This window comes from Streptomyces sp. NPDC055962 (assembly GCF_042270185.1).
Classification (GTDB): Bacteria; Actinomycetota; Actinomycetes; order Streptomycetales; family Streptomycetaceae; genus Streptomyces.
On record NZ_JBHJYN010000002.1, the window covers coordinates 1 to 57,671 of the forward strand.

Here is a 57,671-nt window from a genome sequence, read left to right on the forward strand (position 1 = left end):
GTTGATAGGCCAGATGTGGAAGCCCGGTAACGGGTGGAGCTGACTGGTACTAATAGGCCGAGGGCTTGTCCTCAGTTGCTCGCGTCCACTGTGTTAGTTCTGAAATAACGAACGGCCGTGTTGTTGCCCGGTGTTGGTTAATTTCATAGTGTTTCGGTGGTCATTGCGTTAGGGAAACGCCCGGTTACATTCCGAACCCGGAAGCTAAGCCTTTCAGCGCCGATGGTACTGCAGGGGGGACCCTGTGGGAGAGTAGGACGCCGCCGAACAATTATTCCGGGAAAGCCCCGTGCCCTTGTGGCACGGGGCTTTTCTGCGTTCCGGGGCCTTTTGCACGGAGCCTCTGCGTGCGGAAGCCGCCCCACAGCCGGCTCAGCGGACTTGCTTGTCCTGCACCAGCTCTTCTTCCCTCTCGGCACCACGAGCTGTACTGAGTCGCTCGATCAGGGCCCTCCTGGTGGCTGCTACAGGACCTTGTCCCACAAGGGACGGACCGCGATGCCGGGTACATGTACGGCTCAGAGCCGGCCGGCCGCTTTGAGTGCGAGGTACGCGTCCGCCAGTGCCGGCGCGAGCTCCTCCGGCCCCGCATCGACGACGGTGACTCCATGACGGCGGAGCTGGTCCGCGGTGCGACGGCGCTGCAGCTGAGTCTGCGTGCCGGCCGCAGCCTCGTACGCCGCGTCCACTGTGCTCCGTGCACGGGCCATCGTCTCGACCTGAGGGTCCGCGACTGCCGCCACCAGGACGGTGTGGCGCTGAGTGAGCTGGGGGAGCACCGGTAGGAGGCCCTCCTCGATGGGAGCGGCATCCAGACTCGTGAGCAGCACGATCAGTGAGCGCTGGGGGGCGTTGGCCAGTGCTGCTGTGCTGAGACCGCGGGCGTCGGTCTCCACGAGTTCGGGCTCCAGGGTGGCCAACGCGCCGACGAGCGTCGACAGCACGTCCCCTCGTGCGGTCCTGCCCTGGACCTGGGCCCGGACACGACGGTCGTAGGCGAGGAGGTTCACACGGTCGCCCGCGCGGGTGGCGAGTGCGGTGAGCAGGAGCGTCGCGTCCATGGCGGCGTCGAGGCGGGGCACATCGCCCACCCGGCCCGCTGACGTCCGGCCCGTGTCGAGGACGACGAGGATGTGGCGGTCGCGCTCGGGACGCCAAGTGCGGACAGCGACCGCGGACTGGCGAGCGGTCGCCCGCCAGTCGATGGAGCGGGTGTCGTCCCCCGGCACGTAGGCGCGCAGGCTGTCGAACTCCGTGCCTTCGCCACGCGTGAGCACACTGGTACGGCCGTCGAGTTCGCGCAGCCGGGCGAGCCGCGACGGCAGGTGCTTCCGGCTCGTGAAGGGCGGCAGCACCCGGACCGTCCAGGGGACGCGGTGATACCCCTGGCGGGCTGCGAGTCCCAGCGGTCCGAACGACCTGACGGAGATGCGGTCGGCCCGGCGATCACCCCGTCGTGAGGGACGCAGCAGGGTCGTGAGGCGACGACGCTCACCGGGGGACAGGGCGAACTCGTGCCGGGACGCGGCCTGTTCTGCTTCCGAGGTCCAACTGCTGGGCGGCCAGGCATCGCGGAGGTGCGCGCGGAACCGGCGCCGGGACGGGTTGGTCACGGTGAGTTGCACGGCGGCGGTGTCGCCGAGTCGAACGGATGTGTCACCGGATCGGGTGAACTGCAGCGTTCGTACTGGCGCGGCCAGGGCGTAGTCGCACAGAATTGCCAGTGAGAGCGGGACATTGACCGCGAGCATGCCCGTCCAGCTCGGGGCCAGTACGCCTACGGGGAGTGACCCCAGGGCCGCCACCAAGGCGGCTCTTCCGGTGAGGGCCATGGTCACCGCCTCACCGGGGGACGGGGACGTGGGCGAGGACAGCGGTGATGACGGAGTCGGCGGTGACTCCTTCCATCTCCGCTTCGGGCCGCAGTTGCAGGCGATGGCGGAGCGTGGGCAGAGCGAGGGCCTTCACATCGTCCGGGATGACGTAGTCCCGGCCTGTGAGCCAGGCCCATGCCCGTGCGGTGGAGAGCAGGGCGGTGGCTCCTCGGGGGGAGGCGCCTAGGGTGAGCGAGGGGGATTCACGCGTGGCACGGCAGATATCCACGACATAGGCGGCGATCTCGGGTGAGACCGAGGTCTTGGCTACGGCGGCGCGGGCGGCTTCGAGGTCGGCGGGGCCGGCCACGGGCCGTATGCCCGCTGCTTCGAGGTCGCGGGGGTTGAACCCGTCCGCATGGCGGGTGAGCACGTTGATCTCGTCCTCGCGTGAGGGGAGAGGCACCGTCAGCTTGAGCAGGAAGCGGTCCAGTTGGGCCTCGGGCAGCGGGTAGGTGCCCTCGTACTCGACGGGGTTCTGGGTGGCGGCCACCAGGAAGGGGTCGGGCAGTGGCCGGGGGGTCCCGTCGACGGTGACCTGGCGTTCCTCCATGGCTTCCAGGAGTGAGGACTGAGTCTTGGGAGGGGTGCGGTTGATCTCGTCGGCCAGCAGGAGATTGGTGAACACCGGCCCGGGCTGGAAGGAGAACTCGGCGGTGCGGGCGTCGTAGACGAGGGAGCCCGTGACATCGCTCGGCATCAGATCGGGGGTGAACTGGACGCGCTTGGTGTCGAGTTCGAGTGAGGCGGCGAGAGCGCGGACCAGGAGGGTCTTCGCGACGCCGGGGACGCCCTCGAGGAGGACATGGCCCCGGCAGAGGAGCGCGACGACAAGTCCGGTGACGGCTGGGTCCTGGCCGACCACGGCCTTGGCGATCTCGGAGCGCAGAGCTTCCAGGGATGCGCGGGCGTTGTCGGAGCCCGCAGGGATCAGGGTCCCTGTGGTGGCCGCGGTCTCGGCGGTCTCCGGGGTCTGGGCGCTCATGACGTGCGTACCTCTCTTTCGAGGGCGTCGAGTTGATCGGTCAGAAGGACGAGTGCGGCGTCGTCGGCAGGGGCCGGGCCGAAGAGGAGGGTGCTGATGTCGCCACCGGGGGTGCTGAGGCGTGAGGCGACGGCGGGCAGGAGGACCGCGGGGGAATCGGCGTCGCGGGGGGCCACCCCGAGGAGGGGAGAGATACGGGTCCGTGTGGCGGCGCGCAGGGCCGAGGCCGCCCGGTCGCGGGCAGCGGCCTTGCGGTAGAGGCGGGCGCGTCCTTCGGTGGATTCCGAAGCGCGGACGGCCACCGGAAGCCGTTCGGTGACCAGCGGGCCGAGCCGTCGTCCGCGCCAGACTGCGGCGAGGACGGCCGCCAGGGCGAGCTGGAGGGTGCCCCAGAGCCAGCCCGAGGGGATGAGGTCGATGAATCCGCTCTCTCCGGCGGCCTCGTCGCCACCGCTGCCGTTGTCCGTTCCCGTGCCGCCCTCGGCGGCGGAGGGGTCGTCGAGTGAGGGGAGGTACCAGAGGAGATGCGGGTGGGGACCGAGGAGTTGCAGGCCGAGCGAGGCGTTGCCCTGCTGGTCGAGGCGATCGTTGTGGAGGACGTCGGGGGAGCCGAGCAGCACGGTGTCACCGGCGCCGCGGCCCGGCAGGACGAGGAGTGGGGCAGGGGCGAACCCGTTGTCCTGGTAGCAGGAGGTGGCGCCGGGCTCGTCCGTCGCGTAGTGGATGCCGCCCATGTGGCTGGCTCCCGCGGTACGGGCCGCGGGGAGTTCGCAGCGCGGAGGGCGGGCGGTCACGGGTCCGTGCGAGGCCTGTCGAACGCCGGGTGCGAGCCGGGTGACGGAGCTGCCACCCGGGGCGATCAGGACGGTGCGGCCCGCTGTGGCGGCGGCCGTGTGGAGGCGGTGCTGTTGGTGAGCCGTGAGGACGTTGGGGCCGGCGACGAGCAGGGTGGTGTCCGGTCCGATCGCACCCTCGGCCTCGTCGAGGGTGGTGACGACGTCGACGGACACTCCGCGCTCCTTGAGGAGCTCGGCGACGGCCCTGCTGCCGTAGGGGTCCGCGGAGCGGGGATCCAGCCGGCCATGCTGCCCACCGGAGTGGACAGCGGCGAAGGCCACTCCGGCGACGACGAGGACGAGGACGGCGAGCAGCACCCCCCGGACGCGAAGCCAGATCTGTTGGGGAGTGCGGGCATCGGACGTGGTGGGAAGGGTGGCGGTCATCCGGTGGCCCCCCGGCCCGTGCCGTGGGCCGACAAGGGCCTGGCGGACCTGAGATCCAGGTCGAGGGAGGTCAGCGCGGAGTACGCCGCCTCGTCCGCGGTCCGGCCGCCGTATGTGACGTCGTCGAAGACGCGGGCGGCGGCGCGGAGCCGGTCGGCGTGCGTCGGCAGCAGCCGGCCCGCCTCGGCGGCCGCCTCGTCCGCGGTGCGGCCGGGGCGAGGATCGAGGACGGCCCGGTCCTCCAGGGAGCGCACAAGGGCGCGCATCCGTTCCTGGACGGCCTCCGTCCAGCGCCGGGCCTCGGCGTGCGCGGCGGCCGCGGCACGGTGGTCGTGCGCGTTGCGAGTGGTGCTGCCGAAGAGGGCCTCCGGCGGACGGAGGGCCCGCTGCGGTGTGCCGAGTCTCCACCAGAGTGCGGCGACGAGACCGGCGGCGGCGAGGACGAGCACGACGAGCCCGAGCGGGCCGCCGGGTGCGGCCCCGGCGGCGTCGGCGAAGAGGTCGCCGATCCAGTCCCAGAAGCGGTCGAGGCCGCGTTCGAGGAGGTTCGGATCGTGCTCGTGGTACATCGGGTCCGACAGTTCGTCCCGTGCCGCTTCACGGGCGGGTAGCCGTGGGATGTCCACGGGTATGTCCTCGCTCGCCCGGATCAGCCGTACCGCAGCGGTGGTGCCCCCCACCCCCGTCACCGCATCAGCTCCTGGGATCGTCGTAGCCGGGCACGCCCGCGGCCCGTGCGAGGTCGAGGTCGAGCGCCTCGCGGCGGATGCGCTGGTCGACGTAGAGCAGGGCCATCACTCCCGCGGTGAAGGGGTAGGCGAGCGTCGAGATGATCACCTCGCCGATGCCCGTGATGATAAGGAAGGGCCAGCCGAACTCCGTCGAGGTGCTGTTCAGGAACTCGCTGATGCCGTCGCTCTCCACGGTCATGGCGATGATGCCGAACGGGATCGAGATGATCAAGGTCAGGATGATGACCAGCAGGTAGGTGAGCGCGAGGATGCCGAACGTCCGCCACCAGTTGTTCCTGACCAGCTTGGCGGACCGGCGCAGCGAGGTGAGCACGGACTGCCGTTCCAGCATCAGTGCCGGCGCAGCGAGCGTGAAGCGGATCATCAGCCAGAGGACCACGACGCAGGAGGCGACGAAGCCGAGGGCGGTCAGCGCGAGCCCGCCCGCGCCGTTGCCCAGGGCCAGGCCAGGGACCAGGCCGGCTGCCATGATCGCGGCGCTCATGAGGCTCAGCAGAAGGGTCAGGCCGAGCAGGGGCAGGAGCCGGGGGCGTGCCTCGGACCAGGCTTCGGAGAGTGTCACGCCGCGGCCGAGCACGGAGCGACTGATCACCACGGTGAGGACCGAGGTGGTGATCAGCGTGGCGATCATCGCGACGAGGGTGGTCGGGGCGCTGTTGAGCAGCTCGAACTGGAGCGAGTCGGTGGCCTGGCGGAGCGCCTCCGTGCCTGTGGCGTTCGGATCGATCGGCTCCTCCTTGGGCAGGAGGTAGCGCTGCACGAGGGTGATCACGATCTCGGCGATCACGGAGACGGTGAGGCTGATGCCGAGCACCGTCCGCCAGTGGGTGCGCATCGTGGACACCGCGCCGTCGAGGATCTCTCCGACGCCCAGGGGGCGGAGCGGGATGACACCGGGCTTCGCCGCCATCGGCGCGTGGCCCCAGCCAGGCCCTTGCGGCATGCCGCCCCAGCCCGGAGCCGGCGGAGGTGCGCCGGGGCCGTTGCCGGGAGCGCTCGGCGGGGACCACTGTCCCGGAGGCGGCTGTGCAGGAGACCACTGTCCGGCGGCACCGCTTCCGTCAACGGGGGACGAGGGCCTGGGAATGCCCGTCTCCTGGCCGTCGGAGGGGGCGGATCCGGGCGAAGCCCAGCCCGGAGAGTCGTTCATCGTTGCTCCTTCACCGTCCTGTCCGCTCATCGGGGCGGCAGGTTGCCAGCCATCGTGCCACGCGCCGGTCCGGTGCGGGCCGGGCGCTGTATCTCCTTCTTGCCTTCGTGCGCGAGCCGTTCAGCGGGCAGACTGGGCAGATGGCTGATCAGGACGCGCAAACGCCGGTGGGTATCGGCCCTCCGGCCCTTTCCGTACTCCGCTGGGACGAGCCGCCGGGGGGACCCGCCGTGGTCCTCCTCGACCAGACGAGGCTGCCCGCCGAGGAAGCCGAGCTGGTGTGCGGCGACGTGCCCGCGCTGGTGCGGGCGATCCAGGTGCTGGCAGTGCGGGGTGCGCCGCTGCTGGGTATCGCCGGGGGGTACGGGGTTGCTTTGGCGGCGGCCCGGGGCGAGGACGTGGCCAAGGCCGCCGAGCTGCTGGAGCAGGCGCGGCCCACCGCGGTGAATCTCGGGTACGGGGCGCGGCGGGTGGCAGCGAGGTACCGGGCGGCGGTGGTGGGCGGCTTCGGCCCGGAGGCGGCTGCCGCGGCGGCCCTCGCCGAGGCACGGGCCCTCCACGAGGAGGATGCGGCGGCCAGCGAGCGGATGGCTCAGTACGGTCTGGAGCTGCTGACGGAGCTCCTGCCGGCGGGCGGCCACCGGCTGCTCACCCACTGCAACACCGGGGCGCTGGTGTCCGGCGGTGCGGGGACGGCCTTCGCAGTGGCTCTGCGGGCGCACCGGGAGGGAAGCCTGCGGCAGCTGTGGGTGGACGAGACCCGGCCGCTTCTCCAGGGCGCCCGCCTGACGGCGTACGAGGCGCGGCGGAACGGGCTGCCGTACAGCTTGCTCACGGACAGTGCGGCGGGTTCGCTGTTTGCGGCGGGGGAGGTCGATGCCGTACTCATCGGGGCGGACCGCATCGCGGCGGACGGCTCGGTGGCCAACAAGGTGGGGAGCTATCCGCTGGCGGTGCTCGCGAAGTACCACCATGTGCCGTTCGTCGTCGTGGCGCCGACCACGACGGTCGATCCGAAAACGGTGGATGGTACATCGATCGTCGTGGAGCAACGTTCCGCGGCCGAAGTGACGGAGCTCACATTCGTGTCGGGTGCTCCGGCCGGGAGGGAAGGGGGCGGGACTGCTGTCGCACCCCCGGGAACCCAGGCGTACAACCCCGCATTCGACATCACGCCGCCCGAACTGGTCACGGCGATCGTCACGGAGGAGGGTGTGATTTCCCCGGTCACGGGGGTCGGACTGGCAGAGCTGTGTGCCAGGTCATCGCAGGTAACGATTAGCTAATGGGATGATGTCGTTTATGAAGGGACGCGTCCTTGTCGTCGACGACGACACCGCACTGGCCGAGATGCTCGGCATCGTGCTGCGTGGAGAAGGTTTCGAGCCGTCGTTCGTAGCGGACGGCGACAAGGCACTGGCTGCATTTCGTGAGGCCAAGCCGGACCTGGTGCTGCTGGACCTCATGCTGCCCGGACGGGACGGCATCGAGGTCTGCCGGCTGATCAGGGCCGAGTCAGGTGTGCCGATCGTCATGCTCACTGCCAAGAGCGACACGGTGGATGTGGTGGTGGGCCTGGAGTCCGGGGCCGACGACTACATCGTCAAGCCGTTCAAACCGAAGGAGTTGGTGGCCCGGATCAGGGCGCGTCTGCGGAGGTCCGAAGAGCCCGCGCCGGAGCAGCTCACCATCGGTGACCTGGTCATCGACGTGGCGGGCCACTCGGTGAAGCGGGAGGGGCAGTCCATCGCCCTCACCCCGCTGGAGTTCGACCTGCTGGTCGCGCTCGCGCGCAAGCCGTGGCAGGTCTTCACCCGTGAGGTACTGCTCGAGCAGGTGTGGGGCTACCGTCACGCCGCCGACACCCGTCTGGTGAACGTCCACGTCCAGCGGCTTCGCTCGAAGGTGGAGAAGGACCCGGAGCGGCCGGAGATCGTCGTGACCGTCCGCGGTGTCGGTTACAAGGCCGGACCGAGCTGACATGACCCTGGGCAGCGCTGCTCCGCCACCCGGGGGGTCCGGGGTCCGTCCGGAGCGGGCTGCCGGTCCGGCACGGAGGGCTCCCCGTTTCGGCCGTGTGCTGCGGGGCGGCCGGTTGTTCCACGACCGGACGCCCGGCGGCCCCGTGCCGCGGCTCCTGATGCGGTGGATCCGAGGGCCGCTGCTGCCCGCTGTCCGGCTGTGGCGGCGGAATCTGCAGCTGCGCGTCGTGGCGGGGACGCTGCTGATGTCGATCGGCGTGGTGCTGCTGCTGGGCTTCGTCGTGATCGGACAGGTGCGCAACGGCCTGCTCGAGGCGAAGGGGAAGGCCGCACAGACCCAGGCGGCCGGCGGTTTCGCGGCGGCTCAGGCGAACGCGAACGCACCGCTGGTCCCCGGGGACCAGACCGAGGAGGGCGCCGACGGCATGACGGCCAACACCTCCTGGCGCACCGAGCTCGTCGACCAGCTCGCCAGCGGTGGGGCGAACGCCTTCAACGTGGTGGCGCTCAGCCCCGACTCCGTGGGTCAGGGCACCAGCCGCGCCCCGCGGGGCTCGGGCAGCGTGGAGGCCTCGAGCATTCCGCAGAGGCTGAGGGACGACGTCGGCGAAGGTGCCGGCGCCTTCCAGACGTACTCGTTGATCCGGTACTCCTACGGCAAGGATCCCGAGCCCGGGCTGGTCGTGGGCAAGCGGCTCTACGACGTCGACCACAATCCGTACGAGCTGTACTACCTCTTCCCGCTCACGCAGGAGGAGAAGTCGCTCACCCTGGTCACGACGACACTGGCCACGGCGGGTCTGTTCGTGGTCGTGCTGCTCGGCGCCATCGCCTGGTTCGTGGTGCGCCAGGTCGTCACGCCCGTACGGATGGCGGCGGGGATCGCCGAGAGGCTCTCCGCGGGCCGGCTCCAGGAGCGGATGAAGGTCACCGGTGAGGACGACATCGCCCGCCTGGGCGAGGCCTTCAACAAGATGGCGCAGAACCTGCAGCTGAAGATCCAGCAGCTGGAGGAGCTCTCCCGCATGCAGCGGCGTTTCGTCTCGGACGTCAGCCACGAACTGCGCACCCCCCTGACCACCGTGCGCATGGCGGCCGACGTCATCCACGAGGCCCGGGTCGACTTCGACCCGGTCACGGCCCGTTCCGCGGAACTGCTGGGCGACCAGCTCGACCGTTTCGAGTCGCTGCTGTCCGACCTGCTGGAGATCAGCAGGTTCGACGCGGGCGCCGCGGCGCTGGAGGCCGAACCGATAGATCTGCGTACGGTCGTCCACCGGGTGATCGGCGGCGCCGAGCCCCTGGCGGAGCGCAAGGGCACCCGGATCCGGGTGGTGGGCGACGAACAGCCCGTGGTCGCGGAGGCCGACGCGCGCCGGGTCGAGCGGGTCCTGCGCAATCTCGTCGTCAACGCCGTCGAGCACGGCGAGGGCCGGGACGTCATCGTGCACATGGGCGTCGCCCAGGGTGCCGTGGCCGTCGCGGTCAGGGACTACGGGGTGGGACTCAAGCCGGGCGAGGCGACCCGGGTCTTCAACCGCTTCTGGCGGGCGGACCCGGCGCGTGCCCGCACCACCGGTGGCACCGGGCTCGGACTGTCGATCGCCGTCGAGGACGCCCGGCTGCACGGCGGCTGGCTGCAGGCCTGGGGCGAACCCGGTGGGGGCTCGCAGTTCCGGCTGACGCTGCCGCGCACGGCCGACGAGCCCCTGCGCGGGTCGCCGATACCGCTGGAGCCGGAGGACTCACGGCGCAACCGGGAGGAACGCGAGCGGGCGGAGGCGGCCCGGCCCACCGACAGCCGGCGCGCATCCGTACCGAACCAGACCGGTTCAGCGGCGCACTCGCATCTGAAGGTGCCGGCGCACAACCAGGCCGCGGCGCGTACACCGGCATCGGTCCATCCGGCGGCGCTGCCGGGCAACGGAGCACGTGTGGTGTCGCGTCCGGCCGGGGACCGCCCGGGCGGGGGCGCCGACCCGGAGACGCAGGATCCGCAGCAGGAGGACACGACTCGTGGACAGTGAACGCCGTCGGGGCGGTCATGGCCGGGCGGTGCGGCTGTCCGCGCTGATCGGATGCGGCGCGGTGGTGCTCGCCGGGTGCGGGGCGATGCCGGTCACCGGCGACGTGAAGCCGGTCGACGCCTCGCAGCCGGGTGATTCACAGGTGCAGGTGTACGCCGTGCCGCCGAGGGAGGGCGCCGCGCCCATCGAGGTCGTCGACGGCTTCCTGGAGTCCATGACCAGCGACGACCCCGACTTCCGGACCACGCGCACGTATCTGACCGCGGAGGCCGCGCGCACCTGGCAGCCGGGCCAGGGCACCACGGTGCTCGCGAAGGCGCCCAACCGCAACGGACCCACGATCCACGACAAGGAACGCAGGTCCGCCGAGACCACCTACACCCTGACCGGCGAACAGGTGGCGGCGGTCGACGCGCAGAGTTCGTACCAGCCGCTGGCCCCGTCGGAGTACTCCCAGATGCTCCACCTGGTCAAGGAGAAGGGGGCGGACGGCAAGCAGGAGTGGCGCATCGACATCGTGCCCGACGGGCTGGTGCTCGGACAGTCCGACTTCAAGCGTCTCTACCGCTCCGTGAACAAGTACTACTTCGCCGCCGGGCGTGCCGACGACGCGTCCGCGCTGGTCGCCGACCCCGTCTACGTCCGGAACCGTACGGATCCCGTGACGCGGATGGACACGGCCACCCAGACGGTACGGACGCTGCTGGAAGGCCCGTCGAACTGGCTGCGGCCGGTGGTCGATTCGCGCTTCCCCGCCGGTACGGCGCTGAAGCCAGGGGTCACCTCCCTGACGACGGACGACCAGAACGTCCTGAAGGTGCCGCTCAACAAGAAGGCCGACCGGGTGGGGCAGGAGGCCTGCCGGATGATGGCGGCCCAGGTGCTCTTCACCCTGCGGGACCTCACGTCCGCCCGGGTGGGACAGGTCGAGCTGCAGGGCGCGCGGGGTCCGCTGTGCTCGCTGGGGGCCGACGAGGCGGAGGAATTCGCTTCGGACGACGGTTCCGCCGGTCCCGACAGCCAGTACTTCGTCGACGACAAGGGGCATGTGCAGCGCATCCCCGGAAGCAGCAAGGGCAGTGGGGAACCCGAGCCGGTGACCGGTCCGCTGGGCAGTGGGCCGGTGGCCATGAGCGCCGTCGGTGTGGCCCGCGACGAGGAGCAGGCCGCCGCGGTCTCGGCGAACCAGCAGCATCTGTACGTCTCCTCCCTCACCGAGGAGAGCGAGCCCGCCGCACCCGTGGTGACCAGCCGCGCGAAGAAGCCTTCCGACCGGCTGTCCGCTCCGAGCTGGGACGGCAGGGGTGATCTGTGGGTCGCCGACCGTGACCCGGCGGATCCCCGGCTGCTGCGTCTCGTGGACGGCGCGGGGGAGCCGCAGGAGGTCTCGGTACCCGGTCTGGACGGCGGACGGATCGAGGGGCTGCGGATGTCGGCCGACGGGGTCCGGATCGCCCTGCAGGTGTCCAGGGACGGGCACACGACGCTGAGCATCGGCCGGGTCGAGCGGCACGGTTCGGGCGATGCCGAGCAGGTGTCGGTCGAGGACCTGCGCCAGGCCGCCCCGCAACTCGCCGATGTGACGGCCGTTTCCTGGTCCGGTCGCAGCCGGCTCGTGGTGGTCGGCAAGGAGGAGGGCGGTGTGCAGCAGGTGCGTTACGTGCAGGCCGACGGGTCGACGTCGTCCTCCGGCGTTCTGCCCGGTGTGAACCAGGTGACGACGGTCGCCGCCGCCGACGACGAGCAACTGCCGCTGATGGCCGACACCGAGAGCGACGGGATAGTGAAGCTGTCGCCGGGAGACAACTGGCAGACGGTTCTCAAGGAGGGCTCCTCGCTGGTCTACCCGGGCTGAGCGGGGGCTCCGCCCGGGGACGTGCCCGGTGGTCCACGGGTGCGCCCGGGGACGTGCCCGGTGGTCCGCAGGGGGTTTTCCACAGGGGTGGCCGGGTCTCCGCAGCCCCGGCACAGTGGGGTTGTGCGGAGTTGGTGGCGGGAGATCGCCGGACTGGTGCTGCCGGTGGCCTGTGGAGGCTGCGGCAGGCCGCGGACGGAGCTGTGCGAGGAGTGCGCCGGCGCGCTGGCCGCCGTGCCCCGGAGGGTGAGACCGGTGCCCGAGCCCGCGGGTCTGCCCATGGTCCACGCGGCGGCCCCCTACGAGAACGCCGTACGCGCGACGCTGCTGGCCCACAAGGAGCGAGGGGCACTCGGCCTGGCCGGGGCACTCGGCGGGGCGCTGGCGGCGGCTGTGCGGGCCGGAGCGGGGCACGTGGGGGACGCGGGGCCTCTGCTGCTCGTCCCCGTCCCGTCGTCGCCGCGGGCCACGGCTGCGCGCGGACACGACCCCGCGCGCAGGATCGCTCTCGCGGCCGCGGCCGCGCTGCGGCGCGGGGGCGTGGCGGCCCGGGTGCTCGCGGTGCTGGGACAGCGGCGCGCCGTGGCCGATCAGGCGGGGCTGAAGGCCGGGGAGCGGCACGCGAACCTCGCCGGCGCGCTGGCCGTGGCCGACGGCGGCCGGAGGCTGCTCCAGGGGGCCCGGATCGTGCTGGTGGACGACGTGCTGACGACCGGGTCCTCACTGGCCGAGGCGGCCCGCGCGGTACGTGCCGTGCGGGGGGCGGACCGTGCCGACGGCAGCACGGCGGAGCCCCTGCGCGCAGCGGTTGTCGCAGCTTCTCCGTCTGCTTTCGAATTAAACCGGAACTGACAAATAACTTGCATCGTTGCAGGTAGTGAGTGGGTAAAGCGGCCCGATCGGAGGTACGCGTGAGTAGCGGGTGCCGACACGGCGGTGGGCAGGCTATGTTCGGTTGTGAGGGACGGTGAATTCCGTACCTCGACGAATGCGCCACCAGGTTTCGGGCAGGTAACTCACCAGCAAGCCAGAAGCATGGAAATCGGTGGGATGGAGACCCTGCCGACGGGGGAGGAGGAGGTGACAGCCACCGAGTCCGCGGCTCCGGCGATCACCGGGGCCTGGTGCAAAAGGGAGATGCTCCGCCGCCGAAGCGGAGCGATCCGGGAACGGAGTTCTGCGTGGACATCGTCGTCAAGGGCCGCAAGACCGAGGTGCCCGAGCGGTTCCGCAAGCACGTGGCCGAGAAGCTGAAGCTGGACAAGATCCAGAAGTTCGACGGCAAGGTGATCAGCCTCGACGTCGAGGTGTCCAAGGAGCCGAATCCCCGTCAGGCCGACCGTGCGGCAAGGGTGGAGATCACGCTCCGCTCGCGTGGGCCGGTCATCCGGGCGGAAGCGGCGGCAGGCGACCCGTACGCAGCGCTGGACCTGGCCACCGACAAGCTCGACACGCAGCTGCGCAAGGAGCACGACAAGCGCTACAGCAGGCGTGGCAGCGGCCGGCTGTCCGCGGCCGAGGTCGGAGAGGTCGTGCCGGACGCGGCCTCGTTCAACGGGGACGGCGAACTGATCCCCGACGAGCCGGCGCCCGCCGTGCCCACCACGAGGATCGGCTCGCTGGAGGTGCAGGGCGAAGGACCGCTCGTGATGCGCGAGAAGACGCACGTCGCAGCACCGATGACGCTCGACCAGGCGCTCTACGAGATGGAGCTGGTCGGTCACGACTTCTATCTGTTCGTCGACTCCGAGACCAAGGAGCCCAGTGTCGTCTACCGGCGGCACGCCTACGACTACGGTGTCATCCACCTGAGGACCGACCCGCTGGCCTCCGACGAGGCGGGCGGCGCGGGCGGTGCGCTCGGCGGCTGACACCACCGCTCACAGCCGATACGTGGTGCCCCCGGAAGCGTCTGCACGCGTCCGGGGGCACCACGTGCGACCACAGGGGGACCGCTCCGGCGGCCGGGCATGAAAGCATGGCGTCCCAGGCCAATCAGCGCTCTGTGCGCTGCCGTTGGCGGACCGCCTGTGACCGCAGGCAGTGGCCTTCAGGGGGAGGAACGATGGCGGACACCTTCGGACCCGTGCGCGGGACGAACGATGCCGGCAGCGCCGCCGGTGCGGATTCCGTCGCGGACGACGGTGATTCCCGCAAGGAGCCCATCAGGGTCCTCGTGGTGGACGACCACGCGCTCTTCCGCAGAGGTCTGGAGATCGTCCTCGCGCAGGAGGAGGACATCCAGGTCGTCGGCGAGGCGGGGGACGGGGCGGAGGCGGTCGACAAGGCCGCCGACCTGCTGCCCGACATCGTGCTGATGGACGTGCGGATGCCCAAGCGCGGCGGCATCGAGGCCTGCACCTCCATCAAGGAGGTGGCCCCCAGTGCGAAGATCATCATGCTGACGATCAGCGACGAGGAGGCGGACCTCTACGAGGCGATCAAGGCCGGCGCCACCGGCTACCTGCTCAAGGAGATCTCGACCGACGAGGTGGCCACCGCCATTCGCGCGGTCGCGGACGGACAGTCCCAGATCAGTCCGTCGATGGCCTCCAAACTGCTCACCGAGTTCAAGTCGATGATCCAGCGCACCGACGAGCGACGGCTCGTCCCCGCGCCGCGACTCACCGAGCGGGAGCTGGAAGTGCTCAAGCTCGTGGCCACGGGCATGAACAACCGTGATATCGCCAAGGAATTGTTCATCTCCGAGAACACGGTGAAGAACCACGTCCGCAATATCCTGGAGAAGCTCCAGCTGCACTCGCGGATGGAAGCCGTGGTCTATGCCATGCGGGAGAAGATCCTCGAGATCCGGTAGCGGACGGCGGACGCGGGCACCCTTCCGCAAGAACCGCAGAGCACCGCAGAGCACCGCGGAGAACCGCGGAGAAGTGTGGAGAACGGGAAGAGCCCGAAAGCACCCGGGGGGTCGGCGGTGGCGACCGAGATCAGCGGCGTGGAGCGTTCTCGTGCGGTGGCGCGGGCACGCTGGGGATCGGGCCTGGCGGTGGCTGTCCTTCTGCTGCCGTTCGGCGGCCGCGCCTTGGCCGGGGCGGGGGTGCTCCCCGAAGGCACGCCTCTCGTGCTCGGCCTCCTGTCCGTGATCGTCTTCGTCCTTCTGCCCGCGTTGTGCGAGGAACAGGCACCGTTCCGGCACACGTCGTCGCACCTGACCGCGCGCACCCTGACCGGAGAGCGGTCCGTCGATCTCGACCGGCTCACCGGCGTCCGGCTGGTGACGGCCTTCTCGTACGGCGGTGCGCACCGGATCCTGCTCGTGCGTGACGCCCATGGCGTGCGCCTGGGAGTGACGACGCCAAGGAGCCTCAAGAAGCTGCGCCGGGCGGTCGAGAAGGCGGAGGCGAACGCCGCGCGAGGCATCCCCGCGCCCCGGGTCAGCAGGGCGGCCCGGGTCCATCTGGGCCTCGCCCCGGGGCAGGGGCCGGCCGGGCACACGATCCTCGCCTTCTTTCTGCAGACGGTGTCCGTGACCCTGTACGTGATCGCCGTGCTCCGCCTGGGCGGGCAGTAGGCCCCTGCCAGGCCGGACCGGCGCGCGAGTCGCCTCAGGCGAGGGCGTGGGCGATCTCGGCCATGAGCGGCTCGCGCAGCTCGGGTGCGTCGACGCGCTCCAGCCGCACATCGGTGCAGCCGACCCAGGACGCCGCCTCCACCAGGGCCGCGGCCATCGGCGCAACCGCCTTCGCGCCGTCCAGCGACACCTGGCGGGCGACCAGGGTGGTCCCCTCCCTGCCCGGATCGACCCGCCCACGCAGCATGCCGCCCGCCAGCAGAGGCATCGCGAAGTAGCCGTGGATCCGCTTGGGCCGGGGCACATAGGCCTCCAGGCGATGGGTGAAACCGAAGATCCGCTCCGTGCGCGCCCGCTCCCAGATCAACGAGTCGAAGGGGGACAGCAGCGTCGTGCGGTGCCGTCCGCGCGGCTCCGAGGCCAGGGCCTCGGGGTCCGCCCATGCCTGCTTCGCCCAGCCCCGCACCGACACGGGAACGAGCCCCGAGTCCGCGACGACGGCGTCGAACTGCTCGGCCTTGAGCCGGTGGTAGTCGGCGATGTCCGCCCGGGTGCCGACTCCCAGCGACCTGCCCGCCAGGGCGACCAGCCGGCGCAGGCACTCCGCGTCGTCCAGGTCGTCGTGGAGCACGGCGTCCGGGATGGCGCGTTCGGCCAGGTCGTAGACCCGCTTCCAGCCGCGCCGCTCGGTGCACACCACCTCGCCGTACATCAGGGCACGCTCGACGGCGACCTTGGAGGCGGACCAGTCCCACCACTCGCCGCCGTTCTTCGCGCCGCCCAGCTCCGTCGCCGTCAGCGGGCCCTCGGCGCGCAGCTGCTTGATCACCGTCTCGTAGGTGCCGTCGGGCAGGTCGTGGTTCCAGTGCGGCCGGGAGCGGTAGGCGCGGCGCCGGAACGCGAAGTGCGGCCACTCCTCGACCGGCAGGATGCAGGCGGCGTGCGACCAGTACTCGAAGGAGCGGCCCCCCGACCAGTACGCCTCGTCGACCGTGCGGCGGCCGAGTGCGCCGAGGCGCGCGTACGGCACGAGCTCGTGGGATCTGGCCAGGACGGAGATGGTGTCGAGCTGGACCGCGCCGAGCCGGCGCAGCACTCCGTGGACCCCGGCCCGTCGGTCCGGGGCACCCAGGAGGCCCTGGGCGCGCAAGGCGATCCGGCGTGCCTGGTCGGCGGAGAGTTCCAGAACGGGCTGCGGCACAGACGTCATGCGCCGAACTCTAGAGCGCCCCACCGACATCGGAGGCCGGCCGATGGGGGTGGGTGCCGGGCAGGCCCAGATCGGCGGGGAGCAGCGCCCCGCTCCAGGTGTCACGCCGTATCCCCTTGTTGAAGAGCGCCGACCGCTGGTCGCCCTCCATGCGGAACCCGGCACGGAGGGCGACCGCCCGGGACGGTGTGTTGCCGATCTCCGCCCGCCACTCCAGGCGGTCCGCGGCGAGGCCGGTGAACGCCCAGCGGGCGGCCGCGAGCACGGCCTCCGTCGTGTAACCCGAGCCGCGGTGCTCGCGCGCCGTCCAGAAGCCGATCTCGTAGGTGCCGGGGAGGGCGCAGCGGTTGACGCCGAGTGCGCCGACGAGCGGCCCGCCGTCCCGCAGCAGCACCGCGAAGTTGTACATCGTGTCGTCCTGCCAGCCCGAGGGTGACAGCTTTCCGGTGAAGAGCTCCGCGTCGGCACGTGTGTACGGAGACGGCACAACTGTCCAGCGCTGGATCTCGGGATCCTGGCAGGCCGTGTACGCCGCATCCGTGTCCTCCGGCGCGAACGGCCGCATGAGCAGGCGTTCCGTGGTGAGGGTGGTGGGTTCCATGCGGGAATTCTGGTGATGCGGAGCCCTGGATGCGAGCACTTTTCGGTGCTTCCCGGCACCTTCCGTCCCTCCCGGGCGTTGTCCTGGAAGGGTGCGGCGGGGAGAACGCGGCAGCAGCCCTCCCGGCGTGGCGGGGTCCTCGCTTACGATGGCCGTTGCGGTGGGGCCCACCTGCCGTGCCCGCGCCAGAGTCCATCACACGACCCAGTGCCAGGCCCGACCGGCAAGGAGACCAGCCTCAGTGTCCGTCTTCAACAAGCTCATGCGTGCAGGCGAAGGCAAGATCCTGCGCAAACTGCACCGCATCGCGGACCAGGTCAGCTCCATCGAAGAGGACTTCGTCAACCTCTCCGACGCCGAGCTGCGGGCGCTCACCGACGAGTACAAGGAACGGTACGCGGACGGCGAGAGCCTGGACGACCTGCTTCCCGAAGCATTCGCGACCGTCCGTGAGGCCGCGAAGCGTGTCCTCGGACAGCGCCACTACGACGTCCAGATGATGGGCGGTGCCGCCCTGCACCTCGGCTACGTCGCCGAGATGAAGACCGGTGAGGGCAAGACCCTCGTCGGTACCCTGCCCGCGTATCTCAACGCGCTCTCCGGCAAGGGCGTGCACCTGATCACGGTCAACGACTACCTGGCCGAGCGCGACTCCGAGATGATGGGCCGGGTGCACAAGTTCCTCGGCCTCGAGGTCGGCTGCATCATCGCCAACATGACTCCGGCCCAGCGCCGTGAGCAGTACGCCTGCGACATCACGTACGGCACGAACAACGAGTTCGGCTTCGACTACCTCCGCGACAACATGGCGTGGTCCCAGGACGAGCTCGTCCAGCGCGGCCACAACTTCGCCATCGTCGACGAGGTCGACTCGATCCTCGTCGACGAGGCCCGTACCCCGCTGATCATCTCCGGGCCGGCGGACCAGGCCACCAAGTGGTACGGCGACTTCGCCAAGCTGGTCACGCGTCTCACCAGGGGTGAGGCGGGCAACCCGCTGAAGGGCATCGAGGAGACCGGCGACTACGAGGTCGACGAGAAGAAGCGGACCGTGGCCATCCACGAGCCCGGTGTCGCCAAGGTCGAGGACTGGCTGGGGATCGACAACCTCTACGAGTCGGTGAACACCCCGCTCGTCGGGTACCTCAACAACGCGATCAAGGCCAAGGAACTCTTCAAGAAGGACAAGGACTACGTCGTCATCGACGGCGAAGTCATGATCGTCGACGAGCACACCGGCCGTATCCTCGCCGGCCGCCGTTACAACGAGGGCATGCACCAGGCCATCGAGGCGAAGGAAGGGGTGGACATCAAGGACGAGAACCAGACGCTCGCCACGATCACCCTGCAGAACTTCTTCCGCCTGTACGGCAAGCTCTCCGGCATGACCGGTACGGCGATGACCGAGGCCGCGGAGTTCCACCAGATCTACAAGCTCGGCGTCGTGCCGATCCCGACGAACCGGCCGATGGTCCGCGCCGACCAGTCGGACCTGATCTACCGCACGGAGGTCGCGAAGTTCGCCGCCGTCGTCGACGACATCGCCGAGAAGCACGAGAAGGGGCAGCCGATCCTGGTCGGCACGACCTCCGTCGAGAAGTCCGAGTACCTCTCGCAGCAGCTCTCGAAGCGCGGTGTCCAGCACGAGGTCCTCAACGCCAAGCAGCACGACCGTGAGGCGACGATCGTCGCCCAGGCCGGGCGCAAGGGCGCGGTCACGGTCGCCACGAACATGGCCGGCCGAGGCACGGACATCAAGCTCGGCGGCAACCCCGACGACCTCGCGGAGGCGGAGCTGCGCCAGCGCGGTCTCGACCCCGTGGAGCACGTCGAGCAGTGGGCGGCCGCCCTGCCCGCCGCGCTGGAGAAGGCCGAGCAGGCCGTGAAGGCGGAGTTCGAAGAGGTCAAGGAGCTCGGCGGGCTGTACGTGCTGGGCACCGAGCGGCACGAGTCGCGGCGCATCGACAACCAGCTGCGCGGCCGTTCCGGCCGTCAGGGCGACCCGGGCGAGTCCCGGTTCTACCTGTCGCTGGGTGACGACCTGATGCGCCTGTTCAAGGCCCAGATGGTCGAGCGCGTCATGTCGATGGCGAACGTCCCCGACGACGTCCCCATCGAGAACAAGATGGTGACCCGGGCGATCGCGTCCGCGCAGTCGCAGGTGGAGCAGCAGAACTTCGAGACGCGTAAGAACGTCCTGAAGTACGACGAGGTGCTCAACCGGCAGCGCGAGGTCATCTACGGCGAGCGCCGCCGCGTCCTGGAGGGCGAGGACCTCCAGGACCAGATCCGCCACTTCATGGACGACACGATCGACGACTACATCCGCCAGGAGACGGCGGAGGGCTTCGCCGAGGAGTGGGACCTCGACCGGCTGTGGGGCGCGTTCAAGCAGCTCTACCCGGTGAAGGTCACGGTCGAGGAGCTCGAGGAGGCCGCGGGCGACCTGGCCGGGGTGACCGCGGACTTCATCGCCGAGTCGGTGAAGGACGACATCCACGAGCAGTACGCGGAGCGCGAGAAGACGCTCGGCTCGGACATCATGCGCGAGCTGGAGCGGCGCGTGGTGCTGTCCGTCCTGGACCGCAAGTGGCGTGAGCACCTCTACGAGATGGACTACCTCCAGGAGGGCATCGGCCTGCGGGCCATGGCGCAGAAGGACCCGCTGGTCGAGTACCAGCGCGAGGGCTTCGACATGTTCAACGCCATGATGGAGGGCATCAAGGAGGAGTCCGTCGGCTACCTGTTCAACCTGGAGGTCCAGGTCGAGCAGCAGGTCGAGGAGGTTCCGGTGCAGGAGGGCACCTCCCTCGACAAGCAGGACGCGCCGGTGGCCGCCGGGGCGGCCCGCCCCGAGATCCGCGCCAAGGGCCTGGACGCGCCGCAGCGTCCGGACCGGCTCCACTTCTCCGCTCCCACGGTGGACGGGGAGGGCGGCGTCGTCGAGGGCGACTTCTCGAACGACGACGGTGCCCGGTCCGAGGGCGACGGCATGACGCGTGCGGAGCGCCGTAAGGCGCAGAAGAGCACGGGTGGCCGCCGCCGCAAGAAGTAGCGCGCGCAGCAGAGGACAGACCGGCCTGGCCCGGACACCGCTCGGTGTCCGGGCCAGGCCGTTTTCCCGGGCCTCTCCGCGCCCGGGGCGGCCCGGTGGACACCGAGGGGCGGGGAGGGCGCCCGAGGGCTGCCAACGCCTCTGTGCGGCTTCGGCGGGTATGCCCTCGATCGCCACGCTCGCACCGGCGGCCGGCGCGGCCCCGCCCCTGCCGGCGGCCGGTGCGGTTCCGCTACCGGACCGCGGGGAGGCGTTCGCCGCCCAGATCGATCGCGGCGCACCGCCACCGGAGGTCGGCGCCCTGTTCCAGGCGGAAGGCCATGGCGCGGACCTGCTCGCCCGTGGCGATGCTGGCGAAGGCCTCGACCACGCCCGTGGCGGGGCGGCTGCCGTGGCAGGTGCGTACGACCGGACGCCTGGAGCCCGCGCCGAGCGGGGCGTCCGGGGCGAGTTCGGCGAGCTGGTCGTAGGCCTCGCCGATCGTGTGGCCGAGCATCCAGTGCACCGGGCGCTGGCCGCTGAGCACCGCGAGCAGGCGTTCGGCGAACCACTGGTGCGGGCGCAGCGGCCTCCGGGGCCGTTGCGTCGGTACGGTCCCCGGCCTGGTGCGGTCGCGTCGTCCGGCCGGCCTCGTCCTGTCCGTGCTCATGCTCGTAGCCCCCGTGGCTGCTGTCCGGAGCCCGGTGAGTACCGGGCGGTAACTTCTGCTGGGGATCTTCTACGGGGCCGGTCACCGGCCCCGCAACCGGCGGGAGGGCCGACCGGGGCGGCGGGCGGGATCACCTATCCGGGTGGCGGGCCCGGTGCCGCAAGGCGGGGGCGGGGGTGACGGCCGTCGCGCGGTGGACGGACCGGGCCGGACGAGCGACCCCGAAGGGGGACGTCGCACGTATCCTGAGGGCGTCATCGACTACGAAAGCGGTCAGCCATGCGTGTGTACGTCCCTCTGACCCTCTCCGGTCTCGCCGCGGCGCACGCGGCGGGCGAGGTCGGACCGGGGCCGCTCACCGCCTACGCCGTGACGCCCGGCCTGCGTGAGTGGTACGTCTCCGACGACATCGAGGAACTGGAGTACGCGGCGCTCAACCGGGCGGCCTCCGCGTCGCTGCGGCTGATCGCGGGCAGGCCGGACGAGACCCGGCGCCGGGTCGTCGTCGCTCTCGACGTGCCGGACGGGGCGGCTGTCGCCGATCCGGACCAGATCCTGGACGCGTCCTCCCTCGGTGAGGTGCGGATCGCGGATGCGGTGGCGCTTTCGAAGGCCGCGGCCGTGCACGTGGACGCCGACGACGCCGAGAAGGACGTCACCGCGGCGGCCGCCGCGCTGGGGGCAGCGGACGCCGGTGACGACGACGCCCTGTTCACCGTGGACGGCGCGGAGGACCACGAGCTCCTCTGGTTCGGGATCCAGGAGATCCCCGGGCTGATCGGCTGAGTCCCGTGCCCGGGTGACCGCCCGCGGCGACCGCCCGGGTGACTGTCGTACCGGGCGGGTATTTTTTCTCCATGGCGACATCGGGGAAGCACCGCACACATCTGGTCTGGGACTGGAACGGCACACTGCTCGACGACATCACCGCGGTCCTCGGCGCGACGAACGCCGCGTTCGCGGAGGTCGACCTGGCACCGCTCACCCTGGAGCAGTACCGCGAGACGTACTGCGTGCCGATACCCACGTTCTACGAGCGGCTCATGGGCAGGCTCCCCACCCCCGCCGAGTGGGAGCGGATGGACGGCCTCTTCCACCGCCACTACACCGAGCAGCGGGCGGCCTGCGGTCTGACCGAGGGCGCCGAGGAGCTGCTGGTCCGGTGGAGCACCGGGGGCCGCAGCCAGTCGCTGCTGAGCATGTACGGTCACGAGCACCTGGTCCCGGTGGTGCGAGGCTTCGGCATCGAGCGCCACTTCGTCCGGGTCGACGGCCGTACCGGCCCCTCCGGCGGCAGCAAGGCGCAGCACATGGCGCGCCACTTCGAGGTGCTCGGAGGCATCGCCCCCGAGTCCGCCGTGGTCATCGGTGACGCGGTGGACGACGCCGTGGCGGCCGCCCACGTGGGGGCGCGCGCCGTGCTCTACACCGGTGGTTCGCACAGCCGCAGCAGCTTGGAGACGGCGGGTGTGCCCGTGGTCGACACCCTGGCCGAAGCCGTCGCGCTGGCCGAACTGATGGCTGACTGAGCCCCGCACCGGGCGGCACCGCACCGGCCGGCAGAGCCCCGCACCGGGCTACGGCGCACCGTTCGGCCGGGCCCGCACCGGGCGGTCCGCGAGCGCGCCTGCCCGGGTGTGTGTCCTTACGTGCGGGAACGATCCTGTGCGATGTCCAGAGTGTCAAAGTTCGAGGCCTTCTTTTGTACATATGCGGCTCATGACGGTTGTGGGTGCAGGGGGGATAGCCTGGTGCGGTGATCAGCGCGATACGCCTCGGGGGCAGCGAAGCCCCCGGCCTGCGCCCGGAGTGCCACAGCACCCGGGCGATGCGTGATCTCCGCATCCCGGGCCGTCTGCCGAAAATGGCCGATATGGCCCCGGGTATCTCCCCAGGCGGCATAGCGTCGAACCAGACCGGAAACCCCGCGTCGTGGCGGTACGTCGCCTTTTACACCTACGTCACGCAACGGCGCGCGACAGGAGCCAGAGGACATGCAGACCAAGCTGGACGAAGCCAAGGCCGAGCTGCTCGCACGGGCGGCCCGGGTAGCTGACAACAGTCCGGGCGGTGGTGTCGGCGGCCCGGGTGGCGGCCTCCGGGTGCACCTCGCCGAAGGCACCGGCACCGGCGCGGAGGACGGCACCGAGGCCGGCCGGGACGGGCGGCCGGGCCATGACATGCTCCTCGCCTATCTCCAGCGCTACTACCTGCACACCGCTCCGGAGGACGTGAAGGACCGCGACCCGGTCGACGTCTTCGGGACCGCCTCCTCCCACTACCGGCTGGCCGAGAACCGCCCGCAGGGCACCGCGAACGTCCGGGTGCACACCCCGACCGTCGAGGAGAACGGCTGGACCAGCAGCCACTCCGTCGTCGAGGTCGTCACCGACGACATGCCCTTCCTCGTCGACTCGGTCACCAACGAGCTGTCCCGGCAGGGCCGCGGCATCCACCTCGTGATCCACCCGCAGGTCATCGTCCGCCGTGACGTCGCCGGCAAGCTGATCGAGGTCTTCGGCGACGACCCGGCCAGGGGCAGCGGCGCGAAGCGTGGCGACGGCGGCAAGGAGGCCCGGGCCGAGCTTCCGCACGACGCGCTCGTCGAGTCCTGGATCCACGTCGAGATCGACCGGGAGACCGACCGCGCGGACCTGAAGCAGATCACCGCCGATCTGCTCCGCGTCCTGTCCGACGTACGGGAGACCGTCGAGGACTGGGACAAGATGCACGACGCCGCCCTGCGGATCGCCGAGGAACTCGGCGAGGAGCCGCTCGACGAGCTGGGCGACGAGGAGGTCGAGGAGGCCCGGGAGCTGCTGCGCTGGCTCGCGGCCGACCACTTCACCTTCCTCGGGTACCGGGAGTACGAGCTCCGCGACTCCGACGCCCTCACGGCCGTCCCCGGCACCGGCCTCGGCATCCTGCGCTCCGACCCCAAGCACAGCGAGGACGAGGCGCACCCGGTCAGCCCGTCCTTCGACCGGCTGCCCGCCGACGTCCGGGCCAAGGCGCGTGAGCACCGCCTGCTCGTCCTGACGAAGGCCAACAGCCGGGCGACGGTGCACCGCCCCAGCTACCTGGACTACGTCGGGGTGAAGAAGTTCGACGCCGAGGGCAACGTCGTCGGTGAGCGCCGCTTCCTCGGCCTGTTCTCCTCCGCCGCGTACACCGAGTCGGTGCGCCGGGTTCCCGTGGTGCGCCGCAAGGTCGCCGAGGTGCTGGAGGGCGCGGGCTTCACGCCCAACAGCCACGACGGCCGCGACCTGCTCCAGATCCTGGAGACGTACCCGCGTGACGAGCTCTTCCAGACGCCCGTCGACCAGCTGCGCTCCATCGTCACCTCCGTGCTGTACCTCCAGGAGCGCCGCCGGCTCCGGCTCTACCTGCGACAGGACGAGTACGGGCGCTACTACTCCGCCCTCGTCTACCTGCCGCGTGACCGCTACACCACCGGTGTGCGGCTCCGCCTGATCGACATCCTCAAGGAGGAACTGGGCGGCACCAGCGTCGACTTCACGGCCTGGAACACGGAGTCGATCCTCTCCCGTCTGCACTTCGTCGTACGGGTCCCGCCGGGCACCGAGCTGTCGCACCTCACCGACGCGGACGCCGACCGCATCGAGGCGCGCCTCGTCGAGGCCGCCCGCTCCTGGGCCGACGGCTTCCAGGAGGCGCTGAACGCCGAGTGCGGTGAGGAGCGCGCCGCCGAGCTGCTGCGCCGTTACGGCCAGTCCTTCCCGGAGGGCTACAAGGCCGACCACTCGCCGCGCGCGGCCGTGGCCGACCTGGTCCACCTCGAAGCGCTCAAGAGCGAGCGCAAGGACTTCGCGCTCAGCCTGTACGAGCCGGTCGGTGCCGCTCCCGACGAGCGGCGCTTCAAGATCTACCGGACGGGCGAGCAGGTCTCGCTCTCCGCGGTGCTCCCCGCGCTGCAACGGCTCGGGGTCGAGGTCGTCGACGAACGCCCGTACGAGCTGCGCTGCGCGGACCGCACACACGCCTGGATCTACGACTTCGGGCTGCGCCTGCCGAAGAAGGCTTCGGGCAACGGCGACCACCTCGCCGACGACGCCCGGGACCGCTTCCAGCAGGCGTTCGCCGCCATCTGGACCGGCGAGGCGGAGAACGACGGCTTCAATTCCCTGGTCCTGGGCGCCGGGCTCGACTGGCGTCAGGCCATGGTGCTGCGCGCCTACGCGAAGTACCTGCGCCAGGCGGGTTCGACCTTCAGCCAGGACTACATGGAGGACACCCTCCGCAACAACGTCCACACCACCCGCCTCCTGGTCTCCCTCTTCGAGGCGCGGATGTCCCCGACCCGCCAGAAGGCCGGCACGGAGCTGACGGACGGGCTGCTGGAGGAGCTGGACGGGGCCCTCGACCAGGTCGCCTCGCTCGACGAGGACCGGATCCTGCGGTCCTTCCTCACGGTCATCAAGGCCACGCTGCGGACCAACTACTTCCAGCTGGCCGACGACCACGAGCCGCACAACTACGTCTCGATGAAGTTCGACCCGCAGGCCATCCCGGACCTGCCGGCGCCGCGCCCGGCGTACGAGATCTGGGTCTACTCGCCGCGCGTCGAGGGCGTCCACCTGCGCTTCGGCAAGGTCGCCCGCGGCGGGCTCCGCTGGTCGGACCGCCGGGAGGACTTCCGTACGGAGATCCTCGGCCTGGTCAAGGCGCAGATGGTCAAGAACACCGTGATCGTGCCCGTGGGTGCGAAGGGCGGGTTCGTCGCCAAGCAGCTGCCGGACCCGGCCGTGGACCGTGACGCCTGGCTCGCCGAGGGCATCGCCTGCTACAAGATCTTCATCTCGGCCCTGCTCGACATCACCGACAACATGGTGACCGGTGAGGTCGTGCACCCCGCGGAGGTCGTGCGGCACGACGAGGACGACACCTACCTCGTCGTCGCTGCCGACAAGGGGACCGCGAGCTTCTCCGACATCGCCAACGACGTCGCCGTCGCGTACGGCTTCTGGCTCGGCGACGCCTTCGCCTCCGGAGGCTCCGCCGGTTACGACCACAAGGGCATGGGCATCACCGCCCGCGGCGCCTGGGAGTCCGTGAAGCGGCACTTCCGCGAGCTGGGCCACGACACCCAGACCGAGGACTTCACCGTCGTCGGCGTCGGCGACATGTCCGGTGACGTGTTCGGCAACGGGATGCTGCTCTCCGAGCACATCCGGCTGGTCGCGGCCTTCGACCACCGGCACATCTTCATCGACCCGGACCCGGACGCCGCCACCTCGTACGCCGAGCGGCGCCGGCTCTTCGACCTGCCGCGCAGCTCCTGGGCGGACTACGACAAGGAGCTGCTGTCCGCGGGCGGTGGCATCCACCCGCGGTCCGCCAAGTCGATCCCGGTCAACGCGCAGATCCGCGCGGCGCTCGGCATCGACTCCAAGGTCACGAAGATGACGCCCGCCGAGCTGATGCAGAACATCCTCAAGGCCTCCGTCGACCTGGTGTGGAACGGCGGCATCGGCACGTACATCAAGTCGGAGTCCGAGTCGAACGCCGACGTCGGCGACAAGGCGAACGACGCGATCCGGGTCAACGGCGGCGAGCTGCGGGCACGGGTCGTCGGCGAGGGCGGCAACCTCGGGGCCACCCAGCTCGGCCGGATCGAGTTCGCCCGCGCCGGCGGCCGGATCAACACCGACGCGATCGACAACAGCGCCGGTGTGGACACCTCCGACCACGAGGTGAACATCAAGATCCTGCTCAACGGTCTCGTCCGCGAAGGCGACATGACCGTGAAGCAGCGCAACAAGGTGCTCGCGGAGATGACCGACGAAGTCGGACAGCTCGTGCTGCGCAACAACTACGCGCAGAACACCGCGCTCGCCAACGCCTGCGCCCAGGCGCCGTCGCTCCTCCACGCCCACCAGCGCTTCATGCGCCGGCTCGGTCGTGACGGGCACCTGGACCGCGCGCTGGAGTTCCTGCCGAACGACCGCCAGATCCGGGAGCTGCTGAACCACGGCAAGGGCCTCAGCCAGCCGGAACTGGCCGTGCTCCTCGCCTACACCAAGATCACGGCGGCCGACGAGCTGATCTCGACCAGCCTGCCGGACGACGCGCATCTGCAGGGGCTGGTGCACGCCTACTTCCCGAAGCAGCTGAGCGAGAAGTTCCCCGAAGCGGTCGACGGGCACGCGCTGCGCCGCGAGATCATCACGACGGTGCTGGTCAACGACACGGTGAACACCGGCGGTTCGACGTTCCTGCACCGGCTGCGGGAGGAGACCGGGGCTTCGCTCGAGGAGATCGTGCGGGCCCAGTTCGCCGCCCGTGAGATCTTCGGCCTCTCCGCCGTCTGGGACGCCGTGGAGGCGCTCGACAACACAGTGGCCGCCGACGTGCAGACCCGGATCCGGCTGCACTCGCGGCGGCTGGTCGAGCGCGGATCGCGCTGGCTCCTCGGCAACCGGCCCCAGCCGGTGGAGATCGCGGAGACCATCGGGTTCTTCCGCGAGGGTGTCGAGCGCGTCTGGAACGAGCTGCCGAAGCTGCTCAAGGGTGCCGACATCGAGTGGTACCGGTCGATCCTCGACGAGCTCACCTCGGTGGGCGTGCCCGAGGAGCTGGCGGTGCGGGTGGCCGGCTTCTCCTCCGCCTTCCCGGCGCTGGACATCGTGGCGATCGCGGACCGGACGGACAAGGACCCGCTGGCCGTCGCCGAGGTGTACTACGACCTCGCCGACCGGCTGGGCATCACGCAGCTGATGGACCGGATCATCGAGCTGCCGCGGGCCGACCGCTGGCAGTCCATGGCCCGCGCCTCCATCCGCGAGGACCTCTACGCCGCGCACGCCGCGCTCACGGCGGACGTCCTCGCCGTCGGCAACGGCGCGTCGTCGCCGGAGCAGCGGTTCACGGCCTGGGAGGAGAAGAACGCCGCGATCCTGGCGCGTTCGCGGGCCACCCTGGAGGAGATCCGGGGGTCGGAGTCCTTCGACCTGGCGAACCTGTCGGTGGCGATGAGGACGATGCGGACGCTGCTGCGTACGCACGCGTGATCCGGAGCGGCCGGCCGGGCCGCTGACGAAGCCGTCCGCCGGACGGGCCCTCTGCGGCCCGTCCGGCGGACGGCTTCACGGCTTCACGGCAGACGGACGCCGCCCCGCCGTCACTTCTTGGGCTTCGCGGCCTTCCCCGCCTTCGCGGGCCCGGTGAACTCCTCGTAGGCGGCCACGACGTCCTCGGCCGGGCCGTCCATCCGCAGGGTGCCCGCCTCGAGCCAGATCGCCCGGTCGCAGGTCTCGGTGATCGACCTGTTGCTGTGGCTGACCAGGAAGACCGTGCCGGCCTCCTCGCGGAGCTCCTTGATGCGGTCCTTGCTGCGCCGCTGGAACTTCGCGTCGCCGGTGGAGAGCGCCTCGTCGATCAGCAGCACGTCATGGCTCTTGGCGGCCGCGATCGAGAAGCGCAGCCGGGCGCCCATGCCCGAGGAGTAGGTGCGCATCGGCAGAGTGATGAAGTCGCCCTTCTCGTTGATGCCGGAGAAGTCGACGATGTCCTGGTAGCGCTCGCGGATCTGCTCACGGGTCATACCCATGGCCAGCCCGCCGAGCACGACGTTGCGCTCCCCGGTCAGGTCGCTCATCAGGGCGGCGTTCACCCCGAGCAACGAGGGCTGGCCCTGGGTGTGGACGCGGCCCTGCGACGGGGGGAGCAGTCCCGCGATGGCCTTGAGGAGCGTCGACTTGCCGGATCCGTTGGAGCCGATCAGGCCGATGGCCTCGCCCTTGTACGCGGCGAAGCTGACGCCCTTCACCGCGTGCACCTGGCGGGCGCCCCGCGGCTGCCCGCGCGAGACGATCCGGTTCAGCGCCGAGGTGGCGCTGCCCTTCCCGGTGCGGGCGCCGTTGACCGTGTAGGTGATGTGGACGTCGTCGACGACGACGGTGGGCACACGGGTGTCGGGGGTGTCAGCCACGTCCGTACCTCTCCTCGGCCTTCCAGAAGTAGACGAAGCCGCCGATGCCGCAGACCAGGGCCCATGCCGTGGCGATGGCCCAGACGTGCGGGGGCAGCTGTGTGCCGCTGAAGCTGTCGATCAGGGCGTAGCGCATCAGGTCGATGTAGACGGCCGCCGGGTTGCACTCCAGGGCCAGCAGCACGAGGCGCGGTACCCGGTCGGCGGTGAGCAGGGTGTCGAGGCTCCACATGACGCCGGACGCGTACATCCAGGTGCGCAGGATGAACGGCGTCAGCTGCGCGATGTCGGGGGTCTTCGCGGCCAGCCGGGCCATCACCATCGAGATGCCCGTGTTGAACAGGGCCTGGAGGGTGAGTGCGGGGATCGCCAGCAGCCACGACGGCTGCGGGTACTGGCCGAACACGAGCAGGATCAGGAACAGCGCGCCCAGCGAGAAGAGGAGCTGCTGGAGCTGCTGGATGGCCAGGGCGATCGGCAGGGACGCGCGGGGGAAGTGGAGGGCCCTGACGATTCCGGTGTTGCCGCTGATGGCCCGGGTGCCGGCCGTGATCGAGCTGGCGGTGAAGGTCCAGATGAAGACCCCGGTGACGAGGAACGGCACGTAGTCGGGGACTCCGTGCTTGGTGTTCATCAGGACGCCGAAGATGAAGTAGTAGACCGTCGCGTTGAGCAGCGGGGTCATGATCTGCCAGATCTGGCCGAGCTTCGCCTGGCTGTACTGGGCGGTCAGCTTGGCCGTGGCGAAGGCGGTGATGAAGTGCCTGCGTCCCCACAGCTGCCGGACGTACGCACCGAGCCCCGGCCGGGCCCCGCTGACGGTCAGCCCGTGCCGGGCGGCGAGCGCGGCCAGCTCGCCGGGCGCGTACACGGGGAGGTGGGTGGGGGAAGCGGTGTCCACCGGTGCCGGCGGGGCTGCTGTCTGGCTCACCACGGTCGCTTTCGACGAGGGGCGGGGGGTACACGGCGAACGGCTCCCACGGATGGGACGGCACCGTATCGTCGCAACGCTGACAGTAGGACGTTTGTGCGTCGCAACGCAACCGTTTCGTCGTTACGGACTATCATTCGGGCCATGACCACCGAACGGCGAACCGGGCGCCGCACCCCGGCAGGTGCCGCGGTGCTGCGGGAGGACGTGACCGACGCGATCCGCGGTGCCGTCTTCGAGGAGCTGGCCGCCGTGGGGTTCGCGCGGATGTCGATCGAGGGCATCGCCCGGCGCGCCGGAGTGGGCAAGACCGCGGTCTACCGACGTTGGAAGTCCAAGCTGCATCTCGTCCTGGACCTGGTCGCCGCTGTGGCCGCGCAGGGGATGCCGGCGCCCGCGACCGGTTCGCTCCACGGAGACGTGCGCGCCGTGCTGGAGCTGGCCGCGTACGCCCTGCGTCACCCGGTGGCCTCCCAGGTGATCCCGGACCTGCTGGTCGAGGCGGCCCGCAACCCGGAGATCTCCGACGCCATCAAGGCCGCGCTGCTCGACCCGCAGAAGGGCGTGGCCGCCGTCGTGGTCCGGGCCGCCGTGGCACGCGGCGAGCTGCCCGAGGGCAGTGATCCCGACCGGGCGCTCGACCTCATCGTCGGACCGCTGTACTGGCGCCTCGTCGTGGTCCGCGGTGATCTGCCCAAGGGACATCTGGACGACCTCGCGGCGTCGGCGGTACGGGCGCTCAAGGGCTGACGGGGCGCAGGGAGCCGGAGTCCCCGCGGAGCAGCCGGTCCACGACGCGACGGGCCGCGCCGCCGTCGGCGGGGCCGCAGTGGTCCTGCCGGAAGCTCTCGTACGCGTCGGCGTGCAGGTCCGCCGAGGCCGGTGTGGACCGCAGCGCCTGGGCGACCTCCTGGGTGGTGACGAGCAGCGGCCCGGGGGCCCGGGTCTCGAAGTCCAGGCAGAACCCCCGCACGGTGTCCCTGTAGTGCTCCAGGTCGTAGGTGTGGAAGAGCATCGGGCGGCCGGTGTGCGCGAAACCGAACACCAGCCCCGAGTAGTCGGTGACCAGCACGTCCGCGATCAGCAGGAGCTCGGTGGTGTCCGGGTGCGCGGAGACGTCGAGCAGGGCCGGGTCCGCGGGTACGCCGCCCGTGACCCGTGGGTGCCGGCGGACCAGCACGGTGGTGCGGCCGTCCAGCGACCGGGCCAGTGCGGACAGGTCGAGCGCCGGGTCCCAGCGGTACAGCGGGGCGGACCCGGTGGCCGGGGGGTGTGCGAGATGGTCGCGGTACGTCGGCGCGTACAGCACCACGCGATGGCCGTCCGGGATGCCCAGCGTGCGGCGCACCCGCTCCGCGGCCTTGTCACGGCCCGGTGAGCAGAGCAGGTCGTCGGCCGGGGACCCCGCCTCCAGGACCTCGCCGCCGTAGGCCAGGGCACGGCGGAGATGCGGGGTGGCGAAGGCGCTGGGGGAGACCAGCACCGACCACTGGGCGGAGCGGTGGGCCAGCGTGGCGAGGTCCTGGTGGTCGGCGTACAGACTGCCGGTGAGGTCCAGGCCGAACCGGCCGAGCGGCGCACCGTGCCAGGTCTGCACGACCGTCTGGTCCGGCCGGCGTTCGAACCACGCGGGCAGCTGGCCGGCCGCGACGATCCGGCGGGACCGCGCCAGCGCCTCGTACCAGGCGGTGCTGTGGGCCACGACGGGGACGGCGGTGGCCGGGACACGGCCGGCGTCACCGGCGGAGCCGTCGGTCACCCAGAGGTGCTCGGCATCGGCGCTCCGGCGCACGAGCTCGGCGTGCACGGCGCGCGGGGAGCCCTCCCCGGTGTAGAGCACGGCGTCCCGCAGCGGCAGCCGGCGCTGCGCCGGGTAGTGCGCCGCCCGCAGCCGGCCCTGGCGGTACGCGCTCCGCTCCGCCTCGCCCAGCGGAGGCGCACCGTGCACGGTCAGCCGGTCACCGTGACGGCGGTCGAGGTGGAAGCGCGCTCCGGCGGCGCCCATCGGCAGGGCGGCCGCGAGCGCCGCCCCCGCCCGCACGGTCCTGCCGTCCAGCAGGACCTCCCAGTCCCCTTCCTCCGGAGGCGCCGCGAGGACGGCCGTGAAGCGGCCCCCCTCCCGGCGCTCCGCGGGGACGGCCACCGTCGCGCCGAGGACGCCGTGCCGCAGGACGAGCGGCCCGGCCCCGGTCCCCTCGATGCGCAGCCCGCCGTCAGGAGCGGGTCCGGCGCGGTCGACGTACGGTTCGCCGGCCACCTCCACCACCAGATTCCCCGCCGCGTCCGCGTAGGCGGGCGGGGCGAGGCCCGGGGCCGCGGCGAGCGGGACGCGGACACCGTCGGTCAGGAGGAAGGCCCGCCACCGGCCGTCGCTCCCCGGGCCGGGGGCTCCGGCCGTGCCGGACACCGGGGCGGGCTCCGCGGCGAGGGCCGCGAGCGGGATCCGTGCGCTGAACCCGTCCCCGTCACCGCACCTCACCGGGCACGTGTGCGGGGCCGCCCCCTCGCGGGTCAGGACGAGCGCCGTGGGCCGGGCGCCCCCGTGCAGCCGTCCCGTCAGCTCCAGGGCGCCCGGCCGGCCGTCGTGGGCGCAGGCCACCGCGGGCGGCCGGGTCACGGTCAGTTCCAGCCGGCCGTCCCGGTAGGCGAGCACCGCGCGGCGGCCCCCGCCCAGGTCGTGGACGGCCGGCTGCGCCGCGGCGGCTCCCACGGCGCGCAGCGCGGCCCGCCGTACGACACCGTGGCCGGCCACCACCACGCCGACCAGCCAGGTGCCCGCACCCAGCCGCTCCGGGTCGAGGGTCATCTCGAAGCCCGCGTAGTCGTAACGGTGCAGCTCCTGGCCGGAGTCGGCGGTGGCACGGTCGGTGCGGACCGTACGCACCGGGACGGCCCGCAGCCGCCTGCCGCCCGCCTCCCGCACGAGGGCCGCCTTCAGCGAGTGCCGGGCGGTCTCGGCCGGGAGGTTGCGGATGTACGCGTACCCGCGCAGCCGCAGCCGGTCGTCCGTGCCCCACGAGGACTCCACCAGGCGGGCCACGGCGGGCAGGTCGCCCCGGCCGAGGCGCGTGGGGACACCGTCACCGCCCAGGAGCCCGGGGTGCGTGGCGCGCCGTCGTCCCGGGGGGCCCGCCACGCTGAACGTGCCGGTCCCGTTGGCCCGTTCGAACTGCAGGACCGCCAGCAGCTCCTCGGTCCTGCGCTCCCGCACCAGCCGCCAGCGGATGCGTGCCTCGGCCGGGAGCCCGGCCAGGGCCGCGTCGCCCGCCCGGTCGAGGAAGGCGCCCGCGTCCTCCACGAACGCCGATCGGTAGGCCGGGCCGCCCATCGGCAGCGCCTCGAGGAAGTAGACGAAGTCGTCGCGCAGGCACGAGATGTCGTAGCGCAGCCGCTGTGCGGCGTCACGGGCCCCCAGGAACGCGCTGACCTGCTCACAGGCCGCGATGCGGTCGCGCACACCCCGGATGTCCGTGCGGCGCCGGGTGATCGACCCCTCCCGCACCCTCCAGAGGTAGACGTGCTCGTGCAGCACGTCCACCGACCCGGCGAGGTGGTGCGCCGGGATCATCACCGGGGTGTCCTCGTAGAGCCTGCCCACCGGGAAGGTGAAGGCGTGCCGGTCCCAGAAGGAGCGCCGGAACACCTTGTTCCACGCGACGCGGTCCGCCAGCAGCCGGGCATCGCGGGTGATGTGCGTGCGGAGGCGGTCGGAGGTGAGCCAGCGGTACTGCCAGGCCTGCTGCCTCCCCTGCGCGGTGAGCCGCCACACGTTGCCCGTCGCCAGGTCCGATCCGGTCGACTCCAGGGATGCCACCATCCGTTCGTACGCGTCGGGGACGACGATGTCGTCGCTGTCCGCGAACGCGAGGTACGGGACGCCGGCCGTGGTGCGGGCGACCCCTGTGTTGCGGGCGGCGCTCAGGCCCGCGTTGGGCTGGTGGACACAGCGGAAGCGGTCGTCGCGGGCGGCGAAGTCCTCGGCGATGCGGCGGCTGCCGTCCGTCGAACCGTCGTCGACGAGCACGAACTCGATGTCCCTCAGGGTCTGTCCGGCCAGCGAGGCGAGGCACTCCTCCAGGTAGTCCTCGACGTTGTGCACCGGGACGACGACGCTGAGGAGTGGCTTCATGCACGGCTCAACCCGGGGGAGCGCCCCGAGTCACGCGGCTGACCCGAACGGGTGAAGATCGCTGGGGGCGTCCGCAGGGTCCCCGTTAGGCTCGGCTGCCATGCTCCTCAGTGTCGTCGTGCCCGCCCACCGCGTTCAGGGGTACCTGAGGGCCGCCCTGGAGTCCGTGACCGGACAGGCGCGAGACGAGGACGGGCCGGAGATCGAGCTGATCGCCGTCGCGGCGCCCGGCGGCGGACCCGACCTCGCCATCGCCCGGGAGGCCGCCGGGCGGGACCCCCGGGTGCGCGTGCTGGTCCCGGACCGCCCCCGCGACACCGAGCCCTCCGGCACCGGTACCGGCGCCCGATGCTCCGACGGACCGCGGGACGCCGACGGCTCTCTGGACGCCGACGGCTTGCGGGACACCGGCTCCCGGGACACGGGCTCCCGGGGAACGGCGTCCTGGGACGCCGGCGCCGCCCGCGACGCGGGTGCGGCGGCGGCCCGGGGGGCCTATCTGCTCTTCCTCGACGGGAACGACCTGCTCCTCCCCGGAGCCGTGGCGGAGATCGCGGCACGGCTGGCGCGCGACCGTCCCGACGTGCTGCGCCTCGGGCACGACACCGTCGACTGGTGGGGGGCGGTGCGGCCGGGCGGCGAACTCCCGGCCGCCCGCAACCAGCTCTTCCGGCGCGCCTTCTGGGAGGCGCACGGACTCCGCTTCACCGAGGGCCCGTACGGCGACGTCCTCCCCGTCCACCGCGCCGCCCTCCTCGCCTCGGACGCCGGCACCCTCGCCTCGCTCGACCGGATCTGCGTACGCCACCGCCTGCGCCGCACCGGCACGTCCGCGACCACGCCGGGCCGCGCGCACTTCGCGGTCGTCGTCGCCTACGAGCGCCTGGCCGCCGAGACCGGCGGCGATCCGCGGATCACGGCCGCGCGCACCGCCCATCTGACCGCCGTGCTCGACGACCCGGGACGGATCGCCCCCCAGGACCGTGCCGCCTTCCACCGGGCGGCAGGGCTCCCCGGCCGCTACGCGGCACACCGCGCCAGGGAAGCGGTCCGCGCCGGGCGCACCCGGGCGCGGGCGGCCGCGCGCGCGGGCAGGAAGTCGCTGCGCGCCCGCGTGATGGCGGCCCTCTACCGCGTCGATCTGCGCCGCCCGCTGGACCCCCGCCTCGCCGTCTACGGGGCGTACTGGAACAGGGGTGTCGCCTGCAATCCGGCCGCCGTCTACGCCAAGGCGCGTGAACTGGTGCCGCACATCCGGGGCGTCTGGGTCGTCTCCTCCCGTCACCGCGACCGGATGCCGCCCGGCGTGCCGTACGTCGTCGAGGGCTCCCGCGCCTACTGGCGGACCATGGCCACCGCCACGTACCTGGTCAACAACTCCAGCTTTCCCGGGGGCTTCACCAAGCGGCCCGGGCAGACCTACCTCCAGACCCATCACGGGACCCCGCTCAAGACGATGGGCCTGGACCAGCTCCCGTACCCCGCCCTCACCAACGGCGTCAGCTTCGAACGGATCGTCGCCCACACCGACCAGTGGGACTTCAGCCTCTCCGCCAACCCGCACAGCACCGAGACCTGGGACCGGGTCTACCCCTCCTCGTACGAGCAGCTGCCCTACGGCTACCCGCGCAACGACGTGCTCTGCACGGCGACTCCGGAGCTGTCCGGCAGGATCCGGGCGGACCTCGGCATCGCGCCGGGATCGACGGTGCTGCTGTACGCGCCGACCCACCGCGACTACCGCAAGGGCTTCGTGCCCCGGCTCGACCCGGAACGGCTCACGCGTGAGCTCGGCCCCGGCTGGGTGCTGCTGGTGCGCGCCCACTACTTCTACGGGCGCTCGGCCGGGACGGCCCCGGGGGCACAGGTCCTCGACGTCACCGGCCATCCGAGCGTCGAGGAACTCTGCCTGGCCGCCGACGCGTTGATCACGGACTACTCGTCCCTGATGTTCGACTACGCCTGCCTGGACCGGCCGGTCATCACCTACGCGCCCGACTGGGACGCCTACCGTGCCGCCCGCGGCACCTACATCGACCTGCTGTCGGGCCGTCCCGGCGACACCCCCGGGGCCGTCGCCACCACCGAGGACGAGCTGCGCGAGGTGCTGCGCGGCGGGGCCTGGAGGTCGCCGGAGGCCGACGCGCTGCGCGCCGCGTTCCGCAGCCGCTTCTGCCCCTACGACGACGGGCGCGCCGCGGAACGCGTCGTGCGCCGGGTCTTCCCGGTGCCCCCGGGCTGAACGCCGGTGACGCCCGGGGGCACCGGGAAGACCCGCCGGGATCCGGGCGCGCGGACCCACCAGGGGGTCGGGCCGCGGACCCACCAGGGGATTCGGGGCGCGCGGACCCACCGGTGGCGCCCGGGCGCGCGCCCCGGCACCCGGTCCGTGCGCCGGGTCACCCGTACGTGGCGATCCCTCCGCATCCCGCCGTCGTTGTGCTCAACAGCGCGCGCACGGCAACGTTGGGAGAAGCTCATGCACCGGTCCGCCTACGAGCAGATGCGGCTCTGCGTCGAGGAGTACCTGCCCAAGGACCGCAGACACCGCGTCGTGGACCTCGGGGCGCGGATCTCCGGCAGGCAGACCCGCACCCACCGCGGCCTGCTGTCCGGCCACGACATCGACTACGTCGGGGTCGACGTCCAGGACGGCCCCAACGTCGACGCGGTGATGTCCCGGCCCTACCGGATCCCCGCGAAGTCGCGCAGCGCGGACGTGGTGCTGTCCGGCCAGGCCTTCGAGCACATCCCCTTCTTCTGGGTGTCGATGATGGAGATCGCCCGGGTGCTCAGGCCGGGCGGCCACGCCTTCATCACCGCACCCTCGCGCGGCCACGCCCACGACGCGCAGGACTGCTGGCGCTACTACCCCGACGGGTTCCGGGCGATGGCGGCCCACTCGCGCCTCGAACTCCGAGAGGCCTACACGGACTTCCCGCCCGTCCGGGGCATCTGGCACGACTACTCCTCCATCGACGCCAAGGCCGCCTACTGGGGCGACTCGGTGGGCGTCTTCCGCAAGCCGCAGCCCCACCGGCGGCCGGTCACCCGGCTGAAGAACACCCTCGCCGACCTGGCGGTGCGGGAGACGGCGGTGTGGTGGGCGAACCGGGCCGGCGGGGTGGACCGGGTGCCGCTGCCGCGCCCGCTGGACGGCAGGGAGCGGTGCGGGCGGCCGGAGAGCCGTACGCAGCCATCAACTACAGGTTGACGAAAGATGACATGAGCCGCAAAACGCGCGTACTGTCCCGGCCCATGGCTTGGCGCAACGCCGTCAACGGCGTCCTTCAGCAACTCACCGGATACCAGCTCAGGCGCGCGACCCTGCCCGCTCCCCGCTCCGCACCCGGCGAGCCGCCGGCGGCGCGGAAGCAGGCGGACGAGCCGGTTCCGAAGCCCGCGGCGTCCAAGCCCGCGGCCAGGAAGGCGCCGCAGTTCCCCGCGGACTACGACGACGAGGCGAAGGACATCATCCGTGCGGTCAAGCCGTACACGATGACCTCCCCGGAGCGGCTCAACGCCTTCGTCCTCGCGACCCGGCACGTCGTCAAGCACGGCATCCCCGGGGACATCGTCGAGTGCGGTGTCTGGCGGGGCGGTTCCATGCAGGCGTGCGCCAGGACGCTGCTCTCGCTCGGCGAGACGGACCGCGACCTCCACCTCTTCGACACGTACGAGGGCATGACCCCGCCCACGGCCGAGGACCTGCGGAGGGACGGCAGGCCGGCGCAGGAGCTGCTGGAGGCCCAGGGCAAGGACCGGCCCATCTGGGCCGTGGCCTCCCTGGAGGACGTGCAGGCCGGGTTCGAGCAGGTCCCGTACCCGAAGGACCGCGTCCACTACGTGCAGGGCAAGGTCGAGGACACCGTCCCGGAGCGGGCACCGGAGCAGATCTCCATCCTCCGGCTGGACACGGACTGGTACGCGTCCACCAAGCACGAGCTGGCGCACCTGTACGGCCGGCTCGTGAGCGGCGGGGTGCTGCTGATCGACGACTACGGCTACTGGCAGGGTTCACGCCAGGCCGTGGACGAATTCCTGGAGGAGACCGGCGAGCAGCTCCTGCTGCTGCGCATGGACGAGGGCCGTATCGCCGTCAAACCCTGAGCGCACCGGGCCCGTTCGGACCCCGGGCGCCCAGGCGCCGTCGCGAGCCCCGTGCCTCCCCGGCACGGGGCTCGTTGCCTACAGAGGAAGTCCGTTCGTCCGTCCGGAAGGATCGTGCGCAGCACCATGGCACCCCGCCTCACCGTCGTCGTCCCGCTCTACAACGTCGAGGAGTACCTCGGAGCCTGCCTGGACTCGCTCGCCGGGCAGACCATGGCCGACCTGGAAGTCGTCATGATCGACGACGGCTCGACCGACGGCGGCGCCGACGTGGCCCGGGAGTTCACCCGGCGGGACCCGCGCTTCCGGCTGATCCGGCAGGAGAACGCGGGGCTCGGGGCCGCACGCAACGCGGGGGCCGGGCAGGCGCACCCGGACGCCGAGTTCCTCACGTTCGTCGACAGCGACGACGTCGTCCCGCCGGGGGCCTTCGCGAGGATGCTGGCCGAACTCGACGCCTCCGGGTCGGACTTCGCGACCGGCAACGTCCTCAGGCTCCGGGCGAACGGGGCGCTCGAACAGTCCCCGATGTTCCGAAAGGTGATGGAGACGCCCCGCCGCGCCACCCACGTCACCCAGGACTGGATCCTGCTCGGCGACCGCATCGCCTGCAACAAGGTCTTCCGCAGGACCTTCTGGGACCGGCACGCCTTCGCCTTCCCTACCGGTGTCCTGTACGAGGACATCGCCGTCGTCCTGCCGGCCCACTTCCTGGCCCGGGGCGTCGACGTGGTGGAGGAGCCCGTCTACCACTGGCGGGACCGCGACGGCTCCATCACCACCCGGCGCGCGGTGGCCCGGGGCATCCGCGACCGGGTCACGGCGGTCTCCACCGTCAGCCGGTTCCTCGCGGACCGGGGCATGGCGGAGGCGAAGCGGCGCTACGACGCGCACGCGCTCTCCGGAGACCTGTGGCTCTTCATCGAAGCCCTCCCGGAGGGCGACGAGAGCTTCCACGAGGCGTTCCTGACCCACGCCAACGTCTTCGCCGACACGGTCGACCCCGCCGTCCTCGGCGCCCTGCCCCTGCATCTGCGGGTCAAGTGGCAGCTCATCCGGGAGCGCAGGATCGCGGAGCTGCTCGCCCTCCTGGCCCACGAGGCCACCGACCGCGACACCTTCCACGTCCGGGGGCGGCTGCGGCCGGCGGCCCGCTACCCGGGCGTCGAGGGCCCCCTCCCGCGCGCGGTCACCGCCCTCTCCGCCGAGGACCTCCCCGTGCACGCGCATCTGACCGGGGCCGTGTGGCGGGACGGGCTGCTGCACCTCACGGGGTACGCGTACGTCCGCAACGCCCCGGGCGGACCGGCCGCGGCCGGGTGGCTGCGCTCAGGCCGCCGGCTCGTCCCGCTGCGGCTGCGCAGGACGGTGACGGACGAGGCGGCGGCCGGATCGGGCCGCTCGCTGCACCGCTACGAACGGTCCGGCTTCGAGACCGTCGTCGATCCCCGCAGGCTCGTCACCCGGGCCACCGCGCGAGGGGCCCGCACCGTCTGGAAGCTGGAATCCGTCGTGGTCGGCGCGGGACGGCCCCGCCGGGGGCCGATGCGGCTCCTCGGCCATCCGGCGCCCCCCGCCGTGCGGTACGTGGACGAGCGCACCCGGGTCGTCCCGCTGCTCTCCGGGAACAAGCTGGAGCTGCGCACCGAACGGGTCGACGCGGTGCTCGCCGGGCACGGCCCCACGGAGGCCGGGGACGGGATCCGGATCGCGGTACGCGTGCTCGGCGGGGAGGTCCCCCCGGTCCTGCGGATGCAGGAGTGGCGGACCAAGGAGACCAGGGACTTCCCCCTGGTGGCCCAGGAGGGCACGGACGGCCGCACGGTCCTCGCCGAGGTGCCGCTGGAGACGTTCGGCGGGTCCGACGGCGACTGGGGCGTCCACCTGGCCGGAGGCAGGCGCCGGCTGACGGTCGCGGCCAGGCCGGAGACCGACGCCGTGCGGTACGCGCTGCCCGCCGGCCGGGAGGTCTGGGCGGCCGCCAACCCCTCCGGTGACCTGGTGCTCACCGACAGGGAGGTGCGGCCCGTCGTCACCCGCGTGGCGTGGACGGAAGGCGCCGGCCTGGCCCTGGAGGGGACCTTCCCGGCCCCGCGCGACCGTCCCGTCGAGCTCGTCCTGCGCCACAGCGGTCACCACGAGGAGCACACCGTCGCGGTGGAGCGCACGGACACCGGCTTCCGCGCGGCGCTGTCCCCCGGGGCCGTCGGGGGGACCGCCGGTGCGCTGCCGCTCGCAGAGGGCCGGTGGTACCCCTTCCTCCGGGAGCCGGGGGAGACGGATCCGGAGCGCTGCCTGCCGCTGCGGGTGGTGCCCCAGCTGCACGCGGGCCTCCCGCTGGACCAGGAGTCCGGCGGGCGCCGCTTCACCCTGGAGCGCCGCTTCCACGACCGGCTCTCCCTGCACTCCGGCAGCGTCCTGCCGCCGGCGGAGCGGGGTCCCTACGGGCAGCGCCTGCTGCGCGAGCGGTACGCGGGTACGCGCGGCCGGGAGCTGCGGGACGCCGTGCTGTACTCCAGCTTCGACGGGCGCCAGTGCTCGGACTCGCCCCGCGCCGTCCACGAGGAGCTGGTCCGGCGCGGCACCGGGGCCGAACACCTCTGGGTGGTGCGGGACCAGCAGGCCGCCGTGCCGGAGGGCGCCCGCGCCGTGGCCCTGCACAGCGCCGAGTGGCACGAGGCACTGGCCCGCAGCCGGTGGATCGTCACCAACACGCAGCTCCCCGAGTGGTTCGAGCGTGCCGAGGGCCAGTTCGTCGTCCAGACCTGGCACGGCACCCCGCTCAAGCGCATCGGCCGGGACCTGGCGGGCACGGCCTTCGCGGACACCGCCTACATGGAGTCCATGCCGCGGCGCGCCGCCCAGTGGAGCGTTCTCGTCTCGCCGAACAGCTTCTCCACGCCGGTCCTGCGCCGCGCGTTCGGGTACACGGGCGAGGTGCTGGAGTGCGGCTACCCGCGCAACGACCTGCTGTACGCCGCCGACCGCGCCAAGGTCGCCGACACCGTCCGGCAGGCCCTCGGGGTGCCCGAGGGCAAGCGCGTCGTCCTGTACGCCCCCACCTGGCGGGAGGACCGCCCCAAGCAGGGCGGGCGGTACGGGCTCGACCTCCACCTGGACCTGGAGCAGGCGCGGGCGGCGCTCGGCGAGGACCACGTCCTGCTGGTGCGCCGCCACTACCTGGTGGGCGGAACCGTCCCGGGGAGCGACTTCGTCCGCGACGTCTCGCGCCATCCCGACGTCACCGAGCTGATGCTGATCAGCGACGTGCTGGTCACGGACTACTCGTCGCTGATGTTCGACTTCGCGCAGACGGGCCGGCCGATCCTCTTCCACACCTACGACCTGGAGCACTACCGCGACACCCTGCGCGGCTTCTGCTTCGACTTCGGGAACCGGGCGCCCGGCCCGCTGATCACGGACTCCGCGGCGGTCGTCGAGGCGCTGCGCGACCCCGACGCGGCGACGGCGGGCCACCGTGAGGCGTACGCCCGCTTCCGGGAGTCGTTCTGCGATCTCGACGACGGGACGGCCTCGGCGCGGGTCGTGGACCGGATGATGAAGGAGGTGCAGGCATGAACACGCCCGACTTCAGCTGTGTGATCACCGGCGCGGAGGGTGGCCAGGAGGCGCTGACGGCGTCCGTGGAGTCCGTGCTCGACCAGAGCCTGCGCGCGGTGGAGGCACTCGTCGTCCTGCCCGCCGGCGCACCCGCGGCCGTGCGTACGGCGGCCGCGTCGCTCGCCCGGCGCTCCCCGGACCGGGTCCGGCTGCTCGACCCCGGCACGGAGTCCGTCGCCTCCCTGCGCAACGCGGCCCTGGACGCGGCGCGGGGCACGTACGTCCTCGTCCTCGACGTCGGCGAGCGCCTCCAGCACCACGCCTGCCGCAACCTCTGGGAGGCCGGGGCGCGCACCCGCGCCGACCTGGTCGCGGGGCGCTGGAGCCGGCTCACCGGGGACGGGGAGAAGGAACGCGAACCCTTCTGGCAGCAGCCCCTGTTCACGCGCTCCCGCACCGTCGGCCGGTTCACCGAGGCTCCCGAACTGGCGGTGCACGACGCCCTGGTGACGGGATTCTGCCTGCGGCGCGCCGCGCTGGAGCGGCACGCGCTGCGCTACGACGAGGACCTCACCCACAGCGCGGTCCTGTTCGGCCCCCTGGCGGCGGCCGTCGTCGGCCGGATCGCACTCGTACGCCGCCGGATCGTCTCGGGGCGGGCCGTGCCCGACGCCGGCAGGGACCTGGCCGGGCTGGTGGAGGCGCACCGGCGGGTGTGCCACGTGCTGGTGGCCCAGGGGCTGGCGGAGCTGCGCGAGGAGCGGGACCGCGCCTTCCTGCGGGACCACCTCGTGCCGCTGGTGCGCACCTTCCCCGAGCGGTCCGCCGACGAGCGCGAACGCCTCGCGGCGACGGCGGCCCGGGTGCTCCCCGGCAGCGTCCCGGAGCCGGCCCTGCTCACCCTCCCGCCCGTCGAACGCGTCGGCGTCCGGCTGCTGGAGCGCGGCCACGCCGACGGCGTGCTGACCGCGGCGTACGCGCTGCGCAGGAGGGGCGTGGTGGCCGCGCCCCTCTCCGTTGCTGACGACGGGCGGGTGTACTGGCCGGGCGGCCCGGACCCCGTGCTGGATGTCACCGAACTCGGGCACCAGTACCGGCTGTTCGGCGAGCTGAAGCTGATGAACAGGCTCACCCGTTACGAGGCCGACGGCGGGCGGGTCCTGCTGGCGGGCCGGCTCGTCCTGCCCTCGCACACCGGGCCCGACCCGCACGGCACCCTCACCGCGCACCTGGAGTTCCGCGTACGGGACGGCTCCCGTGCCTTCCGCGCCCCGGTCGGCGCGCTGCGCCCCGACGCCACCGGGATCAGCTGGTCCGCCCGCGCCGATCTCACCCGCCTCCTGCGGCCCCTCGGCCCCCGCGACACGGTGTGGGACGTGCGCATGGTGGTGGACGACGGCGGGACCCGTGCGGTGAGCGACCTCTTCGCCGCCCACGACCTCGTCGGCCCGGCGGACCGGTCGCCCGCCCGTCCCCGGCTGGGCCGGACGACGGGGGACACCTGGCAGCCCTACGTGACACTCCGGGACCATCTGGCGCTCCGCCTGGAGGCCCGCCGGCGTCCCGCCCGTACGGCTCGCAGGCTGGTCCACTACGCCACGCACTTCCGCCCCGCCCGGCACGCCAGACTCCTGGCACGGGCCCTCGGCAGACGCCGCGACCGGCTGCGCTCCAGGGGCTTCAAGGCATCCTTCTACCGCTCCTGGCTCCTCCGGCTGCCCGTGCGCAGGGGGTCCGTGGTCTTCGAGAGCCACATGGGCACCTGTTACGGCGACAGCCCCCGGGCCGTCCACGAAGAGGTGAGGGCCCGCGGACTCCCGCTGCGCTGCGTCTGGTCGTACGCCGACAGCCCGGCGGGGTTCCCGGCGGACGCGAAGCTGGTGCGCCGCTGGTCCTGGCGTTATCTGTGGGCCCTGGCCCGGGCCGAGTACTGGGTGGACAACCAAGGGTTCCCGCTCCCCCTCGACAAGCCGTCCGGCACCACCTACCTCCAGACCTGGCACGGCTCGGCGTACAAGCGCATGGGGTTCGACGAGACCCGGGTACGGATGCAGAACACCCCCCAGCGCGAACGGCTCCAGCAGGCCGTGGGCCGCTTCGACCACTTCCTCGTCCGCTCCGAGCACGACGAACGCACGCTGGCGCGCGCCTACCGGCTGCCCGGGAGCACGCTGCTGCGCACCGGCTACCCCCGCAACGATGCCCTGCTCGCGGCGCGTGCCAGGGACGGCGCCGAGGGCCGGCTGCCCCGCCCGGCGCCGGCGGCCGAGCTCGGACTGCCCGACCACCGCAAGGTCGTCCTGTACGCACCGACCTTCCGGGGCGGGCCGGGGAAGCGCAGGCGGCAGCGGCTCCTGCTGGACGCGGCGGCCTTCGCGGAACGGTTCGGCGACGCGTACACCCTGCTGGTGCGCGCCCACTACCTGGAGGCGGCGAGCCTGCCCGCCTGCCCGCCGGGCACCGTCGTGGACGTCTCGCACCACCACGACGTCAGCGAACTGCTCGCGCTCACCGACGTCCTGATCACGGACTACTCGTCGATCATGTTCGACTTCGCCCTCCTGGACCGCCCGATCGTGCTGTTCGCCCCCGACCTCGACGCCTACGCAGCCGAGCGCGGCAGCTACTTCGACCTGCGGGAGAAGGCCCCGGGACCGGTCGTGGCGACGGAGGAGGAGCTCTTCGGCGTGCTGGCCCGGCTGAAGACGTCGGACACCGGCTTCCAGGACCGGCGCGCCGCCTTCGCGGAGGAGTTCGGCGCATACGACCGCGGGGATGCGGCCCGCTCGGTCGTCGACACCGTGTTCGCCCGGCACATCGTCCCGTCCCGCACCGCACCCACCGGGGAGGCCGGCCGATGAGCCCCAGCCGTGACGTCTTCATCGTCTCCAACAGCACCGACGAACTCGGCGGTGTCACCGGCTGGATGCACCGCACCGCCCAGCTGTTCCAGGAGGCGGGGCACCGGGTGCACACCATCGGCATCCATGCGGCCGAGCGGAAGATGGCCCTGCCCGAGCCGGCCGGCTACCCCGTCACCGCCCTCTACCCGGCGCATCCCCCGACCCCCTGGGCGCCCAAAGGGCTCCGCGACCGCTTCCGGATCCCCGCCCGCCGCGCCGAGGCCGCGCGCGCCGCGCGGAAGCGGCGTGCCGTGGAGCAGCTCTCGGCGATCTTCCGGGGCGCCCGGCCCGGCGGGGTGGTGATCGTCAGCCAGGTCTGGGCGATGGAGTGGGTCGGCGAGGCGGACACCGGCGGTCTGCGCGTCATCGGGATGAGCCACGAGTCCTACGACTACTCGCGGGCGAGCCACCGCTACCGCTGGATCAGGAACCACTACCCGCCGCTCGACCGGTGGCTCGTCCTCACCGAGGAGGACGCCGACAAGTGGGCGGGCGACGGGATGAACAACGTCGGCTTCATGCCCAACGCCCTGGCCGCCCTGCCGGAGGTGCCCTCGCCGCGCCGTGAGAAGGCGGTCGCGAGCATCGGCCGGCTCAGCGACCAGAAGGGCATCGACATGCTCCTGGACGCCTGGGCGCTGGTCGCCCCGGAGCGCCCGGACTGGCGGCTGGACGTGTACGGGACGGGCGAGGACGAGGCGGACCTGAAGGCGCGGTGCACCGCTCTGGGGCTCGACTCCTCGGTCGGCTGGCGGGGGCGCACCGACGACGTTCCCGGCGCGCTCGCCGCCGCCTCCGTCTTCGTCCAGTCCTCCCGCGGCGAGGGCTTCCCGCTGGCACTGCTGGAGGCCATGGCCAGCGGGGTGCCGTGCGCGGCGTTCGACTGCGCTCCGGGCGTACGGGAGATCGTGCGCGACGGCGAGGACGGGCTGCTGGCGCCCGCCGGCGACATCGGTGCGCTCGCCGACCGGCTGCTCCGGCTCACCGGGAACCCGCGGATGCGGGACGCGATGGGGGACCGGGCGCGGGTCAACGTCCAGCGGTTCTCCGAGGCGGAGATCATGGGCCGCTGGGACGAGCTGTTCGCGTTCCTGGAGCGCTGAAGCACCCCGGGGTGCTTCAGCGCCCCGGGCCCCGGCCTCACCCGTTCGTGTACTCCCGGACGGGCACCTGCCGGGGTACCCCCGTCGGCCCGCGGCCCGCGAGGGGGGCGGGCCGCGGCATCCCCGGGAGGTCGTCCATGAAGACCCGGCGCACCACCCGCTCCGCCGCGTGCCCGTCGTCGTACGGGCAGAACCGCGCCCGGAAGGCGGCCCGGCGCTGCGCGGAGCGGGGCCCGCGCCAGTGGTCCGTGGCGAAGATCTCGTGCAGCTCCTCCTGGTCCCGGGCCACCGCCCCGGGAGGGAACGCCGCGGGGTCGAAGTACGTGCCGCGCGCGGCCTCGTAGGCCTGCGCGTCCTCCAGGTGCAGGACGACGGGCCGGTCCAGGTTGACGTAGTCGAACATCAGGGACGAGTAGTCCGTGATCAGCCCGTCGGAGGCGATGCAGAGCTCCTCCACGGACGGGTGGGCGCTGACGTCGATGATCCGCGGGTGCCGGGCGTGCCCGGCGGTGGCCCGTGCCGTCTCGTCCAGGTAGTGGGAGCGGGCCAGGATCACGAAGTGCGGGCCCAGGACCCGGACCAGCCGCTCCAGGTCGAGGGAGTGCTGCTGGGCGCGCCGGTAGTCGCGGTGGGTCGGCGCGTAGAGGAGGGCGGTGCCGCCGTCCGGGATCCCCAGGCGCTCGCGGAGCCGGGCGGTCGCGGCGGGGTCCGTGCGGTGGAAGACGTCGTTGCGCGGGCTGCCGTACTCCAGCGTGGTGTAGCCGGAGGGATAGGTACGCTCCCACACGAGGGTGGAGTGCTGGTTGGCGGAGAGCGAGAAGTCCCACTTGTCGACGTTGCGCAGCAGCTGGCCGAAGTCCATGGAGCCGGCGGCGGCCGGGCGGTGCACGAGGTCGGTCCCCATGGTCTTCAGCGGTGTCCCGTGATGGGTCTGCAGCAGCACCTGGCCGCGTCTCTTCACCAGTCTGCGGTCGAAGTTGACGTTGTTCACGAGGTACTTGGAGCGGGCCAGCGCCGTCCAGTACGCGGCCGTCCCCGGGTGCAGCACACGGGTGGCGTCGGGCACCGTGTGCGCGTCCTCGGGGCGGCAGATCCAGGAGGTGCGCAGCCCGGGGACGAGGTCCCTCGCCGTGGCCTCCAGGGCGGCCGGGCTACAGGTGTAACCGCGGTGCCAGTAGGCGGCGAACACGGCGTCCGTGGGCCGGACGGGCAGCCGGAGCTGGACGCGGTAGTGCAGCTGGAGGGCGGCTGCGCGGGCGGCCCGGCGCGCGGCCGAGGCCGTGCGGCCGAGCCGCCCGCGCAGCCGCTGGGCGGCCCAGAGGGCGCGGTACGTGCGGTGGGCGCCCAGGCGGAACAGCGCGTGCCGCAGCCGGGCGCGGCGGGGCACGGGGGCGCCGGGGGTGCGGTAGCGGCGGCAGTGGGCGCGGGCGCGGCGGAAGAACGCGGCGCGGGTGCCGCGGGGCAGCCGGTCGCGTGAGGTGAAGAGCGTCGAGAAGTGGTCGAGCATCCTGCGGAACATCACCGGGCGCCAGACGGACAGCGCGGGGCGGGAGTCGATGAAGGCGAAGACGCGGTCGTACTGGTCGAAGACGTCGAAGTGGCGGTGGGTGGTGGTCGAGAGGATGTTGCCCCGGCGCCGCTGGCGGTATCCGACGCAGACCGTGTCCAGGACGGCGATCGACCCGGCGGCCATCAGCACCGGGTAGGTCCAGGGAGTGTCCTCGTAGTAGCCGGGCGGGAAGGTGAAGCCCTCGGCCTCGACGAACTCCCGCCGGTACGCCTTGTTCCAGACGACCATCAGCACCTTGAGCAGCTCGGGCCGGTCCGCGAGCCGGAAGGTGGCGGGGCCGGTCTCGGCGAGGTGCTCGGAGAAGGTGTTGCGCACGCTCTCGCCCGACCAGTACGTACGGGCGTAGTCGTAGACCAGGACGTCGGGGCCGCCGGTCGCGTCGAGCCGGTCGGCGATCGTCTGGAGCGCCTCGGGGGCGAAGGTGTCGTCGCCGTCGAGGAAGAGCAGGTACTCCCCGGCCGCCCGGGCCACCCCGGCGTTGCGGGCGGGCCCCAGACCGGAGTTGTGCGGCAGGTGGACGACGCCGACCCGGGGGTCGCGGACGGCGTACTCGTCGGCGATCGGGCCGCAGGCGTCCGGTGAACAGTCGTCGACCACGATGATCTCGTAGTCCTTGAACGACTGGTCCAGCACGGAGTCGAGGCACGCGTGCAGATACGCCTGGACCCGGTACGCGGGCACGATGACACTGAACCGGGGCACAACACATCCAGGGGTCGTTCGCGGGAGGGCAGGTGGCCCGCAAACGGCCGATGGAGTGACATGGTTACGCCGGACGTGGCATTCGGGCGAAGTACGAGGTAGGGCGGCCCGATCGGGAGTGAACGGGCCGCCCTGGTGTTGACGAACGTGCGTGCGGTCGCGCCGCGAGGGCGCCGTGCCCTACTTGACGGCGCCCGCCATCACGCCGGACACGAACTGCCGCTGGAAGGCGAAGAACACCGCCAGCGGGATCACCATCGACACGAAGGCGCCGGGCGCCAGCACGTCGATGTTGTTGCCGAACTGCCGGACCTGCTGCTGGAGGGCGACGGTGATCGGCGGGGAGTCCGAATCCGCGAAGATCAGCGCGACCAGCATGTCGTTCCACACCCAGAGGAACTGGAAGATCCCGAGCGAGGCGATCGCGGGCCCGCCGAGGGGCATCACGACCCGGGTGAACAGCCGGATCTCACCGGCGCCGTCCAGCCGTGCGGCCTCCAGCAGCTCGCGCGGGATCTCCGCGAAGAAGTTCCGCAGCAGGAAGATGGCGAACGGCAGGCCGAACGCCGTGTGGAACATGATCACGCCGAAGGTCGTCTCGAAGATCCCGATGGTGCCGAAGAGCTCGGACACCGGGATCAGGGCGACCTGGACGGGGACCACGAGGAGGCCCACGACCAGCAGGAACCACCAGTCGCGGCCGGGGAACTCCATCCAGGCGAAGGCGTATCCGGCGAGCGAACCGATGACGACCACCAGGAGCGTCGACGGGACGGTGATCATGACCGTGCTGAACAGGGAGTCCGTGATCGTCGAGTTGTCGAGCAGCCGCTGGTAGTTGTCGAAGGTCAGCTCGGAGGGCGCGGTGAAGACCTTCCACCAGCCGGACGCCGCGATGTCCTCCGCCCCGCGGAGCGAGGAGAGCAGCAGCCCGATGGTCGGCATCAGCCAGAACAGGGCGACCAGGACGAGGAAGACCCGCATGGCCCCGCCCCCCGCCCGTGCGGCGATCCGCGCACCGAGCGACTCCCGGGCCACCGCCGCAGGTTCGGTCCGTGTGCCCCGCCCGGCCCGTGCGGCCTCGGTCGATGTCGTCACCGGCGCCCCTCCTTCCGCATCCGGCGGATGTTGAACAGCATCACCGGGATCACCAGCAGCAACAGGAGTACGGCGATGGCGCTGCCGACCCCGAGATCCGCGTCCGTGCCGAACGAGGAACGGTAGAGCTGGAGGGCCAGGACGTTCGCGTCGTCCTGGGAGGAGCCCGGCGCGATGATGAAGACCAGGTCGAAGATCTTCAGCACGTTGATCATCAGGGTGACCAGGACCACCGCGAGCACCGGCGCCAGCATCGGCACCGTGATCCGGCGGAACACCTGCCACTCGTTGGCGCCGTCCACCCGCGCCGCTTCGAGGAGTTCGCGCGGCAGACCCGCCAGCCCCGCGGCGATCAGGACCATCGCGAAGCCGGCCCACATCCAGACGTAGCTGCCGATGATCCCGGGGGTCACGAGGGACGGCCCCAGCCAGTCGACCCCGTTGTACGGCTCGCGGAAGTTGTCCGCCGGAAGGCGCAGCACGGAGCCGTCGGCCGAGGCGGGCAGGGTGAACACACCGTCCGCACCGGCCGTCGCCGTGGCGACGACCTTGCCGTCCTTGACCGCCTCGACGGTGATGCCCTTGAGGCCGAGCTCCTTCGGGTCGACGACGTTCGGCTTGCCGCCGCCGCCCTTGGTGAAGTCGAGCCACGCCGTCCCGGTGACGGACCCCCCGGACGCGGTGGCCGCCTTCGCGGGCTCCGCGTCGCCGGGCATCTTCGCCGGCACCACACCGACCAGCGGGAGGCTCACCGGTTCACCGGCCCGCACGGTCTCCTTCGTCACGAAGGAACCGCCGCCGCCCGCCTTCAGCGGATGGACGGGCAGGGGATGCGCCTTGGGGAAGCCCGAGGACTGCGCGAACGTGTCGTGCACGCCCACCGCCACGGCGTTGGCGACACCCCGCTCGGGCGCCTGCTCGTACACCAGCCGGAAGATGATGCCGGCGGCCAGCATCGAGATCGCCATCGGCATGAAGACGATCAGCTTGAACGCCGTACCCCACCGGATCCGCTCGGTGAGCACCGCGAAGATCAGCCCCAGCACGGTGGCGACCGTCGGTGCGAACACGACCCAGATCGCGTTGTTCCTGACCGCCGTCCGGATGGTGTCGTCCGTGAACAGCGCCTCGTAGTTGTCCAGGCCCGCGAATCCGGTCCCGGACTGGTCGAGGAACGACCGGTAGACGGAGTACACGATCGGATAGACGACCAGTGAGCCGAGCAGCACCAGGGCCGGCAGCAGGAACGCCGCCGCGACCGCTCTGCGGGTGCCGGTCACGCTTCCGCGTGGGCGCTTTCCCGCGCCCGTGACAGGCTGCTTGTCGGCGGGGGGCGCGCTGCCGGCGCCCCCCGCTGTCGCTGTGGTCATCCCGTCAGCTCTTGTACGCCTCGGCCGCGTCGGACTCCAGTTTCGCCTGGGTCCCCGCGATGTCCTTCGGGTTCTTCAGGAAGTCCTGGAGCGTCTTCCACTCACCCTTGCCGGGCGTCCCGCCGAACGACTGCGGGGCCTGGTCGGACATGTCGAACCGGACGTCGTCACCGGCGCCGATCAGCGCCTCTGCCATCGTGCGCTGCACGTCGTTCGGGTACGCGGCGGTGTCCAGCGACTTGTTGGGCGAGATGAACCCGCCGGCCTCGGCCCAGATCTTCGCCGAGTCCTTCGAGGCCAGCCAGGTCAGCAGGGCCTGGGCGCCCTTGCTGTCCTTCAGGGCCACGGCGGCGTCCCCGCCCGTCACCACGGGGGAGTCCGCGCCGACCGCGGGGAACGGGAACACCTTGGCGTCCGTGCCGATCTTCGCCTCGGTCTGCGCGATGTTGATGGAGACGAAGTCGCCCTCGAAGACCATCGCGCCCTTGGGCTGGTCGCCGCCCGTGAACGTCTGCGTGACGGATGCAGGGAACTCGGTCTGGAGGGCGCCGTCCGCGCCGCCGGAGATCAGGCTCGGCTTGCCGAACAGCTCGGCGAGCGTGGTCAGGGCGTCCTTGACGGAGGGGTCCGTCCACTTGATCTCGTGCTTGGCCAGCTGGTCGTACTTCTCCGGACCGGCCTGCGAGAGGTAGACGTTCTCGAACCAGTCGGTGAGCGTCCAGCCGTCCGCGCCGCCGACCGAGACCGGCGTGACACCGGAGGCGGAGACCGTCTCGGCGGTGGCCATGAAGTCCTTCCAGGTCTTCGGCTCGCTCGCGCCCGCGTTCTCGAACGCCTTGGCGTTGTACCAGACCAGGGACTTGTTGGCGGCCTTGAAGTAGACGCCGTACTGGGTGCCGTCGACCGCGCCGAGGTCCTGCCAGACCTGCGCGTAGTTCTGGCCCAGCTGCGCCCGCGCCTCCGCGCCGACCGGCTTGGCCCACTTCTTGGCCACAGCCTGCTGGATCGCGCCCACCTGCGGGATCATCGCGACGTCCGGGGGCTGGCCGCCCGCGATCTTCGTACCGAGGAAGTTGACGATCGGGTCCTGTGCCGGGACGAAGGTGACCGTGGCCCCCGTGCGCTTCTCGAACTCGTCCAGCACCTTGGTGAAGTTGGCCTGCTCGGGTCCCGTCCAGACCGCGGCCACCGATATCTTCTCGCCGTCCAGCTTCGGGAGGGTGACGCTCGACGGGCTGTCCTCGCCCTTGCCGGAGCCGTCGCCCGCCTTGTCCTTCCCGTCGCCGTCGCCACTGCATCCGGTGAGGGCCAGCGCCCCGATCGCGGTGAACACCAGTGCGGCCCTACGCATGCGAAGGGTTCTGCGCATCCCTGCCCCGTCTCTCCTGCGCGCGCATGTGCCCGGACCGGCACCAACGGTCGGACCCTGCGGTGCCGCTCACGTCTCACATCGTGCGGTTCACGTCGTCCGTGCGGACTGTCCTATGCCCGGCATACCGGAGCCGCAACACCGTCGTCCGCGCCAACTCCGCGATCGTGATCGGCTCGTGACGTCACGTCGGCAGTCCGGGCCACGGCAGGGTCTTCCGGGCACGGGCACTGGGAACGCGCTGATCAGCGACGTATCGTGCGGGGACGGTCGGCGCGGACGTTCATGGAGGGGGCCTGGGGCATGGAGCTGCGGGAGATAGAGATCTTCCTCGCGCTGGCGGAGGAACTGCACTTCGGAAGGACGGCGGACCGTCTGCACGTCACACCGGCGCGCGTCAGCCAGGCGATCAAGAAGCAGGAGCGCGCCATCGGCGCGGAGCTGTTCAAGCGCACCAGCCGCACGGTGCAGCTCACCCCGATCGGTGCCGCGCTGAGGGACGGCCTCGCCGCCGGCTACCAGCAGATCCAGGACGCCCTGGCCGCCGCGGCCGCGGCCGGCCGGGACATCACCGGCGAGCTGCGCATCGGCTACTCCTCGGCCTGGTGCGGCACCCTCGTCCTGACGGCCGCCGACATCTTCCGCTCCCGCCATCCCCACTGCCTGATCGACGTCCTGGACCTCCAGCTCGCGGACCCCGTCGGCCCGTTGCGCCGGGGGACCCGCGACCTCCTCCTGCTGGAGCTGCCGATCGACGAGCCCGACATCGTCAACGGGCCGGTGCTCTTCACCGAGCCACGCGCCTTGGTCGTCCCCGCCGCCCACCCGTTCGCCCGGCAGGAGAGCGTCTCCCTGGAGGACCTCGCGGACGGACCGATGATCGCCGTCACCGGGCAGCCCTCCTACTTCATCGACCTGCACTACCCCCGCCGCACCCCGCAGGGCCGCCCGATCCCCCGCGGCCCCGCGGCCAGCGCCTGGCAGGAGGTACTCGCCCTGGTGGCCGCGGGCAAGGGGGTGTCCCCCACCTGCGCACGCGCCGCGCACTTCTACTCCCGCCCGGACGTCGCCTTCGTCCCCTTCAGGGACGCCCCACCGGTGGAGTACGGCCTCCTGTGGTCGGCGACCGGCAACACCCCCGGTGTGCGCGCGTTCGTGGAGACCGTCCTCGAAACGGCACGGACCCAGGAATCGCCGGACCCCCCGGTGCGCGGCGCCTGAAACACGCCCGAGAGGGTCAGGGGATCAGCGGGGGCAGCGGCTCCGCGTTCACCGAACGGGCCGCCCTCTCCAGGGCACTGGCGAGCAGGGCCAGGTCGGTGGGCCCGTTGCCCAGCTCACGGACCGGCCGGCGGGCCGGCGGATCGCCCATCCGCTCCCACTCCAGCGGCACGACGGTCGGGCGCAGGGTCGCCGTGCGCGGAATGCGGCCGGTGACCCGGCCGCCCTGGAACGGCGTCACCCGGCCGTCCGGATGCCCCAGCCGCCCCCGGCCCGGAGCGGGCTCGTCGGGCGACGGGGGGACGACGGGCGGATCGAGCACGATGCGCAGCCGCGCGCCCCGGGCCAGCTCCGTGTCCTCGGTGCGGTCCGGGCGGGCGGAGGAGGCCACCAGATGGACACCGAGCCGCCCTCCTTCCCTGGCCACGGCCTCCAGCACCCGGACGACCGACCCGGCGGAGGGGCGGCCCGGGCTCCCGAGCGCCGGGGCGACCAGGGCGTCGAAGTCGTCGGCCAGGACGACCAGCCGGGGGAGCGGGGAGGGCCCCGGGTCCACCGGACGGGCCGAGGCGGGCCTCAGCCGCAGGGTGCCGCTGGCGGGCGACTCGATGTCACCACGCTGCTCGGCGGCTCCGGCGGGGCGGCGTCCGCCGAGCGTCCGCGCCTCCTCGTGCCGGGCGTGCCAGGCGGTGAAGTCCAGCGGCCCGAGCAGCTCCGCCCGTCGCTTCAGCTCGCCGCCCAGCGCCTGGGCGAACTCACGCATGCGGACGGGGTCGGACGCCACCAGGTGCGAGAAGACGTGCGGCAGCTCCGTGCAGGGGCCCAGGCCCTCGCCGCGCTCCCCGTGCTCTCCGCCCGCCCCGTCGATGACGAGGATGCCGAGCCGGTCGGGGCGGGCTGCGGAGGACAAGGAGGCCGCGACGGCGCGCAGCAGCTCCGTACGGCCGCTGCCCGCAGGTCCTTCGACCAGCAGGTGGGGCCCCTCGGCGGCCAGATCGACGGAGAGCGGTCCGCGGGGGCCCGCTCCGAGCACGATCACGGGCCGTCCCGCGTGACCGGAGGGGACCGCGGGGGCGGCGGCTCCGCCGTCCCGGCGCTGGGTGCCGATCCGGGGGGAGCCCGTGCCCGCGGGGGTGTACGCGGACGAACCGGGGCCCGAGCTCGTCGGGTCGCCGCTGCGGAACGGGGTGTGCCCGGAGTCGGGGGAGTCGCGCGGCGCGCCCACCCGGGGGCCTGTGCTCAGCGTGCGGCCCGAGCTGGTCGTGCCCAGGTCCGCGCCGGGCGCGGTCGCGGCGCGGACCGTCGCCCCCGGCTGGTCCTCGGCCGTGGAGGCCCAGCGCGCCATCAGGGAGGCCGGGGTGGCCCTGGCGAGCCCCAGTTCGTCCAGCAGCCGCGCGGACGGCGGCAGGGCCGCTGCCATGGGCCTGCCGGGCAGGGTGGCCGTCCCCTCGTCGCGCAGGGGGGCGAGGGCACGCCCGAACCGCTCGGCCCAGGCCGCCGACACGGCGTCCACGGAGGCGACGGTGCCGTGGCCCGCGGCCTGGCCGCCGGCGGTGCGCAGCAGCCGCAGCGCGGTCGCCACATCGCCGCTCAGCATGGCGACCGCACCGCACTCGCGGAAGGCGATCGAGGCCCGGCACGCGGTGTCGTAGGTCGCGGCGACCGGAGAGGTCGGGGAGGCGGCCGGGGTCTCGGCCAGACAGATCAGATGGATCCCGGCGGCGGCTCCGGCGCCGGCCAGCGCCGCCGTGGTCTCGCGCAGGGCGGCGGAGCCGGGATCGCCGTCCACGACGACCACGGTGCTGGGCCCGGTGTGCTCGCGGGCCGCCTCGGCCACGGACGACCGGTCGGCGCTCGCCCAGCCGGGCCCCAGCGGTCCGTCCTCCATGCGGCGCACCAGCTCCGCCGCGCGGGCGCCCGCCTGTTCACGGTCGTACGCGAGGAGCAGGCGGCAGTCCTGGCCGTGCATGGGGCGCAGATGGGGCAGCCAGCCGAGCCAGGACCACTCGCGCCTGCGCTCCTCCAGGCTCCGGGCCCGGTCCGTGCTGATCAGCACGATCTCCAGGTCGAAGGGCGAGTGGAGCGCGGCGAGCTGTGCCACGGCCGAGCGGGCGAGGCCCGAGAGCCGCTCCCGCGGCCCCGCGAGACCCAGTGAGCCGGCCTCCCGCAGCCCCACGGTGACCGGGACGGCGGGGAGGTCGGCGCGCTCCGTCGTCCCGAGCCGTACGACCAGGGCCTCGGGGTGCGCGGTGTCGCGCTCCCACAGGCGGGGGCCGGGACCGAGCGCCGTGAGGAGCACCGTCGCGGGGTCCGGCCAGGTGCCGGCCGGGGCGGAGGGGGAGTGGGCGGGCAGGGAGGCGGCGTGCGGGCCGGACGCGCCGCCGGGGCCGTCTGCCGGCGGATCACCGGCCCGGGTCTCGTGGGCCTGTTCCCCCTTGCCGGTCTTGAGCCGCCTCGCCCAGGCGCCTATCCCGCCGCGCCGGGCGGGCTCGCCCGGGGTCAGCGCGGAGCCGCGGCCGTGGGTGGCCTGCGGGGAGGGCGCTCGGTACGCGTCGTGGCCGGCCGGTCCGTCGTCGTACGTGCCGTCGCCGGCGGGGGCGGCGCTGTGGGTGTGGCCGTGCCCCTCGGGGGCGGCCGCGTCCGCTGCGGGCCCGCCGTCCGCTCCCGCGGGGCCGTCCCCGCGCAGGCCGCCGGCCTCCGCGCGGGCCACCCGCAGATGGCCCTCGCCGTCCGGAGCCGTCGTGAGCGTGGGGGTGCGTGAGCCGTGCGTGAGCCGGAGCGTGGACTCGCCGAGCCGCAGCAGGGCGCCCGGGGCGAGCCGGACCGGGCGGCCGTGGACCTCCACGCCGTCCAGGGAGGTGCCGTTGGTGGAGCCCAGGTCCGCGACGGAGACCCGGCCGTCGTCGGAGACCGTCACCGCGCAGTGCAGCCGCGAGACGTCGGGGTCGTCGAGCGGGACGTCCGCCTCGGCCGAGCGGCCGATCCGGATCTGCCCGCCGTGCAGCAGATGGACCCCGCCGGCGTCGGGTCCCGCTATCACGTGGAGCCGTGCCGGCACGGCGTCGTCGGCCGCCTCGTCCTCGCCGGGCACCTGGAGCGAGAGCACCGTCCCGTCCACGAGGGGCGGCTCGCCGAGGGCGCAACGCTGCGGGTCGAGCCGCTCGCGCCCGGCGTACAGCACGGTGGCGCCGCCGCCCAGGGATCCCTCGGGGCCCGACACGGCCGCGGCCAGGCCGGAGGCGACGGCGGCGAGTGCCGTCCCGGCGGGCGCGGTCACGAGCACGTCGCAGGCGCGCGCCGGGGTCTGGCCGCTGCGCGGCGCGAGGACGGTCAGCCGGATCTGCATCGCCGTCAGCGGTCCCTTCTGCGCGGGGTGCCCGGCAGGGGAACTGCCCTGTGATTCCCCCCACCCGGCACGGACGCGTCGTCCGGTACAGGTCGTCACGGAGGGTGAGGCTCCCGACCTCACGGTTCCGTGCTGGAGGCATCCTCGCACCTGCCACCGACAACACGCCCGGGGGTGGCCGCTCAGTGATCTTGAATGGCCGAGTGTGGGTGCAAAAGTGCCTGCTTGGTCCTGCCGAAGACGTGCTGCACACTCGTTCGGCAACCAACTCTTCCGTGTGAGCGTCCTTCCGTTGGATCCCCCCGGCCCAGCGGTGACACGACCGGAGGACGACCGACCGGTACCCCGTACGGCGGCACTAGAGTGGGCCGGAACATCCGGCGGCCCCGGGGGACCGCGAGCACAACGATCAGCAGGGAGCGCGTGACGTGCGGCCAGTCGGCAGCAAGTACCTGCTCGAGGAGCCGCTCGGACGCGGCGCCACGGGCACCGTCTGGCGAGCCCGCCAGCGGGAGACCGCGGGCGCCGAGGCGGCCGTCGCCGGGCAGCCCGGCGAGACCGTCGCGATCAAGGTGCTCAAGGAGGAGCTCGCCAACGACGCGGACGTCGTGATGCGGTTCCTGCGCGAGCGCTCCGTGCTGCTGAGGCTCACCCACGCGAACATCGTGCGTACCCGGGACCTCGTCGTCGAGGGCGATCTCCTCGCCCTGGTGATGGACCTGATCGACGGCCCCGACCTGCACCGCTACCTCCGCGAGAACGGCCCGCTCACGCCGGTCGCCGCCTCGCTGCTCACCGCGCAGATCGCGGACGCGCTGGCCGCCAGTCACGCCGACGGGGTCGTGCACAGGGACCTGAAGCCCGCCAACGTGCTGCTCGACGAGCGCAACGGCGAGATGCGCCCGATGCTCACCGACTTCGGTATCGCGCGCCTCGCGGACTCCCCGGGGCTGACGCGGACCCACGAGTTCGTCGGCACGCCCGCCTACGTGGCACCCGAGTCCGCCGAGGGCCGTCCGCAGACCTCCGCCGTCGACGTCTACGGCGCGGGCATCCTGCTGTACGAGCTGGTCACCGGCCGCCCGCCGTTCGCCGGGGGTACCGCGCTCGAGGTCCTCCACCGGCACCTCAGCGAGGAGCCCCGGCGGCCCAGCACCGTTCCCGACCCGCTGTGGACGGTCATCGAGCGCTGCCTGCGCAAGGACCCGGACCAGCGGCCCAGCGCCGTGAACCTCGCCCGTGCCCTGCGCACCGTCGGCGCGGGCATCGGCGTCCACGCGAACTCGGCGCAGATCGCCGCCGCCGAGGGGGTGGGCGCCCTGCTCGCCCCCGACCCGGCGCCCGCCGCCGTCCCGGAGACCCCGGGTGCGGCCGACCCGACCCAGGTGCTGCCGAGCAACGCGGGTTCGTAC

The 57,671-nt window shown here is 72.2% G+C and carries 37 protein-coding genes and 2 rRNA genes (1 of these 39 running past the window's edge); 23 read left to right on the top strand and 16 right to left on the bottom strand.

Annotated elements, in window-relative coordinates:
• Together ACFC51_RS05395 and rrf are read left to right on the top strand one after the other, a co-directional pair.
• Positions 1 to 73, top strand: a 23S ribosomal RNA gene (locus ACFC51_RS05395); the annotation flags it as partial.
• 79 nt (positions 74 to 152) lie between these two features.
• A 5S ribosomal RNA gene (gene rrf, locus ACFC51_RS05400) occupies positions 153 to 269 on the top strand.
• A 249-nt stretch (positions 270 to 518) separates the two neighbouring features.
• Here rrf and ACFC51_RS05405 read toward each other — a convergent pair.
• The 5 genes from ACFC51_RS05405 to ACFC51_RS05425 are packed head-to-tail and all read right to left on the bottom strand — an operon-like array spanning position 519 to position 5,984.
• The gene (locus ACFC51_RS05405; protein WP_376527079.1) at positions 519 to 1,832 is read right to left on the bottom strand and encodes a DUF58 domain-containing protein; all 1,314 of its coding nucleotides are present in this window, start codon (positions 1,830 to 1,832) and stop codon (positions 519 to 521) included.
• Between the two features lie 10 nt (positions 1,833 to 1,842).
• A complete protein-coding gene (locus ACFC51_RS05410; RefSeq protein ID WP_376527081.1) occupies positions 1,843 to 2,859 on the bottom strand; it encodes an AAA family ATPase in 1,017 nt (338 codons plus the stop codon).
• Complete coding sequence (locus ACFC51_RS05415) at positions 2,856 to 4,082, bottom strand: DUF4350 domain-containing protein (RefSeq protein WP_376527083.1); 1,227 nt, start codon at positions 4,080 to 4,082, stop codon at positions 2,856 to 2,858. The genes ACFC51_RS05410 and ACFC51_RS05415 overlap by 4 nt, the downstream gene beginning before the upstream one ends.
• Positions 4,079 to 4,771, bottom strand: coding sequence for a DUF4129 domain-containing protein (locus ACFC51_RS05420; RefSeq protein WP_376527084.1), 693 nt, complete (start codon positions 4,769 to 4,771; stop codon positions 4,079 to 4,081). The genes ACFC51_RS05415 and ACFC51_RS05420 overlap by 4 nt, the downstream gene beginning before the upstream one ends.
• Positions 4,772 to 4,775: 4 nt before the next feature.
• Entirely contained in the window at positions 4,776 to 5,984 is a 1,209-nt protein-coding gene (locus ACFC51_RS05425) for a glycerophosphoryl diester phosphodiesterase membrane domain-containing protein (protein ID WP_376378568.1), read from the bottom strand.
• A gap of 140 nt (positions 5,985 to 6,124) precedes the next feature.
• Here ACFC51_RS05425 and mtnA point away from each other — a divergent pair, with 140 nt between their 5' ends.
• From mtnA to ACFC51_RS05465, 8 genes are all read left to right on the top strand, one after another.
• Entirely contained in the window at positions 6,125 to 7,270 is a 1,146-nt protein-coding gene (gene mtnA / locus ACFC51_RS05430; protein WP_376378608.1) for an S-methyl-5-thioribose-1-phosphate isomerase, read from the top strand.
• 4 nt (positions 7,271 to 7,274) lie between these two features.
• Positions 7,275 to 7,964, top strand: coding sequence for a two-component system response regulator MtrA (gene mtrA / locus ACFC51_RS05435; protein ID WP_187282414.1), 690 nt, complete (start codon positions 7,275 to 7,277; stop codon positions 7,962 to 7,964).
• Between the two features lies 1 nt (position 7,965).
• Complete coding sequence (gene mtrB, locus ACFC51_RS05440) at positions 7,966 to 9,993, top strand: MtrAB system histidine kinase MtrB (protein ID WP_376527086.1); 2,028 nt, start codon at positions 7,966 to 7,968, stop codon at positions 9,991 to 9,993.
• A gap of 28 nt (positions 9,994 to 10,021) precedes the next feature.
• Positions 10,022 to 11,848, top strand: a complete 1,827-nt coding sequence (locus ACFC51_RS05445; RefSeq protein ID WP_376527991.1) for an LpqB family beta-propeller domain-containing protein — start codon at positions 10,022 to 10,024, stop codon at positions 11,846 to 11,848.
• A gap of 123 nt (positions 11,849 to 11,971) precedes the next feature.
• Positions 11,972 to 12,700 carry a ComF family protein gene (locus tag ACFC51_RS05450; RefSeq protein WP_376378575.1) on the top strand — a complete coding sequence of 243 codons (729 nt, stop codon included), beginning with the start codon at positions 11,972 to 11,974 and terminating at the stop codon, positions 12,698 to 12,700.
• 329 nt (positions 12,701 to 13,029) lie between these two features.
• Positions 13,030 to 13,719: a ribosome hibernation-promoting factor, HPF/YfiA family gene (hpf, locus tag ACFC51_RS05455; protein WP_376378578.1), complete on the top strand. Its 690-nt coding sequence runs from the start codon at positions 13,030 to 13,032 to the stop codon at positions 13,717 to 13,719.
• A 194-nt stretch (positions 13,720 to 13,913) separates the two neighbouring features.
• A complete protein-coding gene (locus ACFC51_RS05460) occupies positions 13,914 to 14,666 on the top strand; it encodes a response regulator (RefSeq protein ID WP_376378581.1) in 753 nt (250 codons plus the stop codon).
• 189 nt (positions 14,667 to 14,855) lie between these two features.
• On the top strand, positions 14,856 to 15,380 hold the full coding sequence (locus ACFC51_RS05465) for a hypothetical protein (protein WP_376378584.1): 525 nt from the start codon (positions 14,856 to 14,858) through the stop codon (positions 15,378 to 15,380).
• A gap of 34 nt (positions 15,381 to 15,414) precedes the next feature.
• On the opposite strand, the gene ACFC51_RS05470 is transcribed toward ACFC51_RS05465, so the two are convergent.
• Entirely contained in the window at positions 15,415 to 16,590 is a 1,176-nt protein-coding gene (locus ACFC51_RS05470) for a winged helix-turn-helix domain-containing protein (RefSeq protein ID WP_376378587.1), read from the bottom strand.
• Between the two features lie 10 nt (positions 16,591 to 16,600).
• Positions 16,601 to 17,191 carry a GNAT family N-acetyltransferase gene (locus ACFC51_RS05475; protein WP_376378590.1) on the bottom strand — a complete coding sequence of 197 codons (591 nt, stop codon included), beginning with the start codon at positions 17,189 to 17,191 and terminating at the stop codon, positions 16,601 to 16,603.
• 241 nt (positions 17,192 to 17,432) lie between these two features.
• Here ACFC51_RS05475 and secA point away from each other — a divergent pair, with 241 nt between their 5' ends.
• Positions 17,433 to 20,246: a preprotein translocase subunit SecA gene (secA, locus tag ACFC51_RS05480; protein WP_376378593.1), complete on the top strand. Its 2,814-nt coding sequence runs from the start codon at positions 17,433 to 17,435 to the stop codon at positions 20,244 to 20,246.
• 232 nt (positions 20,247 to 20,478) lie between these two features.
• Here the strand turns inward: secA and ACFC51_RS05485 are convergent, their stop codons facing one another.
• Complete coding sequence (locus ACFC51_RS05485; RefSeq protein ID WP_376378596.1) at positions 20,479 to 20,895, bottom strand: Rv3235 family protein; 417 nt, start codon at positions 20,893 to 20,895, stop codon at positions 20,479 to 20,481.
• A gap of 279 nt (positions 20,896 to 21,174) precedes the next feature.
• On the opposite strand from ACFC51_RS05485, the gene ACFC51_RS05490 reads away from it, so the two are divergent.
• The 3 genes from ACFC51_RS05490 to ACFC51_RS05500 all read left to right on the top strand — a co-directional run bounded on the left by ACFC51_RS05490 (position 21,175) and on the right by ACFC51_RS05500 (position 27,926).
• Positions 21,175 to 21,681: a DUF6912 family protein gene (locus ACFC51_RS05490; RefSeq protein ID WP_376527088.1), complete on the top strand. Its 507-nt coding sequence runs from the start codon at positions 21,175 to 21,177 to the stop codon at positions 21,679 to 21,681.
• Positions 21,682 to 21,752: 71 nt separating this feature from the next.
• A complete protein-coding gene (locus ACFC51_RS05495) occupies positions 21,753 to 22,424 on the top strand; it encodes an HAD family hydrolase (protein ID WP_376378602.1) in 672 nt (223 codons plus the stop codon).
• 465 nt (positions 22,425 to 22,889) lie between these two features.
• On the top strand, positions 22,890 to 27,926 hold the full coding sequence (locus ACFC51_RS05500) for an NAD-glutamate dehydrogenase (protein WP_376527090.1): 5,037 nt from the start codon (positions 22,890 to 22,892) through the stop codon (positions 27,924 to 27,926).
• Positions 27,927 to 28,036: 110 nt separating this feature from the next.
• On the opposite strand, the gene ACFC51_RS05505 is transcribed toward ACFC51_RS05500, so the two are convergent.
• Both ACFC51_RS05505 and ACFC51_RS05510 read right to left on the bottom strand, forming a co-directional pair.
• Positions 28,037 to 28,846: an ABC transporter ATP-binding protein gene (locus tag ACFC51_RS05505; protein ID WP_376375101.1), complete on the bottom strand. Its 810-nt coding sequence runs from the start codon at positions 28,844 to 28,846 to the stop codon at positions 28,037 to 28,039.
• Positions 28,839 to 29,780: an ABC transporter permease gene (locus ACFC51_RS05510; protein WP_376527092.1), complete on the bottom strand. Its 942-nt coding sequence runs from the start codon at positions 29,778 to 29,780 to the stop codon at positions 28,839 to 28,841. Before ACFC51_RS05510 ends, ACFC51_RS05505 begins: the two co-directional genes overlap by 8 nt.
• 141 nt (positions 29,781 to 29,921) lie before the next feature.
• On the opposite strand from ACFC51_RS05510, the gene ACFC51_RS05515 reads away from it, so the two are divergent.
• Positions 29,922 to 30,527 (top strand): TetR/AcrR family transcriptional regulator, encoded by a 606-nt coding sequence (locus ACFC51_RS05515; RefSeq protein WP_376375095.1) that lies wholly within the window; start codon positions 29,922 to 29,924, stop codon positions 30,525 to 30,527.
• Here the strand turns inward: ACFC51_RS05515 and ACFC51_RS05520 are convergent.
• On the bottom strand, positions 30,517 to 33,906 hold the full coding sequence (locus tag ACFC51_RS05520; RefSeq protein WP_376527094.1) for a CDP-glycerol glycerophosphotransferase family protein: 3,390 nt from the start codon (positions 33,904 to 33,906) through the stop codon (positions 30,517 to 30,519). The genes ACFC51_RS05515 and ACFC51_RS05520 overlap by 11 nt on opposite strands.
• A gap of 100 nt (positions 33,907 to 34,006) precedes the next feature.
• Between ACFC51_RS05520 and ACFC51_RS05525 the strand changes: the two genes are divergently transcribed.
• The 6 genes from ACFC51_RS05525 to ACFC51_RS05550 all read left to right on the top strand — a co-directional run bounded on the left by ACFC51_RS05525 (position 34,007) and on the right by ACFC51_RS05550 (position 45,583).
• Positions 34,007 to 36,148 carry a CDP-glycerol glycerophosphotransferase family protein gene (locus ACFC51_RS05525; protein ID WP_376527096.1) on the top strand — a complete coding sequence of 714 codons (2,142 nt, stop codon included), beginning with the start codon at positions 34,007 to 34,009 and terminating at the stop codon, positions 36,146 to 36,148.
• A 237-nt stretch (positions 36,149 to 36,385) separates the two neighbouring features.
• Positions 36,386 to 37,120: a methyltransferase domain-containing protein gene (locus ACFC51_RS05530; protein WP_376375086.1), complete on the top strand. Its 735-nt coding sequence runs from the start codon at positions 36,386 to 36,388 to the stop codon at positions 37,118 to 37,120.
• Positions 37,121 to 37,131: 11 nt separating this feature from the next.
• A complete protein-coding gene (locus ACFC51_RS05535; RefSeq protein WP_376375083.1) occupies positions 37,132 to 38,016 on the top strand; it encodes a TylF/MycF/NovP-related O-methyltransferase in 885 nt (294 codons plus the stop codon).
• 126 nt (positions 38,017 to 38,142) lie between these two features.
• Complete coding sequence (locus ACFC51_RS05540) at positions 38,143 to 41,595, top strand: CDP-glycerol glycerophosphotransferase family protein (RefSeq protein ID WP_376527098.1); 3,453 nt, start codon at positions 38,143 to 38,145, stop codon at positions 41,593 to 41,595.
• On the top strand, positions 41,592 to 44,438 hold the full coding sequence (locus ACFC51_RS05545) for a CDP-glycerol glycerophosphotransferase family protein (protein WP_376375077.1): 2,847 nt from the start codon (positions 41,592 to 41,594) through the stop codon (positions 44,436 to 44,438). Before ACFC51_RS05540 ends, ACFC51_RS05545 begins: the two co-directional genes overlap by 4 nt.
• The gene (locus tag ACFC51_RS05550) at positions 44,435 to 45,583 is read left to right on the top strand and encodes a glycosyltransferase (protein WP_376527100.1); all 1,149 of its coding nucleotides are present in this window, start codon (positions 44,435 to 44,437) and stop codon (positions 45,581 to 45,583) included. Before ACFC51_RS05545 ends, ACFC51_RS05550 begins: the two co-directional genes overlap by 4 nt.
• 37 nt (positions 45,584 to 45,620) lie before the next feature.
• Here ACFC51_RS05550 and ACFC51_RS05555 read toward each other — a convergent pair whose 3' ends face one another.
• From ACFC51_RS05555 to ACFC51_RS05570, 4 genes are all read right to left on the bottom strand, one after another.
• Positions 45,621 to 47,855, bottom strand: a complete 2,235-nt coding sequence (locus ACFC51_RS05555) for a CDP-glycerol glycerophosphotransferase family protein (protein WP_376375071.1) — start codon at positions 47,853 to 47,855, stop codon at positions 45,621 to 45,623.
• Between the two features lie 180 nt (positions 47,856 to 48,035).
• On the bottom strand, positions 48,036 to 48,893 hold the full coding sequence (locus tag ACFC51_RS05560; protein ID WP_376527994.1) for a carbohydrate ABC transporter permease: 858 nt from the start codon (positions 48,891 to 48,893) through the stop codon (positions 48,036 to 48,038).
• 56 nt (positions 48,894 to 48,949) lie between these two features.
• Positions 48,950 to 50,323 carry a carbohydrate ABC transporter permease gene (locus ACFC51_RS05565; RefSeq protein ID WP_376527102.1) on the bottom strand — a complete coding sequence of 458 codons (1,374 nt, stop codon included), beginning with the start codon at positions 50,321 to 50,323 and terminating at the stop codon, positions 48,950 to 48,952.
• A gap of 4 nt (positions 50,324 to 50,327) precedes the next feature.
• Positions 50,328 to 51,692: an ABC transporter substrate-binding protein gene (locus ACFC51_RS05570; protein WP_376375066.1), complete on the bottom strand. Its 1,365-nt coding sequence runs from the start codon at positions 51,690 to 51,692 to the stop codon at positions 50,328 to 50,330.
• 303 nt (positions 51,693 to 51,995) lie between these two features.
• Between ACFC51_RS05570 and ACFC51_RS05575 the strand changes: the two genes are divergently transcribed.
• Entirely contained in the window at positions 51,996 to 52,913 is a 918-nt protein-coding gene (locus tag ACFC51_RS05575; protein WP_376375063.1) for a LysR family transcriptional regulator, read from the top strand.
• 16 nt (positions 52,914 to 52,929) lie between these two features.
• Here the strand turns inward: ACFC51_RS05575 and ACFC51_RS05580 are convergent, their stop codons facing one another.
• On the bottom strand, positions 52,930 to 56,259 hold the full coding sequence (locus ACFC51_RS05580) for an FHA domain-containing protein (protein WP_376527104.1): 3,330 nt from the start codon (positions 56,257 to 56,259) through the stop codon (positions 52,930 to 52,932).
• 428 nt (positions 56,260 to 56,687) lie between these two features.
• Between ACFC51_RS05580 and ACFC51_RS05585 the strand changes: the two genes are divergently transcribed.
• A protein-coding gene (locus tag ACFC51_RS05585; RefSeq protein ID WP_376375057.1) for a serine/threonine-protein kinase crosses the window boundary here: on the top strand, positions 56,688 to 57,671 show its 5' portion. It continues 663 nt past the right edge of the window; only the first 984 of its 1,647 coding nucleotides appear in the window; its start codon is at positions 56,688 to 56,690; its stop codon lies off the right edge, out of view.

Excerpts from the sequence above, each read along its gene's own strand:
- ACFC51_RS05405 (WP_376527079.1), bottom strand. The coding sequence starts at position 1,832 with ATGGCCCTCACCGGAAGAGCCGCCTTGGTGGCGGCCCTGGGGTCACTC.
- ACFC51_RS05410 (WP_376527081.1), bottom strand. The coding sequence starts at position 2,859 with ATGAGCGCCCAGACCCCGGAGACCGCCGAGACCGCGGCCACCACAGGG.
- ACFC51_RS05415 (WP_376527083.1), bottom strand. The coding sequence starts at position 4,082 with ATGACCGCCACCCTTCCCACCACGTCCGATGCCCGCACTCCCCAACAG.
- ACFC51_RS05425 (WP_376378568.1), bottom strand. The coding sequence starts at position 5,984 with ATGAACGACTCTCCGGGCTGGGCTTCGCCCGGATCCGCCCCCTCCGAC.
- mtnA (WP_376378608.1), top strand. The coding sequence starts at position 6,125 with ATGGCTGATCAGGACGCGCAAACGCCGGTGGGTATCGGCCCTCCGGCC.
- mtrA (WP_187282414.1), top strand. The coding sequence starts at position 7,275 with ATGATGTCGTTTATGAAGGGACGCGTCCTTGTCGTCGACGACGACACC.
- mtrB (WP_376527086.1), top strand. The coding sequence starts at position 7,966 with ATGACCCTGGGCAGCGCTGCTCCGCCACCCGGGGGGTCCGGGGTCCGT.
- ACFC51_RS05460 (WP_376378581.1), top strand. The coding sequence starts at position 13,914 with ATGGCGGACACCTTCGGACCCGTGCGCGGGACGAACGATGCCGGCAGC.
- ACFC51_RS05470 (WP_376378587.1), bottom strand. The coding sequence starts at position 16,590 with ATGACGTCTGTGCCGCAGCCCGTTCTGGAACTCTCCGCCGACCAGGCA.
- ACFC51_RS05475 (WP_376378590.1), bottom strand. The coding sequence starts at position 17,191 with ATGGAACCCACCACCCTCACCACGGAACGCCTGCTCATGCGGCCGTTC.
- ACFC51_RS05485 (WP_376378596.1), bottom strand. The coding sequence starts at position 20,895 with ATGAGCACGGACAGGACGAGGCCGGCCGGACGACGCGACCGCACCAGG.
- ACFC51_RS05490 (WP_376527088.1), top strand. The coding sequence starts at position 21,175 with ATGCGTGTGTACGTCCCTCTGACCCTCTCCGGTCTCGCCGCGGCGCAC.
- ACFC51_RS05495 (WP_376378602.1), top strand. The coding sequence starts at position 21,753 with ATGGCGACATCGGGGAAGCACCGCACACATCTGGTCTGGGACTGGAAC.
- ACFC51_RS05500 (WP_376527090.1), top strand. The coding sequence starts at position 22,890 with ATGCAGACCAAGCTGGACGAAGCCAAGGCCGAGCTGCTCGCACGGGCG.
- ACFC51_RS05515 (WP_376375095.1), top strand. The coding sequence starts at position 29,922 with ATGACCACCGAACGGCGAACCGGGCGCCGCACCCCGGCAGGTGCCGCG.
- ACFC51_RS05520 (WP_376527094.1), bottom strand. The coding sequence starts at position 33,906 with ATGAAGCCACTCCTCAGCGTCGTCGTCCCGGTGCACAACGTCGAGGAC.
- ACFC51_RS05525 (WP_376527096.1), top strand. The coding sequence starts at position 34,007 with ATGCTCCTCAGTGTCGTCGTGCCCGCCCACCGCGTTCAGGGGTACCTG.
- ACFC51_RS05530 (WP_376375086.1), top strand. The coding sequence starts at position 36,386 with ATGCACCGGTCCGCCTACGAGCAGATGCGGCTCTGCGTCGAGGAGTAC.
- ACFC51_RS05535 (WP_376375083.1), top strand. The coding sequence starts at position 37,132 with ATGAGCCGCAAAACGCGCGTACTGTCCCGGCCCATGGCTTGGCGCAAC.
- ACFC51_RS05540 (WP_376527098.1), top strand. The coding sequence starts at position 38,143 with ATGGCACCCCGCCTCACCGTCGTCGTCCCGCTCTACAACGTCGAGGAG.
- ACFC51_RS05545 (WP_376375077.1), top strand. The coding sequence starts at position 41,592 with ATGAACACGCCCGACTTCAGCTGTGTGATCACCGGCGCGGAGGGTGGC.
- ACFC51_RS05550 (WP_376527100.1), top strand. The coding sequence starts at position 44,435 with ATGAGCCCCAGCCGTGACGTCTTCATCGTCTCCAACAGCACCGACGAA.
- ACFC51_RS05565 (WP_376527102.1), bottom strand. The coding sequence starts at position 50,323 with ATGACCACAGCGACAGCGGGGGGCGCCGGCAGCGCGCCCCCCGCCGAC.
- ACFC51_RS05570 (WP_376375066.1), bottom strand. The coding sequence starts at position 51,692 with ATGCGCAGAACCCTTCGCATGCGTAGGGCCGCACTGGTGTTCACCGCG.
- ACFC51_RS05575 (WP_376375063.1), top strand. The coding sequence starts at position 51,996 with ATGGAGCTGCGGGAGATAGAGATCTTCCTCGCGCTGGCGGAGGAACTG.
- ACFC51_RS05580 (WP_376527104.1), bottom strand. The coding sequence starts at position 56,259 with ATGCAGATCCGGCTGACCGTCCTCGCGCCGCGCAGCGGCCAGACCCCG.